Genomic DNA, 57,671 nt, shown 5'->3' with positions numbered 1-57,671 from the left:
AACCGACCGGCGGCAACTTCTTCGCGCAGATCCACATTCGTCGCGGCGACGAGCCGGACGTCCACGCGCAGCGTCCGAACGCCGCCCACGCGCTCGAACTCCTGCTCCTGAATCGCGCGCAAAAGCTTGACCTGCGTTTCGAGGGGAATGGAACCGATCTCGTCCAAAAATAACGTCCCTTTGTCGGCCAATTCGAAACGCCCCGGCTTTCCAGCAACCGCGCCGGTGAACGCGCCTTTTTCGTGGCCGAACAGTTCGCTTTCCACGAGCGACGCGGGGATCGCGGCGCAATTCACGCGGATGTAGGGTGCGGCGGCGCGGTCGCTGCGCTCCACCAACCGTCGCGCGATCACTTCCTTGCCGGTGCCGGATTCGCCGGTGATGAGCACCGTGGTCGGGCTTTTCGCGACGCGGTCGACGAGCGCGAAAAGGGCTTTCATCTGCGGGTTTCTGGACGGCGAATCGCCGCCGTCCACGACCAGTTCGTCGCCTGCCGTCGCGGCGGGCTCCCGGCGATCCAGATCGCGCGATCGCACGGCTTTTTGCACGATCGCGACGAGTTCCGACTTGTCGAAGGGTTTGGTGAGGTAGTCGAACGCGCCGACCTTCATCGCCTCGACCGCCGTCTGCACCGTGCCGTGCGCGGTCAACATGACGACCGGAGTGCCCGCGCGCGTCGCCGAGAGATGGCGCAGCAGTTCCATCCCGTCCATTCCCGGCATCCGAAGATCGGTCAGCACGCAGTCCGGCGATTCCTCCGCGAGCACCTCGACCGCCCGCTCGCCGCTCTCGGCTTCAAGGCAATCGAATCCCTCGCGTTCGAGATGCGCGGCGATCACCCGGCGCATGTTTTTTTCGTCATCGACGATCAGGATCAGGGGCATGAAGACTCCGTCATCGACCCGGCGCCGCGTCGGCACGGTCATCGACGACCGCGTCCGCCCGCTCGCCCGCCACCGGCAATTCGATGGTGAAAACGTTCCCGCCGCCATCGCGCTCCCGCACGACGATTCGGCCGCCGTGAGCCTGTACGATTCGCTGGCTGATGGGAAGTCCCAATCCGGAACCCGTTTCCTTCGTCGTGAAAAACGGCGTGAACATCTGAGCGCGCACGGACGGGCCGATCGTCGGCGCGCGGTCCGCGATCTCGATGTTCAGAAACGATCCGACCCGTCGCGTCGCGATCAGGACTTCGCCTCCGGGCGGCTGCGCCTCCCACGCGTTTTTTAGCAGATTGATCAGCACCTGCCGGATCTGCTCGCGGTCGAAATTCCCGGCCGAAGCGCCGGGGTCCGGCGACGACTCGATGCGCAATTCGCGAGGCATCTCTCCCTCGCGCAGGAACGCCACCGTCTGCCGAATCACGTCGTTGATGTTGCACGGACTCTTCTTCAACGCGAACGGACGCGCGTAGTCGAGAAACCGCGTCAGCACCCGGTTGAGGCGATCGGCCTCCGCGACGATGATCTCCACAAATTCCCGCGCGGTGGCGCTCAGGGGTTCGTCGACGAGATATTGCGCCGCGCCCTTCATCGAGCCGAGCGGGTTTCGAATCTCGTGCGCGAGAGACGCGGCGAGTTCGCCCAGGGTCGCCATGCGGTCCTGCGCACGCAGTTTCTGATAGATCCTCGCGTTGACGATACGCACCGCCGCCTGATCCGCGATCGCCTCGAGTCGGCTGCCAGACTCCGGTCCGTGTTCCGTCAACGACGACCCGGCCGTCAAGTAAGCGCCGACGAGTTCCTCGCGGTAGCGCATCGCAATCAGCCAATCCGCGGAGCAGCCTTCCATCAGTTTCAGCAGGCGCAGATACCGATCGCGCTCGGCGCCGGCGTAACTCTCCGAAACCCGCTGCGTCATCTGTGCGCGAGACTCGGCGCCCCGCAACAGAGCGAGGTCTTCCGCCAAATCGCCATCGAGCAGTTCCGGGCCGTGCAGCGCCCCCGCCCATCGCGTCAGTCCGCCGCTTTCGCGGGCGAGGTAAACCGACGCTCCGGTCAGGCCCAGCTCCGCGGGCACCCGGTGCGCGAGAAACTCGCCGATTTCATCGAGCGCGAACTTTTCGGCGAGTTCCGCGACCAGCACGTCGATCCGGCGCACCACGTCGCCGCGTCCGCGCTGAATCCACTCGCGCGCACGTCCTGCCAAGGTGAAAAACAGCGGGTCGTAGATCACCATCATCATGAACGCGACGACGAGGGTGTGAAAGACGAAGAGCACCGGCGACGGACGCACGAGATAGAAAAAGAGTCCGTACACGACCATGAGAAAAATCGTGGAGGTGACCAGCATGATCGTGCGCACGGCGAAGGTGCCAAGGCTGAACGACTGGTACCGAACCACGGACTGGAACAGGTAGTATTGATAAGACATCAGCGCGACGGGCGCGACCGGTCCCCCTCCTCCCGCCGCCTCCGCAAATGCGCAAAGACCGATCGTCGCGCCCGACGCCGCGATGAGACCTCGATAGCGCCGTCGGAGAACCGTTTCGCGCTCGCGCGAAAAACGCGCGACGAGCAGCAGGAACGCAGGTGCGCTGATCGCGAGGATGGCGAGCGCGACGCGCCCGGACCGCGCGCCCGGCGGAAACCACGAGACCAGCCGAATCGCCGTGTCGAACTGAGGAATGAACGCGGAGACGGAGAATACCGCCGCCGCTCCGAAGAGCGCGACAAGCACCGCGTCGAGCCAGCGCACCGGCGTCATGACGTAGCTGTAGATAAGATAAAGATAGCTCGGGACGACGAACGCCGCGGCACAGACCATTGCCCGCAGAAAGTTGTGGTCGCCGGTGATTTTCACGCCGACGTACGACGACGCGAACGCGACGATGACGCCATTGAAAATTGAAAACGGCAGCGTGGTGCGGCTGCGCTCTTTCCGCGTCCAAACCACGATCGCCAGCATCGCCGCGATCAGCGCGGTGAGCAGCAGGGCTTGGGTGCGGACGTTGAGGGCGCCGAGCATCAGCGGATCTGAAACGCGGCGTGACGTTCAGGTTCCGTCCGCCTGACGTCGACGCGTTCGACCCGTGCGTGCGGCGGCCCTTGGCGGCACCATTCGATGAAGCGTTCCACGTCGTCACGACCCCCTTCGGCGAAGGCTTCGACATCGCCGTTCGGCAGATTGCGTACCCAACCGGTGACACCGATTCGCATTGCCGCTTCGCGCGCGCTTGCGCGATACCAGACCCCCTGCACTCGGCCCGAGATCACCAGATGCGCGGCATCCATTTTATTCAATCCGCCTTTCGCGCTCACTCCGAACCAATTTCGCGCAAGAGCCGCTCTTCGTCCCAGATTTCGATGCCGAGTTCGCGGGCCTTGTCGAGTTTCGATCCCGCGGACTCGCCGGCGACGACCACGCTGGTCTTCCTGCTCACGCTGCCGGCGACCGTCGCGCCGAGGGCTTCGAGTCGCTGTTTGGCCTCGCCACGGTCCATGGAAGCCAGAGTCCCGGTCAGCACCATGGTCTTCCCGGCAAGCCGACCGACGGTTCGAGTCTTTTCCCACGCGGGCGCAATGCCCAGAGCGAGCAGGTCCAGGACAAGTTGTCGGTTACCGGGATCTTCAAACCATCCGCGAATCGACGCCGCGACGATCGGACCGATGTCCGGAACGAACGCCAGTTGCTCGGTCGTCGCGTCCATGACGGCGTGAATGGACCCGAATGCGTCCGCCAGCGCCTTCGCCGTCGCTTCGCCGACATGTCGGATGCCGAGCGCAAAAATGAATCGTCGCAGTGTCGTCGACTTCGTGGCCGCAATCGCCGCGAGGAGATTCTCGGCGCTTTTGTCGGCCATGCGATCCAAACCGGCCCACTGTTCGCGCGTGAGGCGATAGATGTCCGCCGGGCTTTGCACGACCCCCCTCTCCACGACTTGCCGGATCAGTTTTTCGCCAAGTCCGTCGATGTTCATCGCGTTTTTCGACGCAAAGTGGCAGAGGCTCTCGATCCGTTTCGCGGGACACGCAGATCCCACGCATCGCCATGCCACCTCGTCCGGCAGCCGTACGATCTCCGATCCGCAGACCGGACAATGATGCGAAATGGAATCGGGAATCGAGAATGGGACCGCTTCCGATGGCCGTGATTCGGTGACGACCGACACCACCTCGGGGATGACGTCTCCCGCGCGCTGGATCACCACCGTGTCGCCGACCCGCACGTCGAGCCGGTCGATCTCGTCCTGATTGTGCAGCGATGCGTTCGACACGGTCACGCCGCCGACAGCCACGGGCGTCAGTCTCGCCACCGGAGTCAGCGCCCCCGTGCGCCCCACCTGAATGTCGATCGCCTCGACGACCGTTTGGACCTGCTGCGCGGGAAACTTCGCGGCGATCGCCCATCGCGGACTGCGTGACAGGATGCCGAGCCGTTCCTGAAGATCGAGCCGGTTCACCTTGCCGACGACGCCGTCGATGTCGAACGGCAGGTCGCCGCGGATCGAGGGGATCGACTCGTAATATTCCACCGCCTCGTCGATTCCCCGGCAAAGCCGGCGCTCGGGATTGACGGGGAAACCCCACGCCGAAAGGCGGCGAAGCCAGTCCTCGTGTGAGTCGAGCCGCAGGTCACCGGTGCGACCGATCCCATATAAAAATATTGCCAACGGCCGCGACGCCGTCACGGCCGGGTCCAACTGACGCAGCGACCCGGCAGCGGCATTGCGCGGATTCGCGAAGGTCGGCTCGCCTTCCTCCTCGCGGCGGGCGTTCATCGCCGCGAAGTCGCTCTTGCGAATGTACACCTCGCCGCGCACATCGAGCAGGTCCGGCGCATCGGACGGAAGCTCGCGAGGAATCGCCGCGATTGTGAGAAGGTTTCGCGTGATGAGTTCGCCGATCGTGCCGTCGCCGCGCGTGGACCCCGCGACGAGGCGACGATTTTCGTAGGCGAGTTCCACGGCCAATCCGTCGATCTTGAGTTCGGCGACGTAGTCGATCGGCGTTTCGGAACCCCAATCCAATTGCCGCCGGACCCGGGCATCGAACTCGCGCAGCTCGCCCGCGTTCATCGCGTTGGCGAGCGAAAGCATGGGCAGCGCGTGCGTGAATTTCTCGAACTTTTCGGACGGCCTCGCGCCGACGATCTTCGTCGGCGAGTCGGGCGTGGCAATGTCCGGAAACCGCGCCTCGAGATCCGCGAGCTCTCGCATTAGCGCATCGTACTCCGCATCGCTGATTTCGGGTGCGTCCTGACGGTAATACAGGTCGTTGTGACGGGCGATCGCGTGGCGAAGTTCGGTCGCGCGCAATCGCGCTTCGTGCGTTTCCATCGGCGTCCTCGTGCCCGAAAACTAGCACGCGGTCCCGCATGTCTTCAACGCCGCGTCAGTTTCCCTACGTTCGAGGTTTGACTTTGGAACCGCGAGACTTATCTTTGTGTCAGACGGTTCGGGGCGATCCGGCCGCAAGGAGTGTTCCGTGTTCTACGATCCGACCTTCGTTCTGCTCATCCCCGCGATTCTCCTGGGCATTTGGGCTCAGTGGAGCGTCAATTCGAGTTTCAAGAAGTGGTCCAAGGTCCCGTCGGCCCGTGGCCTGACCGGCGCGCAGGCGGCGCGCATGGTGCTCGACCGCGCCGGGTTGCACGACGTGCGCATCGAGGGCATCCACGGCAAGCTCTCGGACCACTACGACCCGCGCGACCGCGTGTTGCGTTTGTCCCCCGACGTCGGCAACAGCAACTCGCTCGCGGCGGTCGGCGTGGCCGCACATGAAGCCGGACACGCCCTGCAGCACGCGCAGGGTTACGTTCCGCTGGCGATCCGCTCCCGGCTCGTGCCCGTGGCGAGTCTCGGCAGCACGCTGCTGTGGCCGCTCGTCATCGGCGGGTTCCTTTTCCAGATTCCGATCCTGCTCAAGATCGGCATCGTCCTCTACGCGTTCGCCGTGCTCTTCCATCTCGTGACCCTGCCCGTGGAATTCAACGCCAGCGCTCGTGCGATCCGCGTGCTGTCGGACACCGGCATTCTCGTGGAGAGCGAAATCGGCGGCGCGAAGAAGGTGCTCTCGGCGGCGGCCATGACCTACGTCGCGGCCACGCTGGTGGCGATCATCGAACTGGTGCGGCTCGTACTGCTCTCGGGGATGGGTCGCGACGACTAAAGCCTGCGACTCACCACTCGTCCGAATCGACGGGTCGCGGACGGGAGACTGCCAGGCACGTCGGTTCCGGTCGCACGAGCGAGAGTTCCTCGTACAACGCCGACCACTCGCCGACGAGATCGCCGAGCGCCGCCACTGCCGACGACATTTCCCTCGCGATGGGCAGCGATCCGAACGACATCCAAGGCTCACGAACGTAGTGGACGTGCTCGACCAGCGCGAGGGGACCGGCTTTCGCGCGAAGGATCGCCTCGTTGATGGCCTCGTTCAGCCCGCCGATCCGATCCGCGAGGTGTCGCTCGACGGCCGCCGCTCCGCTCCAGACTCTCCCCTGCGCGCGTTCCTCGACCTCTTCGACCGACATCTGCCGCGACGACGCGACGCGCGACTTGAACAAATCGTAGAATTCGCGATTGAGCGCCTTCATCCGTTTTCGCTCGCCGTCCGAAAACGTCCCGTAATCCGACATGATCGCTGCGTTCTCGCCCCCGCGATACACGGTCTTTTTCACGCCGATACGGTCGTACAGTCCGCGCAGCGAGACCTTTCCGGAGATGACGCCGATCGAACCCGTGAGCGAGGCCGATTCGGTGAAAACGACATCTCCCGCCATGGCGAGGTAGTACCCGCCCGACGCGGCCACGTCGCCCATCGATACGACGAGCGGCTTCTTCTTTTTCAGCCGCATCAGCTCGCGATGAATGAGATCGCTCGCCGAACCCGAACCGCCGGGAGACGCCACGCGAAGAACCACCGCCTTGACGTCGTCGTCCCGTCGCAGCGCGCGCAGCACGCGACCGAGCGCCTTCGGTGTGATCTGCGCTCCGCTTTGCCGGCCGGACCGATCCACGATCGGACCCGCCGCCGTCACGACCGCAACGACCGGCGCGGACTTCGCCAGCGCCTCGTGACGTTCCACGGCGGCGTGGATTCGATGATGACGATGAGAGGCGATGAACCGCCTCTTGCCGTTGTCGAAGCCAAGCCCCGAACGCACTTCGTCCCAGTAAGCGACGTCGTCGACGAGTCCGCCGGACTTCGCGTCGGAGGATCCGTACGGACCGCCGTCGAGCCATTCGCACACGCGGGCAGCGTCCACGCCGCGCCCCGCGGCGATCAGGTCGATCAACTCGCGATGAACGTCGGCAAGCAGCTCCTTCATCATGCGGTCGGCATCGCGCGAGGGGCCGGAACGCATGAGCGTTTCCGCCGCGCTTTTGTAGCGACCCTCATGGAGGAGATCCGGCTCGACGTCGAGATGATCGAGAAGATCCTTGACGAAGAGCGATTCGAACGCGAGTCCCGTGACGAAGAGCAATGCCCCGGGCACGATGACCACGCGTTCGCACTGCGCGGCGATCGCGTAGTCCGGCGTATGGCCGGACTCGATCACGGCGATGGTCTTTTTTCCCGCCGCGCGCGCGGCCCGCACGAGTCGCGCCGTCTCCTGCGTCCGCGCGAGACCCATGCGACCGTGCGAGACGACGATCACCAGGGTCTCGATCTTCGGATCGGCCGCGACGAGGCGAAGGCTTTCGACCAGTCGCGCGAAATCGCGCCGATCGCGCCGGAAATATCGCCAAACCGAGAAGGGCACGACCTCGGGGTAAGCGCCTTCGATTCGAATGACCACGCTGTTGTGATGCGCTCGCCGCTCGACGACTCGATAGCACGCGGCCCAGAACCCATGCCAGACGACTCGCCACAACTTTTGGATTCTCTCGCGAACCATTCCTTGTCCTGAACGAAAGGGGATTTTGAGCGTAGTGGGAATCCCCATGGCGCGCAACGACTCGGCGAATGCATCTGTCGGGATATGCCGGAAACTTGGTGCGGTCCTTTACAGGCCTCGCACCGGTTGCTATTCAGAAGCTCTTAACCGCCCGCACGACGAGTTTGGCGTGATTCGCGACTGGGACAGCGTTCCGACTCTCAATACCGACGTCGACTTCGCCGACCTGAGCGTCATGCTGTCGACGACGCAGACCGCCATCCTTGCGCGCGTCAACGGCCTCGCGTCTCTGGGGATCATCCGAGAATCGCTGCACGTTTCGATCGGCGACATGGAGGACGCGGTCGAGCATCTCATCGCGCTCGACCTGATCCGACTCCCTTCATACGCGCCCCGCGCCGAGGAATCTCGAAGAAAGAAACGGGCCGAGCCCGTCCGCGCCGTGCGCGAACCTTCGCGGCGCGAGGAACTCGCGGAGCAATTGATCGGCAAACCCTGGACGCCCGACGACGCTGCCAGGATCATCGGCGAAACGCACCACGAACGACGCAGCGGGGTCCTGCGTTTCGTGACGACGGGTGGTCGGTGCAAGAGCCTCTACTTCGAGCACGGAGACCTGCTTCAGGTGACGTCCCGCCCCTTCAATCCCGGCGAATGCCTGGGCCGCATTCTTCAGCGTGTCGGGCGCATCCAGGAAGACGAGGTCCTTCGCTCGCTGGAATTGCGCAAGGCAAAGGGAATTCTGCAGGGCGACGCGTTGATCGAAATCGGCGTGCTCGGGCCGCAGGAAGTCAAGAAGTACCTGAAAATCCAGGTTGAGCTGAAACTCGGCGAACTGCTGGCGTGGACCGGCGGCGTCTGGACTTTTACCGACGTGGAGAACCTCCGCGAGCACTTCCGGCCGTCTGATGTCCGTCTGCCGCGGCTCTTGTTCAACGTGTACTGGAAGAACTACGACTACCTGCCCGCGGAAGAGCGCCGCGAGGATGTGGAGCGGAGGTATGTCGGGCTGCCCGACATTCCATTCTTTCCGGTCCACGAACTGCGCATCGCTCCACACGTGGATCGCATCTGGAACAGCATTCGCGTCGCCGACGTCGAATACCGCAACATCGCGATCACCATGCGCATTTCGACGCAGCAGCTCTATCGCATCATCTGGACGCTCTACGTCTGCGGATTCGTCGATTTCTTCGCGTCGCCCAGGCTTCGCGATTCCGGCGGCGTGATCCGCACCGCTTGATCCGATCCATCAAGCCGTGATACCAGACGCGGCTTTTCGACACTTCCTGAATTGGAGATTCGACGATGTCGAAACCCAAGAGCTATCGGTTCAGCACGACGTGCGTGCACACCGGCGCGAAGAAGGACCCCGCTTGGGGTTCGGTCGCCACGCCGATCTACCCCACGTCCACCTTCGCCTTCGTCGAGCCGGGCAAGACGACCGGGTATGACTACACCCGTTCGGGCAACCCCACACGCACCGCGCTCGAGGAAAATCTCGCCGCCATCGAGGGCGGTGCGCTCGCTCGCGCGACGTGCACCGGCATGTCGGCGATCACGACGGTGCTGTTCATGTTCCGCGCCGGCGACCATCTCATCGCCGGTCACGACATCTACGGCGGAACGTTTCGTCTACTCTCGTCGGTTGCGAATCGGCACGGCATCGACGTCAGCTTCGTCGACATGCGTGATCCGAAAAACGTCCGTGACGCGATTCGGCCCTCCACCCGCGGCATCTGGATCGAGTCGCCGAGCAATCCTCTGCTCAACATCGTCGATATCGCGGCGGTGGTGGAAATCGCGCGGAAGAAGAAGCTCGTCACCATCGCCGACAACACGTTCTGCACGCCGGTGCTCCAGCGCCCGCTCGACCTGGGCGTGGACGTCGTCGTGCACTCGACGACGAAGTACCTGAACGGTCACAGCGACGTCGTGGGCGGCGCAATCATCACGCGCGACGCGAAACGCGGCGAAGAGATCGCCTATCTCACCAACGCGCTCGGCACCGCGTGCTCGCCGTTCGACGCCTACCTTGTGCTGCGCGGGATCAAGACGCTGCCGCTGCGCATGGCGGCCCATCAGGAAAATGCTCAGGCCGTGGCGGATTTTCTCGCAAACCATCGCAAGGTGAAGCACGTTTACTATCCGGGGCTCGAGGATCATCCCCAATACGATCTCGGGCGACGGCAGATGGCGGGACCGGGCGGCATGATGTCGTTCGACATCGCGGGCGGCGCAAAGGCGGCCGATTCGTTCGTGCGGCGCACGAAGCTCTTCACCCTCGCCGAATCGCTCGGCGGTGTGCATTCGCTCGTCGAGATCCCCGCGACCATGAGCCACGCATCGATGACGGCGGCGGCCCGAAAAGCGGCGGGAATCACGCCCGCGAACATCCGGCTGTCCATCGGTATCGAGGCGAAAGAGGATCTCATCGCGGATCTCGACGAAGCGCTCGCCGCCATCTGACGATCAACCAGACGCGAAAAGGACGCCGGCGAACCGGCGTCCTTTTTCAATTTGATAAACGAGATTTATCGCGGAAACGCGTTCAGGCCGATCCAGCGCGCCCGCGCGCCGAGTTCCTCCTCGATCCGCAACAGCTCGTTGTACTTTTCGAGACGTTCGGAGCGCGACAGCGAGCCCGTCTTGATCTGCCCCGTGTTGCAGGCCACCGACAGCGACGCCAGAAACGTATCGCAGGTCTCGCCGGAGCGATGGGACACGACCTGCGTGTAGGAGTTCTTCGACGCGAGCCGGATGACGTCGACCGTTTCCGTCACGGTGCCGATCTGGTTGAGCTTGATGAGAATGCTGTTGCCGATCTGCTTGTCGATGCCCTCGGCGAGGCGCACCGGATTCGTCACGAACAGATCGTCGCCGACGAGTTGGATCTTCTTGCCGAGCCGGTCGGTCAGATGTTTCCAACCGGCCCAGTCGTCCTCCGAGAGTCCATCCTCGATCGAGAGGATCGGATATTTGCCGACGAGTTGCTCGTAAAACGCCACGACCTCCTCCGAAGAAACGCGGTTCATCCCCTGCGCTTCGAGGGTGTACGCGCCGTCGCGGTAGAACTCGGATGCCGCCGCGTCGAGCGCGAAATACACGTCCTCGCCCGGGCGGAACCCCGCCTTTTCGATCGCGGTCGTGATGAGTTGAAGCGGTTCCTCGTTGTTCTTGCAGTCCGGGGCGAAACCGCCCTCGTCGCCCACGCCGGTGCTGTAACCCTTCTCCACCAGTACCTTCTTGAGTGCGTGGAACACCTCGGCGCCGTAACGAAGCGCCTCCCGATAATTCGGCGCACCCGCCGGGACGATCATGAACTCCTGGATGTCCACGTTGTTTGTCGAGTGCTGCCCGCCGTTCATCACGTTCATCATCGGCACCGGCAACAGCGTCGCCTCGTCGCTGCGCGTGATCGACCGAAACAACTCGACGCCGGCCGACATGGCGTACGCGCGCGCCACGGCCATGCTGACCGAAAGAATCGCATTCGCGCCGAGCGATCCCTTGTTGGGCGTTCCGTCGAGTTCGATCATCGCGCGATCGATCTCCTCCTGAGCCGACGCGTCCATTCCGCGCAGGCGCGGCGCGATCCGGTCGTTGACGTTCGCCGCCGCCTTCAGCACGCCCTTGCCCAAATAGCGCGACTTGTCGCCGTCACGCAGTTCCACCGCCTCGTGGCTGCCGGTGCTCGCACCCGACGGCACCATCGCCTCCGCGCGCGAGCCGTCGCTGAGCACGACGCACGCCGCCACCGTGGGATTGCCGCGGGAATCGAGAATCTCCCGCGCCCTGATCGTCTCTATCGTCGCCATGTTTTTGCCCTTTATCGATTCGCGATGGCCGCCTGCGCCGCCGCCAGACGCGCGATCGGCAGTCTCGACGGCGAGCAGGACACGTAATCGAGCCCGGTTTTGTGGAAGAAGTGCACGCTCAGCGGGTCGCCGCCGTGCTCACCGCAAACGCCGACCTTGAGTTTGGCGTTGACGGAACGACCTTTTTCGACCCCCATCGCCACGAGCGCGCCGACGCCGTCGACATCGATCGAGACGAAGGGATCCTCGGGCAGGATGTCGTTTTCGACGTAGAACGGCAGGAACTTGCCCGCGTCGTCTCGCGAGAGACCGAAGGTCGTCTGCGTCAGATCATTCGTTCCGAAGCTGAAGAAGTCGGCCACCGTCGCGATGCGGTCGGCCGTGACCGCCGCGCGCGGCAGTTCGATCATGGTGCCGATAGGAATGTCAATCTTCGCGTTGGCCTTCTTCAGGATGTCACGCGCCAGCGCCTCCGTGCGTTCTCGCAGGATCGCCAGTTCCTTGTACGTTCCGACGAGCGGAATCATGATCTCGGGCACGCACGCCACGCGATACCTCTTACGCACCGCGATGGCGGCCTCGACGATTGCGCGCACCTGCATCAGGTAGATCTCAGGATAGGTGATGCCGAGGCGGCAACCCCGGTGGCCGAGCATCGGGTTCGCCTCGTGCAGCGCCTGCACCTTGTTCGCGACGAGCTTTGCCGGCAGGCCGACAACGCGCGCGAGCTCTTCGACTTCTTTCTTCGTGTGGGGCAGGAACTCGTGCAGGGGCGGATCAAGCAGCCGGACCGTGACCGGACGCGCGCCCATCGCGCGGAAGATGCCCACGAAATCCTTGCGCTGATACGGGAGAAGCTTTGCGAGCGCCTTCTCGCGACCTCGCAAATCGTCGGCGATGATCATCTCGCGAACGGCGATGATTCGGTCGCCGCCGAAGAACATGTGCTCGGTACGGCACAGACCGATGCCCTCCGCTCCGTAGACGACCGCTTCGGCCGCTTGATCCGGCTGGTCGGCGTTGGTGCGGATGCGCAGGCGACGATGCCGATCGGCCCATTTCATGAGCTGGTCGTAGGCCTGGAAGGTGATGGACTTGCGCGCCTTGGCGGCGGCCTGGCCCTTGCCGAAGAGCGCCTGCTTCACCTCCGACGGCATGACCATGACCTTGCCGACCATCACCTCGCCGGTGAATCCGTCGATGCTGATGAAGTCGCCCGCGCGAAGCGACTTGCCTTTCACGTTCATCTTGCCCGTCGCGTAATTGATGACGAGTTCCGAACACCCGGCGACGCACACCTTTCCCATCTGCCGCGCGACGAGCGCCGCGTGCGAGGTCTGCCCGCCGCGCGCCGTGAGGATGCCCAGCGCCGCGTTCATGCCGCGGATGTCCTCGGGACTGGTTTCCATGCGCACGAGCACGACCGGCTCGCCCTTCGCCGCCAGCGCCACCGCGTCCTCGGCGTGGAACGCGATGCGTCCGCAGGCCGCTCCGGGCCCGGCCGCAAGTCCCTTGGCCACAAGGCGCCCTTCGTTCTTCGCGCGGTTCTTGTCCTTGGGATCGAAGACCGGTTTGAGCAACTGGTCGAGGGCGTTGGCGTCGGGCACGAGACGCACCAGCGCCTCTTCGGGCGTCGCGAGACGCTCCTTGACCAGATCGACGGCGATCCGGCACGCGGCGAAGCCCGTGCGCTTGCCGACGCGGCATTGAAGCATCCACAGGCGCCCGGCTTCGATGGTGAACTCGATGTCCTGAATGTCGCGGTAATGCCGTTCGAGCTTGGAAACGATCGCGTCGAGTTCCTTGTAGGCGGCCGGCATTTCCTTTTTCAACTGCTCGATCGGTTTGGGCGTCCGCGTGCCCGCGACGACATCCTCGCCCTGCGCGTTCGTCAGGTATTCGCCATAGAGCAATTTGGCGCCGCTGGCGGGATCGCGCGAGAACCCAACACCGGTGGCGCAGTCGTCGCCCATGTTTCCGTACACCATGGCCTGCACATTGACCGCCGTGCCCCAGTCCTCGGGTATGCGATTGAGTCGGCGATAGACCTTCGCCCGGTCGTTCATCCACGACCCGAAGACCGCGCCGATGGCGCCCCAGAGCTGCGCGCGAGGTTCCTCGGGAAAATCGCGACCCGTGCGCTTCTTGATCTCGATCTTGAACAGCCGCACGAGTTCCTGAAGATCCCCGACGGTCATGTCGAGATCCAGCGTGATCCGGCGTTTGTGCTTGACGTGCTCGATGATCGCCTCGAAGGGATCGATCTCGGTCTTCTCCACCGGGCGCAGGCCGAGCACCACGTCGCCGTACATCTGCACGAAACGCCGATAGCAGTCCCACGCGGTTCTTTCGTTCCGCTTCGAGAGCCCCTTCACGATCGCGTCGTTGATACCGAGGTTGAGGACGGTGTCCATCATGCCGGGCATCGACGCGCGCGCGCCGGAGCGCACTGAAACGAGCAGAGCGTTGTCCGGATCGCCGAACGTGCGGCCCATGATCTTCTCGACCGCGGCCAGCGCGGTGTTGACCTGTGCCTCGAGTTCGGCCGGGTACGAGTTCCTGTTGCGATAGTAGTAAGTGCAGACCTCGGTCGTGATCGTGAATCCGGCGGGAACCGGAATGCCGAGATTGCTCATCTCTGCGAGGTTGGCGCCTTTGCCGCCCAGGAGGTTTTTCATCTCGGCCTTGCCGTCGGCCCGACCGCCTCCGAACTGGTAAACGTATTTCGCCATGTGCTCACCCCCTGCGGATAAACCGCTTCAACTCAGGTCACATCAAAGCCGCCCAGGAACCGTCCCCACCCAAGCCCAAGCCCAAGCATTTTCAACGGGATTTCGCCGGGGTCAAATCCCGACGTCGAACGATTCGGAAAAATTTCGGATGTATCTCGCCGCATCCACCGTGACCTTGAACATCGCGGTGGTGATTTCGGCCGCGAACGACGCCATATCGGGGTTCTTTTCCAAATACCGCCCACGGAGCCGGTCGCGTTCGGGTCCCACCTTCAGCTCCCACGCCACGCCGTTGATGCGCAACGCCTCCACGTTCCACACGTCGTCCGCCCCGATCCGGGAATCGATCATCAGCGATACTCGGCCGTCGGCCTTGAGATTACGATAGGTCTGGTGTTCGCGATCGACGAAAAACACGAGCGTGCGCAGATCCTCGCCCGAGGCGAAGACGATCAGCGTCGTGTGCGGATGTCCCAGATCGCTCGTGGAAAGAACAGCGATCCGCTGCCGGTCCAGAAGCCTTGCCGACGCTTCGAGCGCCTGGGATTCGTCGATTTCCAAGGGAGCCTCGGCCAGGAAGGGGCGCATGGAGCGGACGCTGGAAAATTCCCCGAATTCCTTGATTTTTCTTAAGGATTTCCGGGTTTGCTGTCAATCCCGCGCGACGGCGGACAGCCCCTCCAAAGTCGATTTTCACCGATTTCCCACTTGGTCGCCATGCCCCTGTTTCCCGAGGTGGCGCCGATCAGTTCACGATATGCCCTTCGCCGACCTCCGGCGGTGGCGTCGGCGTCGGCATGGTCCGCAACATCTCGATGAACACGTCCACCAATCGCGGGTCGAACTGCCGTCCGGAGCAGCGGCGCAGCTCGTCGAGCGCCTCGTCGTGTGTCCGACCGGCGCTGTACGGCCTCGTCTGCGTCATCGCATCGTAAGCGTCCACGATGGCGAGGATCCGACATTCGAGGGGAATCTCCTCGCCGCGAAGCCGGTTCGGGTATCCGTTGCCGTCCCAAAACTCATGGTGATGCAGCACGAGATTCGCGATATGCGCGAGTTCCCGCGAACGGCTGGCGATCTTGTGACCGATCTGAACGTGCATCTTGATCTTCGCGTACTCCTCGGGCGTCAGGACCGACGGTTTGAAGAGAATTTCGTCGGGAATCCCGACCTTGCCCAGATCGTGGACCCGCGCGAACAGGATCAGATCCCGCCGTCGGTGATCCGGAAGACCCACCAACTCCGCCATGCGCCCCACCATGTGCACCATCCGCTCGACATGCCCCTGGAGGACGAAGTCGCGTTCGGCGAGCGCCATGAGCAGGATGTCGATGACGCGGCTCTTCGGGCTCTCGATCTGGGTGAGCTTGTATTGATACATGTTGTCGTCGGCGCGCTGGTAGATCTCGAAGACGCTCTCGTGCGCGCCGTGCGACGTCGAGTGACCGATCGAGATGCTGATCGGGATGCGCGGCGACCGCGAGTTGAAGCGCTTGACGCGTTCCAGCACCTCCGTCACGCGAAGACTGACGAGGTCGACCGGCGTGTCCGGCATGACGACGCAGAACTCGTCGCCGCCGACCCGGCACACCTCGTTCGTCCCGTTGAAGGTATCGGCGAGCATGCGCGCGACGGTGGCGATGTGTTCGTCCCCGGCGCGGTGACCGAAGGTGTCATTCACCACCTTGAGCCCGTCGATGTCGGCGACGACGATGGAGACCGGTCCCGGCATCCGCTCGCCATTGGAGTAGCGCTCCATCAATTCCTCGAAGAAGGTGCGGTTCCGCAGGCCGGTTTGCGGATCGTGATATGACAGAAAACGCAGCCGTTCGTCGTCGCGTTTACGTTCGGTCACATCCACGACGTGGCCGATCGTGGTGGAGAGTCCGTCGTGGAAAATCTGGGACACGAGCATGGCGACCCAGACCGATTTCCCGTCGGCTCCGAGCATGCGGCACTCGTACTCGCGAGGTGGATTTCCGCCCCGCGCGCGCTCTTCGAGATTTTCGCGAACCTGGTCGCGATCGCCCGGATGCACAAAATCCAGAACTTGTGTGCCGAGCTTGACCGGGATGTCCTCGGGCCGATATCCGAGCATCTGGGCGAGCCGGCGCTTGGACTAGGTCAACCGACCCTCATTCTGCAGGAACACGCCGGTGAGCGACTCCTCGGTAAGCATGCGGAATCGCTCTTCGCTCTCCCGCAGGGCGCGCTCGGCATTTTTTCTCTGAGAGATGTCACGGGCGATCGACATGACCATCGATCGACCGGCGAGCTCGAATACGCGGGAACTGATCTCGACCGGAATACGTCGCCCGTCCCGGGTGACGTGAACCTGCTCGAAAGTGAGGAACCGCCCCGCGCGCAACTGCTGGCCGATCGGGGTGAGTTCGTTCCCTTCGGGCGGCGGCGCATCGATCTCGCGCGGACCCATCCGCAGCAACTCCTCCCGCGAATATCCCAACCGACGGCACGCCTGATCGTTGACCTCGACGAACCGCCCCGGCGATCCGTCGGAGCGGATTTCGTGTACGAAGAGCGCGTCGGTGACGCCCTCGAAGAGCTGGCGAAAACGTTCTTCGCTGTCGCGCAGCGCGGTGTCCGCGACCTTGCGTTCCGTGACATCACGGTGAATCGAGCGGTATCCCCGCAAGAGCCGACCCTCATCGAAAAACGGCTCGGCATTCGTTTCGAAGACGACGTTGCGCCCCTCGCGCGAGATCGCCGTCCACTCGAAACCTTTCATCCGCCCGCCGATGCTCGCCACGGAGTCGAAGTGACGACGAAACCGCGCGGCTTCGTCCGGCGATAGGATGAGATCGAACGGCTTGCCGATCAGTTCCTCGGGCTCGTAACCCAGCAGGCGTTCCACTTGCGGGCTATTGTAGGTGAATTCGGCCGAAACGGTGATTTCGCAGATCCAGTCGTTATTCGTTTCCACGAGCGAACGGAAGCGCTCTTCACTTCGCCTCAGTGCAATCTCGATCCGGCGGCGCTCCGCGACCTCCGCCTCGAGCTGTTCATTCGCCTTGCGCAGCTTCTCCGTTCGCTCGGCGACCATTTGTTCCAGTCGGTCCAGCGTTGTGCGCAGCGCTTCTTCCGCCATTTTTCTCGCCGTGATGTCGCGCGCCGACGTCATGACATGCGTGACCGCTCCCGATGCGTCGAACTCCGGAACGAGAAGCCAATCGATGGCCGCGCCGTCGGGAAGATCGAACTCGATGCGTTCAATACCTCCCTGCTCGAACGTGCGCCGAATCGTCTGCTCCCACAGAGTGCAAAGATCCTCGGGGAAGCCCATTTCCCGGTGCGTCTTTCCGACAAAGTCCGCCGGCGCAAATCCGGCGAATCGCCTGACGGCCGGATTGACGTAGAGATGCCGGCCTTCGCGGTCGAAACGCATGATGACGTCCGGCGAGTTCTCGGCGAGCGCCCGGAAACGTTCCTCGCTGTCACGTAGGGCTTGCTCGGCGAATTTTCGCGCGGTGATGTCCTTGTCCACGCCGCGATAACCGAGCAATACGCCGTCTGCCGACACGATCGGAACGCCGTTCGTAACGACGACGACCGCGCTGCCGTCGCGATGTCGGCATCGGTTCTCGAGATCGACGATCGGTGCGCGCCGGTCGGCGATATCCTGAAAAATGGGGATAATCCGTTTCGACTCACTTGCATCCATGAACTCGAACGGTGATTTGCCGATCACCTCGTCCGGTCGATACCCGAGCACATCCTCGACACGTCCGGATGCGAAGGTGTATTTGCCGGATGCGTCGACCTCCCACATCCAGTCCGCGCTCGAAAGCGCCATGTCGCGAAAGCGCTCCTCACCCGCGCGCAGCGCCTCTTCGATCCGCAGCCGTTCGGTCAGGTCGATTCCGAGAATGGCCAGACGACTCACGCGCGCGGCCTCGTCGATGACGGGCTGCACGCGGTAGTCGATCTCTCGATCTTCCTCATGAACGAGAAATCTTCCGGGAGTGCCGGATTTGAGTCCGCTCCACTGTTCCCCGGTCCAGAAATCCCGAAAAGCTGGAACGAGGCGAGGGAGATTTACATCGGAGTGGTCGGCGACGTCCTTCAGTTCCCGTCGCCGCATCTCGGAGTTGCACGCCAGCACCTGGCCGCGAATGTCCACGAGACATGCGGTTTCCGGGATATTGTCGAGCAGGGCCGTCATAGACTCCTCGGCCTGTGCAAGAAGCCACTGCGCCCGGGCATCGTGCTGCTTTGCCATCAAGAACGTGACGACGAGTCCGGCGAAGAGCAGCGTGACGACCAGCGGCAGAAGTCGAGCCTCACGAGCCATTTGGTCGAGTCGTTCGGCTTCGATGTCGATTCCCACGACCGCGACCACGGCGCCGGTTTGCCGATCGACGAGCGAGACGAACGCCGAGTCGAATCGTCCCCATCGGTCTTCATACCGGAGCGAAAGACGCCCCGCGGTCTCGAACAGCGGGAATATTGCCTTCGGGGCTTCGGCATACACTTGACCGGGCGGTGAGAAGTCGGGCGATTCGGCGGGTTCAGAGTCGGCAAGGAGGACGATTTGGTCGCCGGTACGCCGCATGAGATACACGAATCGACACTGTTTGACGGCGCTTCGAAGCGACGTGAGCCGCTGCTTGATCCGGCCGTAGACCGGCCCGCCAAGATCGGCCTCGGACGCGTTGAGCTCGGAGACGTTCGTCCATTCCGATTCTTCCGCAATGATGTTCGCGGCTTCCTGAAGTTGTTCCATCTCGCGGGCTACGATCGATTTTTCGGCGTACGTTGTCGCGATCCAGCCGAAGACAAGAATCAGCGGAACCGACCAGACGAGGGCGTTTTCGTATGGCAGAATTTTTCGAACGCGAACGTCCGAAAAATAAGAGAACCGCAAAAATTTCCACATGGCCGCCGCGACGACCACCGCCGCTCCGGTCGAAGCGTAACGAAGGAGGATCGAAACGGGATCGGGCTGCACTCGAAGTGCGTGAATGCCCTCGTCGAAGGGCGAAAGTGGAATCTCGATGACGGCCAGCAGGATGTAGATCGCGAACGCGACGATCGCGACGCAGAGCGCCGTCCGGCCCGCGGCCTCGCGGTTTGCGATGCGCCGAAACGTCCAGACCGTCCAGATTCCCGCGGGGATGCCCAGGGCGAAGTGAAACGTCAGGTCCAGAGCCGAAGGCCCGAATGCGTAGCCCGAAAAAGCGGGAATCGCGAACACCGCGTAGATCCAGATGGGGACCGGCCGGTCGCCCGTGGTGACGCGGGCACGCCGGTTGAACTCGATCAAAGAAAACCACGCGATCGACGACAAAACCACGCGGACGACGTTGTACATCCGCCCGTCGCCGATGCTCCAACTGATGAGATCCTGCCACTGGCAAAGTCCCCAGAAAAACGACGTCAGCCCGAACCAGTCCCATGGGTGTCGGGCGCTCTCCCGACCGGCCAGCACCCAGTTGCCGGAGGCCAGGACGACGAAAGCCAGCCCTTGCACGCCGAACAGAAAGTCGAGCTGTTGCGTCAGCAGGTTCATGTGATTCGACGAAACGGTGTTTGAGTCCCGGTGACCCGACCCCGTGGCCTCGGGATGCCCCACGACCGCGCTTCGCGTCGAATTCCGACGCGGGAGCGAACAACGCGATATGCAAAGGAGAATACGACATTTTTCGGGAAAGGACTAGAAATTTTTCTATGGCCGGAAAGGTCTCGAAACTTCTCCTCCGCTTCGTCCCCGATCCGGGCGAATCGGTCTTGCCCTGTGCCGCCGGTTCGGACAAACTGGCGACCTCTTTGGACGACGTCGCATCATTCCGGTTTTGAAGGGGAAGATCGCCATGAAAATCGAGTCGGTTCTCGTCATCGGCGCGGGCATCATGGGCCACGGCATCGCGCAGGTGCTGGCTCAGGCCGGGCACGCGGTTCACCTGCACGACATCTCTGAAGACCTGATCCGAAAGGGACTCAAGGGGATCGACAGCGGTCTCGAACGTCTCGTCAAGAAAGAGAAAATGACCGCGGAACAGAAGGCTGCGGTCATGGGCCGAATTCACGCCGCGCCGTCGATCGAAGAGGCGGCGAAAGGTTGCAATCTCGTGATCGAGGCCGCGACCGAGAATCTCGCCATCAAGAAACAGATCTTTCAGAGGCTCGATGCCTCCTTTGCGCCCGACGCCATTCTGGCGACCAACACGTCGAGCCTGTCCGTCACCGAGATCGCCGCGGTGACAAAACGCCCGCACAAGGTCATCGGCATGCACTTTTTCAATCCCGTGCCGGTGATGCGCCTCGTCGAGATCGTGCGCGGTCTGGCCACCGACGACGAGACGCATTCGGCGATCTTCGAGATGTCGCAAGCGGTCGGCAAGGACCCCGTGACCGTGCAGGACTACCCGGGATTCGTGTCGAATCGCGTTCTGATGATCATGATCAACGAGGCGATCTTCTGCCTGTACGAGGGTGTCGCGACCGCCACAGACATCGACACCGTCATGAAGCTGGGCATGGCGCACCCGATGGGGCCGCTCGCCCTCGCCGACCTGATCGGCCTCGATACGTGCCTTTCGATCATGAACCGGCTCTTCACCGGCTTCGCCGATCCCAAGTTCCGCCCCTGCCCGCTGCTCGTGAACATGGTGGCGGCCGGCAAGCTCGGCCGGAAGACAGGCGAAGGTTTCTTCAAGTACGAAGGCTGAGCAACACGCCGAGCGCGAACCCAACGCAACAGGCCGGAGAGTCGTCGTGGGGATCAAGGACTTCGTCATCGACAAGATTCTCGGGCGTTTTCATCTGACGCAGGCCAAGACGCTCCTGGAACATGTCGCCAAGCTCGGGCAACCGTCCGAGCACGCGATCCCCGCCGATCTCGTCGGCATGCTGGCTCGCGAGGCAGCGCGCGGCGTGATGAACACGCAGTTTTTCCAGTCCAACCGCGACTGGATCTTTCCCTATTGGGCCGAACGCCAATACGACCCGACCGACCGCGCTTTCGTCCCGCGCATCATGGCCGTTGGCCTGAATTGCACGCACCGCAATTGGGTGGGCATCGGCACCACCGACGGCAAGATCGAGCCCGTGGTCGATCCTCGCGGGCTCGTGACACCATGGCTGGACGGCTGGTCGCTCGACACCTGGGTCGAAGGACCGCGCGAGACGATCTATCCGTCCCGCGCGAACACCGTTCGCCAATCGACGATCGACGCCGCGCCGATGATCCGTACACTGATTTCGGGCGACTCGCTGCTGCTCGAACTCGAAACATTCGCCACACGACTGCGCGGCATCGACGAAGTCGTGCTCCACCGCGCTCGCGTTCAAAATCTCTCCGACACGCCGCAGGACGTGCGTTTGCGCTTCGCCGTGCGTCCGTACAATCCCGAGGGTGTGGCGCTCGTCCACGCCATTCGGTATCTGCCCGAAGGCTACCTCATTGTGAACGACCGCATCGCCGTGGTGACGACGACCGAGCCCGATCGCATCGTCTGCTCCGATCTGCGCATCGGCGATTGCGCGCAACTCGCCGACAAGCCCGACGCGCGGACCGAGGTGCGTTGCGACAGCGGCCTCGCGTCGGCGTTTCTCGAGTACGCACTTTCGATACCTCCGGGTTCCGTGGCGCATCGAAATGTCGTCATGCCGGTCGACGGCGCGCCTCGGTCCATGCGCGTCGTCAGCGAGGTGCGGCGGTTCGACTATCGCGATCAACGCACCCGCGCCAAAAGCCGGTGGCATGAAATCGCCGATGAGGGCATGAACGTCGAGTTGCCCGACGAACGCGTCGCGCAATCGTTCGTGCTGAACAAATCGTACCTGCGCCTTCTGGACGACGGCGAGACGATCAATCCCGGTCCGTTGACCTATCACCACTTCTGGTTTCGCGATTCAGCGTTTCTCGTCGCGGCGCTCGACAAGATGGGCTACACGGCCAGCGCGCGACGCAAGCTGATCGACTATCCCTCGAAACAGAAGAGCGACGGGTTTTATCTGTCTCAGGAAGGCGAGTGGGACTCGAACGGCCAGGCAATCTGGACACTGGTCGAGCACGCACGAATGACCGGCGATCATGATTTTCTGCGCGCGATGTTCGATTCGATTCGTCAGGCCGCCTACTGGATCGAAAACAAGCGCCAGACGACGAAATCCGACACGCCGCACTCGTCGCTCCTACCGCCGGGTCCGTCGGCGGAGCATCTGGGTCCCAACGATTACTTCTATTGGGACGACTGGTGGGGACTCGCCGGCCTGCGCGACGCAACTTGGGCGGCGGAGCTGCTGGGCGAGCGCACGCCGTGGCTGGACTTCGAAAAGTACGAGCAGTCCTTCCGCGAGGACATCATGAAGTCCCTTCGCCATGTCGAGACGCGGCTCGGCCGGCCGATCCTGACCGCGAGTCCTTATCGCCGTTTCGATTCCGGCGCCATCGGCTCGATCGCGTGCGTGTATCCGCTGCGTTTGATGGATCCGCGCTCGGCGATCGTCGAAAACACGCTCACGGAGCTTCGCGAAAAGTGCTTCGTCAACGGCGGGTTTTTTCAGGACATGGTGCACGCCGGCGTGAACGTCTACCTGACGTTGCACGTGGCGCAGATGCACCTGTCCCGGCGCGAGGCGGCTGCGTGGACGCTCGCCCAAAATCTCCTCGATCGCGCGACGCAGGTGGGCACCTGGCCGGAGGCGATTCATCCCCAAACCGGCGGCGGGTGCATGGGAGACGGGCATCACGGTTGGGCGGTCGCCGACTGGCTACTCTTCGTGCGTAACGCGCTTCTTGTCGAGGAAGGCGACGTTCTGGCGATCACGCCCGTCGTGCCGTCCGAATGGCTCTCATGGGGAAAACGCATCGGCGTGACAAACGCGCCCACACACTTCGGCACAGTTTCGTATGAGATCGAGGGGATGCGCGGCGAGATCGTTCTGACGATGAAACCGAGCTACCGGACCGCGCCACGTCTGTTGACGTGGACGCTCCCCTTCGACATCCGCGAAGCCCTCGTGGACGACCGTGCGATGACGATCAACGGCCGCGTCGTCGCGGTACCGGCGGGAACGACCCGCATCCGCGTTCCGCGTCCCTGATTTCGAGCAAACCCAGTTTTTTTGAGTCGCACCAAAGAGCAACGGACCGGTTTCCCGGTCCGTTCGTTCCGCCCCTCCCCAAGGGCTTTGCGTTGCTGGTTTTTCCCTTTTCCGGCCACGCAAATGAAGTCTAGCAAACCGGCCTCGACCGGTCAAGCCGCGGCGCACCGAAATCCCTAATTATATCAATGACTTAGGCGAAACTACCGGTAGTGGCGGACGGAGGAATTCCCTACCAGATATGGACGAAACCGGACTCAGTCGCCCGAGAGGACGCGAAACTGCGTGGTGACGACCGCGCTGGTGTCGTTGCAGACGTCCGTGCCGTAGATGTCGAGCGAATGCCAGCCCTCACCGAGGGTCTCGACCGGCAGTTCGAACCCGATCGTGTCGCCTTCCTCGACCGTGGAGCAGCCGTCGAGATTGCGTAGCGCGCTCGCGCTCTCCTGCCACGAGACTTCGTCAATCGAGAAATACAGAATTCCGTCCTCGAGGTTGCACTCCTCGTCGGAATACTCGAGTTGCACGATCGCCCGCTCGCCCTGTTTGATCGACGGCGGCGACGCGATGGGAACTTCGTTGCCCGGTTCGCCGAGCAGGAAGAACACGTTTCCGAGTCGCGGGTTGGAGTTCTGATAGCAAACGTCTTCGACCACGTCGCGCACCTGCGAGCTGCTGTCGCAAGCGCCGAGGACCGCCGACGAAGTCGCGCCGAGGGCGATCCAGACGAGATAAACTGTAATGACGTGAAACCGTGTGTTCATCGGGATTTTCGCCAATTCACGAGGGCGAATCCGATCTTAGTGGCCGACCGCCCGATGTCAAGAACGGCGCCGGTCGCGACCGCCGCCGATTCCGAGCCGCCGCGAACCCGGCGGGTCGCTTTTTCATCTCCGCAATCCGGGCATTGGGCGGTCAGTACCGCGACCCAACCGTCTCCTGTGGCAAACGGCTTCGAATATCAGCCAGTTCGTCCGGAGTGAATTGAACGTTCAGCGCGCCGAGGTTTTCCCGCAGGCGTTCGATTCGACGCGTGCCGGGGATCGTAAAGATGTCGTCTCCCTGCGTCATCACCCAGGCCAGCGCCACCTGCGCCGGGGTCGCGCTTTTTTGCGCCGCGAGGTCCTGAATCAAATCCATGAAACACGCGTTCGCCGCGAGCGCCTCGTCGCTGAATCGCGGATTCTGGCGTCGCCAGTCGTCGGGGGCAAGTGACTCCCGGTTGGGAATCGCGCCCGTGAGAAAACCGCGGCCGAGCGGAGAATAGGCCACGAAGGCGATGCCCAGGTCGCGGCAGGTGTCCAGAACGCCGTCCTCTTCCACGGTGCGCGTCCAGAGCGAGTATTCGGTCTGCAAGGCGGTGAGGGGATGGACGACGTGCGCCGCACGGATCTGTTCGGGGGAGAATTCACTCACGCCGATGAAGCGCACTTTCCCCTCCTCCACAAGCCCCTTCATCGCGCCGACGCTTTCCTCCACCGGAACGCTCGGGTCCGGACGGTGTTGATAATAGAGGTCGATGGCCTCGACGCCGAGACGCTTCAGGCTTTTTTCGCAGGCTTCCTTCACGTACTCGGGGCGCCCGCTGATTCCCAGCCATTCCCCGTTCGGTCCCCGCCGAACACCGAACTTCGTCGCGACGATCACCTTGTCCCAACGGTCCGAGAAGGCTTTGGAGATCAGTTCCTCATTGCGTCCGACGCCGTACATGTCGGCGGTGTCGAAAAAGTTGATCCCCAGGTCGACGGCGGCGTGCAGGGTTCGGATGTGCCCCGTCTCGTCCAGCGCCCCGCTGTAGAAATCCGACATCCCCATGCAACCCAACCCGACCCGGCCAACGCGAAGCGTGCTGTTCCCGAGTGTGCTCATCACATTGTTCATGGAATGATCTCCTTCGCCGAGGGGCGATTCCCTGTCGTGTTCGGTTTCCATAAGTCCAAACCATCGGGCGTTCAAGAGGAGCCGCCCGTCGCCACGACTCCGTCTTCCATCATGTCCCGAATTTCGCCTTCGGAAAAACCGGCGGATTCGAGGGCCGACACCGTGAAATCTCCGAGAGTCGGAGCCCATGCGGCACCGGCTCCGCTTCGATTCAACAACGGCGAATCCACGAATCTCTTCCCGTTCCGGGGATCGGTCGAGATCACGCCGCGCGACGTAAACACCGGGTCGTCGCCCATCTCGTCGAAATCGAGGACGGGCTCGACGCATGCGTTGGCGCGGGCGAAGCGTTCCGTCCACTCCGCACGCGTCCGCGACGCGAAGCGGCTCACCACGGTCCCGTAATGGGGATTCTCCGCCGTCGCCGCCGAAAACGCCTCGTCCAGCAGTTCCGGCGTCTCCAGCACCTCGCAGACCTGCCGCCAGAACTCGGGTTCAATCGCCCCGACGGACATATGCCGGTCGTCGGCGGTCCGATAGTAGTTGTAGCAGAGCACCGACCCGGCCAGGAAAGGCTCACGATACCCGGGGGCGCGGCCGCGCGCTGAGGCTTCCGTCAAGTTCGACGCCGCCATGGCGAGCGTGCAATCGGCCATCGAAAGGTCGACGTACGAACCCTCGCCGGTCGTCGCCCGGCGATAGAGCGCCGCCACGACGGCGCACGCGAGGAACACACCCGACGACATGTCGGCAAGCTGAATGCCGGGGACAATCGGCCCCTGACCCGGCACGCCGACGAGCGAAGCAACGCCCGACCGTGCCAGCAGATTGATGTCGTGCGCGGCGCGCGAGGCCATCGGTCCGGTCGCCCCGTACCCCGAGAGCGCGACGAAAATGAGATCGGGCCGGACCTTGACCAAGTCTCCAAACCCGATACCGAGACGATCCATCACCCCCGCGCGGAAGCTCTCGACCACCACGCCGTATTCGCCCAGCAGTCGTTCGATCACGGACCTTGCGCGCGGGTGCTTGAGATCGATCGCGAGACTCCGCTTTCCGCGGTTGATCGCCGCGAACATGTAGCCGATTCCGTCGATCGTCGGCGGCACGTGACGGGTGTAGTCGCCGCCGTGAATCGCTTCGATCTTCAGAATATCCGCACCCCAGTCGGCGAGAAGCTGCGTTCCGTAAGGTCCGGGAAGCAGCCGCGAAAAATCGAGGATCTTCACACCGTCGAGAAACGACATTCCACACTCCGATCCGATCGTTGCCGCGCCGCCGGGCTTGCCGCGCGTCGTCAAATTGCGCAAATAGTCCCATGTCGAAAACAAAACCGTTCGGCGTCTTCTTCTTCGCGGCGGGGGCGCTGGTCCTCCACCTCGCCTTCGCCGTCGGCATCGGCGCACTTTTCGCCCAGTGGCACGGACGCCAAATTAGTCGCGGAGTCGCCTTGCCACAAGCGCCGCGATACGTATTGCCCGCTGGTTGGAACGATCCCGGGAAACGCGGCCAAATCGCATCACTGTGCGCAGCGGGCGGCCATGTCTTCGCCGCCGGCCCGGGGCTCGGCGTCTATCGTAGCGTCGACGGGCACTCGTGGTTTCCGTTCAACGCGGGACTTTCGGAGTCTCTCGAGACAACGCACTTGTCGTCCGGTCCCGCCGGCCTATTCGTCATCGACGACGATCTTCAGGCGTATCGCTGGGATTCGACGGCTTGGTCCGCCATCGGCGTCGTTCCCGAGTCCTCGCGCGTCGTTCGCGTCGGGCACCGGGGTGGATCCCTCGCGGTGGCCACCGATTTCGGCGTCCACTTCTGGACTGAACGCGACGGATGGACGACCCCGGAGGACCCCGGTAGAGCCGCGACGTTCGCCGTCAAACCGCGCCGCGTTTTGCCAGCAACGCCCACCCTGGGCATTGGAATCGAGTCGAACGAGCGCGGAGCATGGTTCGTGCGTCTCTCCGGCGGTTCCGGCGTTGCAGCGCCGCCGGTCGATCCCCCCGTCGATCCCTCGAAGGTGGTATGGCTGCGTGACGTGGACGGTTCTTCGACGATTGTGGACGGCGATTGGAGATCGACGATCACGGATGTCGAGTTCCGACCGTCGCCGACGTCCACGATCATCGTCGCCGCCGGTGACGCCCGCGTTTATGCCATTGACGTCGTGGATGGCGGCTTCGCCACGCCTCGCGGGGAATCGGCCGGCTTACCGCCCGCGGCATGCACGTCGCTGACCGTCAATGGGGAGGACCTCTTCGTGGGCACTTCGGGATTCGGCGTGTATCGGTTCGACGCGCAACACGACCGATTCGAGCCTGCGAATCTTGGTCTGCTTCACACTCCGTAATCGGTTTGACACGCCGTCACGCGGTGCGATGGAACCCCAGCACCGCATCGATCACTCGATCCTGCTCGTCGTCGCGCAAACCGTGGTAGATCGGCAGACGCACGAGCTGGTCGGACACGCGAACGGAGACCGGGCACGAGGTTCCGGGTTTCGCGTATCGCGCGCCCATCTCCGAGCGGTGCAGCGGTTGATAGTGGAACACGGCGTGGATGCCGAGGCCGCGCAGATGCGAGATCAACCGGTCGCGCTCATCGCCATCCGCGCACAGCAAGAAGAAGATGTGCCCGTTGTGCGCATCGGCGAGTTCAGCGGGGATTTGTGGACGACGTACGCGCCCATCGTGCTCCAGCGATTCGAACGCCGCCATGTACCGGTCGAAAAGCCGCCGCCGCGCCGCCGTGACCCGTTCCACGTGTTCGAGCTGCGCGAGCAGAAACGCGGCCAGAAGATCCGACGGTAGAAAACTCGAGCCGAAATCGCACCAGGTGTACTTATCCACCTCGCCTCGCAGGAAGCGGTTTCGGTTGGTGCCCTTTTGCCAGAGTACTTCGGCGCGGGGCGCGAGCGTCGGGTCATTGACCGCCAGTGCGCCGCCCTCGCCGCAGTGCAGGTTTTTCGTCTCGTGAAAACTGAACGCGCCGAGATCCCCGATCGCACCGAGCGGCCGACCGCGATACGTCGCGCCCAGAGACTGCGCCGCGTCTTCAACGACGCGGACCCCTGCCTCGCGCGCGACGCGCCCAATTTCATCCATTTCGCACGCGACGCCCGCGTAGTGGACGGGGACGATCGCCTTCGTGCGCGGCGAGATGGCCGCGGAAAGCAGGCGCTCGTCCAGATTCAGCGTGTCTTCGCGTACGTCGACAAAGACCGGCGTCGCGCCGCGCGAGGCGAATGCGTTCGCCGTGGAGACGAACGTGAAATCGGGGATGATGACCTCATCGCCCGGGCCGACGTCGCACAACATCGCGGCCATTTCCAGCGAGTCCGTGCACGAGGTGGTGAGCAGCACCTTCTCGCACGCGAGCATCACCGCGAGCCGCTTGTGGCACTCCTTTGTGTAATGACCGTCGCCGGAGATCCACCCGCGCTCGACCGCGTCGCGCATGTGACCGAGTTCGTCGCCGAGCAGCGACGGGCGGTTGAAGGGGATGAAATCGTCGGGACTAGACATCGCTGGCGCGCTCCACGAACTCGTCTTCGCCGATGGGCGAAAATTTCACGAGCGGAACCGTCGCTTTCAAAAAGGCCACTTCCGCCTCGTCGTAACGCTTGTTGTAGGTGCGTGTCGAAACATCGAAACAGCATGCGCGGTCGTCCACCTCCGACGGGGAGGTCACGACTCGGAATCGTCCGTCGAACTCCGGACGCTGTCGAACGAACTCCTCGATCTTCGCACGCATTCGCCGCGCCTTCTCCTCGACGTCGAGAGTTTCAAACTGAGGTCCCATACGCTCGGTCACGTCCTTTGCAGGAACTCCCGCATAGACGTGATTTGCTTCCATGTCCTTCACGATCACCGATCCCACCATCGCCATGGCGCGCTCGCCCACGCGGACCGGCGAGACGATGCAGTGCCCGACGAACCATGCGTCCTTGCCCACGTGCATGGGTTTGCGCGAGAAGAACCGACAACCTTCCACCACATCGCCGAACTGGATGTGCGTCCATAGCTGACTGTGCGCGCCGATGCCGACGTTGTCGTCGATCGTGAGGCCGCCCATGGAATCGAGCACCACGTTGCCGCCCACCCAGCAGTTGCGCCCAATCTGCAATGCGCCTTCACCGTGACCGAATCCGTTGGCGTTCCACTTGGAGTAATCGCCGATGCGAAAGCGCGGAGCGAGAATTCGCGTCCCCCTGCCGACGAAGCAGAAGTCGCCGAGGATCACTTCATCCGCGGGACCGCCCTTCCCCGTAATGACGACATCCTCTTCGACCACCACGCCGCGACCGACCTTCAGGCTCTTCGCGTCGATGACGCCGCGAATCGACGGTTCAAAAAGATCCGCACCCACGCACGCACTCCCCGCCGGCGCCTACCGGCCTTGATCGAATCCGATTCGCTCCCGTTCAACGCTCTGTGGCCTTCCCAGCATGCGAAAGTGCATGCGGGCCAGAAATTCGCCGATGATGCCCAGCGCGAAAAGCTGCGCTCCCGAGAAAATCGCGATGATCGACGCGAGAAACGGGAAGCCCGGCACGCTGTGACCGGTTACGAGAAAACGCCCGATGACGAATAGTAAAATGAGAATTCCGAACGCGGTGAAGAAGAACCCGATGAAACTGGCGAGTTGAAGCGGCAAATTGCTGTAACCCGTGATCATGTTGATCGCGTGCGTGAAGAGCTTGGCAAAGTTGTAGTTGGATCGCCCGTAACGGCGCGGCTCGTGCCGAAGCGGCAGCGCGGCGAACCGGGTCGTTCCCCACGAGAGCAACACGTCGATCGAAACGAAGGAACTGCGGTAGTCCCCCCACGCGTCGCGCAGCCGCGTGCGAAAGATCCGCCACGCGCTCGCGTCGCTCGCCGTCTTCGCCCCCATCGCGCGTGCCAGCGTCCATTTGGTCACGACCGACGTGAAATCGCGCCACGCGCCGTGCGCCTCGACGATCGGCGGCGCGTACACCACGTCGTGCCCCTCGTTCAGCTTCGCGATGAGCTTGGGAATTTCTTCGGGCGGGTGCTGGAGATCGTCGTCGATCGTGACGATCGCCTCGCCGCGCGCCGCGCGGATCCCCGCGAGCAGCGCGTTGTGCTGACCGAAGTTGCGGTTGTGCCGGATGCCGCGGACGCGTGGATCGGACGTCGCGATTTCGCGGATGATGTCCCACGAATCATCAGGGCCCCCGTCCTCGACGAAGACGATCTCGTACTCGCGCAGATCGGCCTGCGCGGATAGCACCTTCGTCAGTCGTTCGTGGAGTTCGAGAAGGCTGTCGCGGGAGTTGTACACCGGAATCACCACCGACAACGTGGAAATCGGCTCGGTCATGTTTCCGACTCCTCCGCCGGTTTACCGCGCATCCGCGACCAGGCAGCCCAAGCGCACCACGCGAGCGCCGTGAGGAGCGACCACGCCCCCGCCGCGCCGTATCGCGGTTCGTAGTTTAGCGGCATGACGCTGCCGACGGCATACAGAAACGGCGTTTGCAGCGTGATGATCGCCCACCAGTCTTCGCGACGCAGCAACAGCCACGCGAGCGCCGCCGCCATACCCGCCCAGCCGAGCCACGGCGCGGTGCGGCTGCACACCGCGTAAAAGAACCCCACCGGATCGCGCAACGCGGTGTGGATCGGCGACGCCGCCGCATCGCCCGGGCGAGGATACGACCGAGGCGGCGTGAAATCGAGCGGACGCTCGGCGAAGGAGACGAGCCGCAATCCCAACGCCCGAACAAACAGCATGGGCTCCTTGCGCAACACCTCGCCGACGTATTCGCCGAGCAGGCGATTCATCTCCACCGACGCATATTCCACGCGATGCCCGCGGGATTCGAGCCACGGGGTCAGCGCCTGATCGTCGAGTCGCAAACCGTAGGGGTTGTCCTGCACGATCCCCAAACCTTCCCAAAGCGAGCGGCCGAGAAAATGCGTGTTCGTCGTGCCGTAGTATTTCGCATTGAAGCGCTTTTGCGGCAAGCCGAAGACGAGCAGAGGGATCGCGACGAAGAGCGCGGCACACGCCAGCCGCTCGCGCCACGCGCGCCCGGGGGCGAGCAACACGAGCGGTGAAACGAAAAAGAACATGAAATACGCGCTCGGGCGCACCCAGAGAAGAATCGCGGCGACGAGAAGCGCGCCGGGGATCCAGATCCGCTCCCTCGGAAGCCTGGATCGAAATACCGCAAGCGCCAGCAACACGAGCGCCATGATCGGCACGGCAAAGATGTCGCGCATGGGTTGGCTCGCCTGCGCCCAGATCACCGGGAACGTCAGGCTGTAGAGCAGCCCCGCCCACATCCCGATGCCGGTCCCGACGAGCAGCATCACGGCCGCGGAGAACGCCACGACGCCCGCGGCTTCGGCCAGCACCTGCACGATCATCGCGTATTTGGACGTCAGGTTGTCGCCGAACAACCGGCTCGTCCACGCGATGAGGTAGCCGTAACCCGGCAAATCGACGGCCGGAAAGGTCTTGTATTCGCCCGATCTTGGAAGCGTCTCCCATTCTTCGAGTGGAATGAATCGACCTTCGGAATCGGCGATGCGGCAGGCTGCGGCGGAGAGCGTGCGATCCTCGGAAAATTCGTGTCCGTGCCGCCACGCGTCCGCAATGGCGAACTGGCCGGAAACCTGCCCGTAGTAGTAGAGGGTGGCGTTTTTTCCGTACGCCCAGACCGTCGCCGCGCGGACCGCGAGGAAAACCAACAGCACCATCAGCAGTCGTCCGCGCACGCGTCCGCTCCACACCCGCGGGGAATGGACTTCCCGGCGACCAGACACTATCGTGGAAAATCCGAAACCGGCAAGACCGCATGATCGATTTGTCCGCCATCGCATCCCGTCTCGAACAGCGCCCCGACGGCATCTGGGTCTCGAAGAACCGCTCCGACGTCGATTATCCGTCGTTCGGCAGCGACGTGTGTTTCGAGATCGAGGACACCTCTTTCTGGTTCGCGCACCGCAACGCGTGCGTCGCGGCGATGTGCCGGCGGCATTTGCGCGAGCGCGTCGTTTTCGACATCGGCGGCGGAAATGGGTTCGTCAGCCTCGGATTGCAGCGCGAGGGATTTGAGACGGTGCTGGTCGAGCCCAGCCCTTCCGCCATGCACCACGCGGCAACACGCGACATCGCCCACCGTGTGTGCTCCACGTTCGATGACGCGGGATTCGTCGACGGCGCCGCGCCGAATGTCGGGCTATTCGATGTGCTCGAGCACATCGCCGAGCCTGTGCCGTTTCTTCGCGGCATTCGCCGGATTCTTCACCCGGGCGGCCGCCTTGTCCTCACCGTTCCCGCTTACAACTCGCTCTGGTCATACGAGGACGAGATCGCGCGGCATCATCGGCGCTACACCCGAGCTTCCCTGCGTGCCCAGCTCGAATCGGCGGGATTCGCCGTCGCGGACTCCACGTACTTCTTCAGCTTCCTGCCGGTTCCGATCCTGCTGGCGCGCGCGCTGCCGTGGCGGCTTGGGTTGCTCAAAGACGAGGCCGTCACACGAACCTCCGCTCAGCACCGACCGCCGGGCGGCCTCGTGAAACGGATACTGGACGCCTTGCGCGGATTCGAACTTCGGCGAATCGAGCGCGCATCATCCCTGCCTTTCGGCGGCAGCATTCTCGCCGTCGCGCGTTAGACAGCGATGGGTGACGTAGAAACTCCGCGCCATCTCTGTGCGAGTGCGTCCGCCCCGCGTGCAAACGCCGCAAGCACGCACCATGCGGCGGCGGCCATATAGCGCGGCTCGTGGTTGAGCGGAAAGAACGCGCAGAACGTGTAGATCAGCGGAACGTTGAGGACGAGAATCTCCCACCAGCGAGAGCGTTCGCGCAGCAGCCAGAAGACTGTCGCCGGCGCGCCGATCCACAGAAACGCGAACGCATAAATGCTCAGCAGATTGTAGAAGTAGCCAACGGGATCGGCCCATGCGTAGGCGAACACCGAGATCGCCTGCTTATCGCGCATCGGAACGGGGCGCGGCGGGACGAAATCGAGCGGCGTCTTCGCAAAGACGACCGCGCGCGCGGCCAGCGTTTTCAAATAGTACGCGGGGTCCTTTCGGAGCACTTCGAAGACGTACTCCGAAAGCACCCTGTTCATCTCGACGCTGCCGTAAGGCGCATCGACACCCCTCGAACGCACCCACTCGACAAGCACGCGGTCGTCGAGGGCGAAACCGTAAGGATTGTCCGGGATGATCCCCATGCCCTCCCAGAGCCCGCGCCCGAGAAAGTGAAGGTCGCTCGTGCCATAGTGGCGCTCGTTGAATGCGCGCACGGGAATCGTGTAGAGCGCGATCGGAACCCCCACGAGGCACGCGGCAAGAACCGCCCGTGCGCGGAGAGAACGACCGGGGGTCAGCACGGCGAGCGGGACGACGAAGAAAAAGACGAAGTACGCGCTGGGTCGCACCCAGAGGAGAAGTGACGCGATGGCGATCGCAACGGGGACGAAAATCTTTTCGTGCCGCGATGCCGACTTGAATATCGTCAGGGCGAAAACGACGAGGGCGAGGATCGGGATGAAGAATACGTCGCGCATGGGCTGGCTCGCCTGCGGCCAGATCATGGGATACGCGAGCCCGTATCCGAGCCCGGCCAAGAGGCCGACGCGCGGCGAAATCAGGCGCGCCAGCGACCAGACGAACAGCAGCACGCCCGCGCACTCTGCCAGCAGTTGCGCTGCGAAGGCCCACCGCGACGTCAATTCGCCGCCGAGAAGCCGGCTCGTCCAGGCGATGAGATAGCCGTATCCGGGCAAGTCGACGGCGGGAAACGTTTCGTACTCGCCCTTCGGAAGTGTTCCCCATTCCGACACAGGAACGAAGCGCCGTTCGCGGGCTGCGAGGTCCTCGGCCGCGCGTTCACGCGTTCGGTCGAACGAGAAATCTCGATCGTCCCACTTCGCCTCGGCGATGGCGAACTGCCCCGCCACTTGGCCGTAGTAGTAGTAGGTTCGATGGTGCGAATAGAGCGCGATCGTCCCCGCACGCACGAGGAGAAACAGCAGCGCCAGCAACGCGAGTTTTTTCGCCAAGACTTGTCCCGGAATGCAGAAAGTCGGCGCATCATCCGCGCGGCGTCCCTCCCGGTCAAGGCGATTCACGGCGTTTCGGCTTGACACCGCCGTGCGTGCCGCCTATTCCTGTCGCGGTTTTTTCGTGCTCCCGGGGTCCACCGTGGGAAAAGCCGTCGTCATCGCGATTCATCCCGAACACCCGCAGCCGCGGTTGATCGCCCAGGTGGTGGAGTGCCTTCGCGCGGACGGACTGATCGTGCATCCGACGGACACGACCTACGCGATCGGCACGCGCATGAGCAACAAACGCTGCGTCGAGCTGATGTACCAACTCAAAAAGAAATCGCTCAAACGACCGCTGTCGTTCCTGTGCCGGGACCTGTCCAACATCGCCGAATACGCCAAGGTCGGCGACGATGCCTATCGCACGATGAAGCGCCTGCTACCCGGGCCATTCACGATGATCCTCGAAGCGAAGAAAAACGCGCCACGCATCACGCAGACCCCGCGCAAGGAGATCGGCATCCGCGTCCCCGATGACGCGATCTGCCGCGCCGTCATCGAAGCGCTCGGGGAACCGCTCCTCTCCACGAGCGCATACGTGCACGCCGGCGAACTCCTCGCGGACCCCGAAGAGATCCTTCACGCGCTTGGGGGCTACGTCGACATCATCATCGACGCCGGCTACATCCACCCCGAGCCGTCCACCATCGTCAGCTTCGTCAACGACCGGACCACGCTCGTGCGACAGGGCAAGGGCGTTTTCGAGGTCTGACCGAACGGCTCAATCGGTTACGACCCCTCTTTCGATTCCGCCCGAAATCCGTTATTGCGTTCGGCAGTACCAAATGGAGCGCGACATGGCGACCGAGCAGACCGAGGCCGGGGCGACGGATCCGATCATCGTTCGCGCCCACGACGACTTCCGCTGGGAATCGGTTCCGGTGCTGGCCTACAAGGAAACCGGCAATCACTTCCGGAATATCACCCGGCAGATCCTGTATCCCGGCGATCCGGCGCTGCCGGTGCAATGGCGCTATTTCGAGATCGCCGACGGCGGGCATTCGACGCTGGAACGACATGAGCACCTGCATGTCGTCATGATGATCCGCGGCGTCGGACAGGCGCTCGCCGGCGACCGCGTACTCGACGTCGGGCTGCACGACGTGGTGCGCATTCCCGCCATGACCTGGCATCAGTTCCGCGCCACGGCGGGGGCGCCGCTGGGATTCCTTTGTGTGGTCCACATTGATCGCGACCGCCCGCTTCTGCCCGATGAGGCGTCGCTCGCCGAACTGCGCGCGAACCCCCGCGTCGCGGAATTCATCCGCCTTTGATCGCGGTGAACCCATGACGGAGGAAAAGGGACGCGCATTCGGCTTCGAGACGCGCATGGTGCACGCCGGGCACATCCCCGACGCCGTGGTCGGCGCGCGCGCAACGCCGATCTACCAGACCACTTCGTACGTCTTCGACAGCACGCAGCATGCCGCGCAGCTTTTCGAGCTGAAGCAGTACGGCAACATCTACACGCGCATCAGCAATCCCACCACCGCCGTTTTCGAAGAACGGATGGCGTCGCTCGAAAATGCGACCGGTGCGGTGGCGGTGGCCAGCGGCATGGCCGCGCAGTTCGCGACCTTCATGACGCTGCTGTCGCCGGGCGACGAGGTCGTCGCCTCGGCGCATCTCTACGGCGGAACGGTCACGCAGTTCGCGCACACCTTCAAGAAGCTTTCGGTGACGGTTCACTTCGTCGATCCCACCGAAGTCGAGAACTGGGAACGCGCCATCACGCCGCGCACGCGGGCGCTCTTCGGCGAGACGATCGGCAACCCGCGCGGCAGCATCCTCGACATCGAAGCGCTCGCGGCCTTGGCGGCATCCCACGGCATCCCGCTCATCGTGGACAACACCTTCGCCACGCCGTGGCTGTGCCGTCCCATGGATTTCGGCGCGGCGATCGTCGTGCACTCGGCGACCAAGTTCATCGGCGGCCACGGCAGCAGCATCGGCGGCGTGGTGCTCGATTCCGGTCGGTTCGATTACGGTCCGTTCGAGACGCTGACCGAGCCGTCGCCCTCGTATCACGGACTGCGTTTCTGGGACACGTTCGGCCATTACGCGTTTCTGATGAAGGTCCGCGCCGAAACCGTGCGCGACACCGGCGCGTGCATCTCGCCGATGAATTCGTTTCTGCTACTGCAGGGACTCGAAACGCTTTCGGTGCGCATGGAGCGGCATGTGGCGAGCGCCCTCGCCGTCGCGCGGTTTCTTGTCGATCACCCGTCGGTCGAGCGCGTGCATTACGCGGGACTGCCGGATCATCCCGATCACGCCCTCGCGCAAAAATATCTGCCGCGCGGTCCAGGCGCGGTCTTCACCTTCGACCTGAAGGGACCCGAGAGCGATGCGCGGGAGACCGGGCGCAAGTTCATCGAGTCGCTGAATCTCTTTTCCCACCTCGCAAACGTCGGCGACGCACGAAGCCTGGTCATTCATCCCGCGTCCACCACGCACCAGCAGCTTTCGGACGACGAGCTGCGCGCATGCGGCGTCGGCGCGAAGACGGTGCGGCTGTCCGTCGGCCTCGAAACCGTGGAGGACCTGATATGGGATCTGGATCAGGCGTTGTCGGCCACTTCGAGCTGAACACGTCCCTCGATGAAGCGCAGCGGGCTCGGTATCAGGATCCCAACGTCATCCGCAATCTCATCGAGCGGTCTCGAACGATCGCCGTTGTCGGACTTTCGGCCGATCGCCAGAAGGCCAGCTTTTTCGTCGCGTCGTATCTCCGGTCCGAGGGATATCGGATCATCCCCGTCAATCCGCGCGGCGGCGAGATTCTCGGCGAAACCGTCTATCCGGACCTTCGCGCGGTGCCGGCGAAGATCGACATCGTGGATATCTTCCGTCCCACGGTGGAAGTGGCCGGCATCGTCGATCAGGCGATCGCGGTGGGCGCGCGTGCCGTGTGGATGCAGCTTCGCATCATCGACTTCGCGGCCGCCGATCGCGCCCTCGCGGCAGGTCTCGCCGTCGTGATCGACAAGTGTGTGAAGATGGAACACGGTCGATTCGGCGGCAGTTTGCATTGGGCGGGAATGAATACCGAGATTGTCAGCGCCCGAAAAGCCCGGCGATAGACCTTCAGTTTTCCGGCGGACTCATGAACCTGGGCGCCCCGTTCGTGATCTCCAGATACCGACGCAACCCGTCCAGCATTTCCTCATCCCACGTGAATTCCAACGTGCACACGCGCCCGGCGACGCTCCCGCTCATCGCGATCGCGGCGAGATCCGCCGTCGGGACCTCGAACGCGAAGCTCTCCTCGAAGAGCATCGCGACCCCATAGCCGAGCAGACGCACGCCGCCCTCGTCGCCGCCGCTTCTCGATGTCGCGAGTTTTCCCGTGCGGCTGTGAAACGCCTTCCACGGGCCGAACCGCGCCGATTCGGTCGCGATTTGTCCCTTCAGGCAGTCGCCGTCGTCGGCAACGATGAAGGTGTTTCCGCGGCCGAGGCTTTCGTCCGATCCGATGATCACGGTATGCACTGCCGGGGCGGCAGCGCCCTTCCCTTCTCGCCGCGAAAGAAACAGCGTCCGCAGGCCGTAATTGTCCATCTGCGTGGCGTAACCGGTGATCGTGGCGTCCGAGATGATGTCGTATCGGGTGAAGATCCGAAACCCGTCGATCGGAAAATCGAATCCCTCGCTTTCGAGGTTGTGACGAAAATACTGACCCGCGCACGCGGTGAGCGCGAACGCACACGAAAGACTCGCGAGCGTGAGAAGCACGATTTGAATTTGTCGGTGCGTGCCCGCCATGCGTCTCACCGAATTGCGAACGTGACGAAGCATACGAACGCTCTCCCGCGCCCGCAAGCGCCGCGAAACGGTCAGTACGGGAGAATTTTTTCGATGAATTCGCCCAGGATCACGTACGTCGGGCCGGAGAAACCGCCCTCGGCCACCGCCATGATTCCGAAAAACATGAGGGCCGCGATCACGCACACGTTGGGCACAAGCTTCAGGAGATTCCAGTTCTTCATGGACGCGTTCAAATCCGTCCGGTTCAGGATGAGGAAGTACGCGTATGCGAACGGCAGGAACGCGCAGAACCAAGCGACGTAGTTGACGAATGGCACCGATAAGAACCAGGGCGGCAGGTGCTCGTTCCACCGCCAGAAGACGCCCGAGAGACTGGCGAGCGGGTCGAGCTGGAGGTCGAGTGAAATGGCGAGTGTCGTTATGAGAAGCGCGCTGCCGATGACGCTCCCCTTCAGCGCCGGAAAGCGCTCGCGCCAGAACTCCGCAATCCAGATGCACGCGTAGAACGCGAGACACCAACCCATCATCGTGGCAAAGGGCGCGGGGAGGCGACCGAGGTAGAATCGATACCCCGGCTCGAAGAAGTACCCCATAACGATGCCGCCGTTCTCAAGGATCGTTCCGTACACCCAGCAAACGACGAAAAACGTGACGAGACCGGCGGCGCGTTTTTTCACGCCGACATGAACGATGAACGCGCCGATCCAGAACAGTTGCATCAGCTCGAAGAATCGAACCAGCGAACTCATCCGCAGTTCAAACCGGAAAAACGGCAGCGCCGCATACCAGGCGTAGACGACGACGGGGATCGTCGCAATGACGGCAGGTACGACATATTTACTCGGTCCGAAGGGCGCGAGACGCTTCGAGTTCCGGACGCGTTCGATGTAATACGCGACGACCCAGAAGAGCGGAAAGACGGTCGTCAGCGCGAACGAGCAGACAGGAATGCCGATTCGGTCGAACTCGGCCCGCGGAACGTTGGCGACGAGGAAATGCAGCAGCCCAATGGCTTCGAGGTAAAAGAACCAGATCGGCAGATTGTCCCAGATTTCAATGAAGACCGAACGCTTGGTCATCAGCGAACGCCAACAGGTTTTTGTCGATTCGTTCGCCGTCGCCGCCAACTCTCCATCCACCGCCGGATTCATCACATCGGACATCCTCATCCCCCACACGCCGAGATCGCGCGGCGTCCGGATCATGAAATCGCGGCATTCTTCCCGCGCCGGTCGCGACCTGTCAACGCCAACGACGCACGGCGACACGGGTTTCCGCCCGAACCCGACGACCTTTTCCCCGCGTTGGCGCGGACGGGCGCAATCGGTAGAATGAAGCCGATTCGACCAACTCGGGGGAACCGTGGCGAAAACCGCGCTGGCGCGTTTTACCGACGATCGTCGCGCCGAACTCGCGGGTTCGTTTGCGCGTCTGTTCGCCGACGCCTTCCCCGATGAAATCGAGGACGAGCGCAACCGCACGGCGCGGCTCCGCAAGATCGCGGCGTGGGCGATCGGGTTGTTTCAACTGCTCGCGGAAAACCTGAACAACCCGAACGACACCCGCGTCTTCGAGTATCAGAAGACGCTGATCCACTCCGGCGACCTGGCGTCGTTCGGAGTTCCCGATCTGGTCAAGTCGTGCCTTCTCATCAACCGGACTTTTCAGATCGTCTGGCAGGATGTTCCCGGCCCGCGACCGGCCTCGGACGATACCGAGCGAATCCGCCAGGCCGTCGAGGAACTCGTCCTTTCCGCGGCCGGGTTCTTCGACGAGAAGCTGCGTCAGAACGATCGGTTCGTCGATGGACTTTTTGAAGGCGCGGACCTGATCTTCATGATGCTCGACACGGGCGGACGCATCGCGCGCGTCAACGATCTGGTCGCCACGCTGTTCGGCAAACCGCGCGAGGAGTTGATCAGCCGCGGGCTGGCGGGCTTCGTTCACGAAGACGATCTACCCCTCGTCACGAGGTCGGTCGGCCTGGTTCTGGCCGGCACGCCGCGAATTTTCGAAATGCGCGTTCGCGGCGCCGGGGAACAGACGAGAATTCTGCACGTCTTTCTGACGCCGCTTACCGAGACGGGCCAGATCGTCGGCATGCGTCTCGTTGCGCAGGACGTCACAAAGCAGAAGACCCTTCAGGATGCCCTTCGACGCAGCGAGGAGAAGTTCCACGCGCTGCTCGAGCACTCGCCCAGCCCCATCCTGATCGTTCGAACGGAGGACGGTTCGCTGATCGAGATCAATCGGCGCGGCGCGGAGGTGGTCGGCATCGACGAGGGCCAAGTGCGCGCCGCGTCCCTGCTGGACGTTTTTCAGAAGGATTCCGGCCGCGCGGCGATCGAACTGCTGCAGGCCGCCATCCATTACGGTACGGCGGAGGCGTCGGGGCTCGGGCTCCGAACCGGCCAACAGTCATGGACGCGGGTCAACGTCTCCGCTTCGGCCATCGAGTACGGGGCGGACCGCGTCGTGCAACTCGTTCTTTCCGAATCGCCGCCCGACGTCGAGTCGGTCCCTCATCACGACCCGGAAGAAGCGGAGCGCGAAGTCCGCCGTCTTCGCGACGACGCGGTTCGCGCGGCGCTCGATTTGGCGCTGGCGCGGCTGGAACGCGATGCGCGCCACTGGATGCACGCGCAATTTCGGGCAGACTCCGAAGCGAATGCGGAGCCCCGGGCGTCCCGCGTCGGCCAGGTGCTTGATCTTCTCGAACGCCTCGAATTTCGGCGGACGAATCGCGACGGGCTCGTCGATCTCGCCGGAGGACTCGAGGATCTCGTCGCGCTTCTGCGGGAGATTTACGGTCGGCGCATCGTTTTTCACCTCCGGCAATCGGAATTGTTTCGCGTGGCCGACAACTACGATCGTGTGCTGCCGGCGGTCTCCGCCGTCATCCTCGCGGCGGTCGAGGCGACACGATCAGGCGACATCTATGTTCGTGGCGAGATGAACGGCGGTCTGAACATTATCCAGGTCATGGACACGGGCGAGCAGATCCCGCATGAGGGTGTCGAAATCGGTCGCGTCGCGGGCAATCCCGCGATCGGCGGGCGTCGCCACTGGGACTTGTACCGCGATGCCCTTTGTGCGATGGAAAATGCCGGCGGGGGCCTGCAGATCCGCCCCGATCGGCTCGGAGGCGCCCGCGTGACGTTGACCATTCCCGGCGCGCGTTGGGACGAAGTGAGCGAACCCGCTCCTCACACGCTGATGGTGCTGCCGGATATGGAGCTTCCGGCGGTCGCCACAGACGATTCTCGGGATTCATGACCGCACGAAAGCCCAGAGCGCTCGTCGCGATGAGCGGCGGCGTCGATTCTTCCGTTGCCGTGGCCCTTCTGCTTCGGCGCGGCTACGAGGTCGTCGGCGCGACCATGCGCGTGTACGACTACTCGGGCGTTTCGCGCTGCGGAACCTGCTGCGCGCCCGACGATATTCACGACGCCAAGCGCGTGGCGGACAAACTGGGGATCGCCCACTACACGCTGAACTATGAGGATCGCTTCGCGGATTCGGTCATTCGGCCCTTCGTGGACGAGTACCTTCGCGGACGCACGCCGATCCCGTGCATCGCGTGCAACGATCGAATGAAGTTTCGCGCGATGCTGGCCCGCGCGTCGGAGCTGGACTGCGAGATCCTTGCGACCGGCCATTACGCCCGCGTTCACCGAGACGGTTCGCGCGTTCGTCTGCTGCGCGGACGCGACGCGTCGAAGGATCAGACCTACTTCCTGTTCAATCTCGACGAGGAGCAGCTCGGGCATATCGAATTTCCCGTCGGCGAACTGGACAAGGCCGAAGTGCGCGCCCTCGCCGAGGAACTCGATCTGCCGGTATCGCACAAACCCGACAGCCAGGAGATCTGCTTCGTGCCCGGGGGGGATTACGCGGCCGTCGTGGAGAAAGCCGTGGGCGACAGCGTCAATCTGACGGGCGAACTCGTCGATCGGTCGGGACGCGTCGTCGGCCAGCACGACGGGTATCATCGTTTCACGGTAGGCCAGCGCAAGGGACTCGGCGCGCTCGGCCCCGACCCTCACTACGTGCTGAAGATCGAGGCGACAACCGCCCGCGTGACCGTAGGAACCGCCGACGAGGTCTACTTCAGTGCGCTTCGATGCGACCGCTTTCACTGGATCGGCGAAACGCCCTCGTCGCCCATCGGCGCAACCGTGAGGATTCGGCACCAGCACGCCGGAGCGGCGGCGACAATCCATCCGACTTCGGGTGGCGTACGCGTAGAGTTCGAACGACCCGTGCGCGCGGTTTCACCCGGCCAAGCCGCCGTGGCATACAACGGCGACGTCGTGCTTGGGGGCGGTTACATCGACGAGGGATTCCTCGCGGAGCGGGCATGAGCGAGCAGCGCGTCTATCGGGTGACGACGCACACCCTCGGCTGCAAGGTCAACCAGGTGGACACCTCGGCAATCGTCCGCGACTTCGCGGAGTACGGATTCGTGCCGACCGACGAGAATGCCGACGCCGACGTGATCGTCGTCAACTCGTGCACCGTCACCGCGGGCGCGGATCGCGACGCGCGAAAACTCATCGCGCGGGCACGCGAGGAGAACGCCGGGGCGTTGCTCGTGCTGACGGGCTGCCTGTCTCCGGGCAAGACGTCCGGCCAGGATCGCGCGGATATCGTGCTCGGCAACGATGGAAAAGGTCGTTTGGTGGAAGATGTGCTCACGCGCCTGAATCTGCGTGACGAATTGACGCGCAAGACCGGGCACGACGGGTTCTTCGGCGGCGGCGTGGTTGATACATCGTCGCGCGCGCGGGCGTTCGTGAAGGTGCAGGACGGCTGCAACCGAAACTGTGCGTATTGCGTGATCCCGTCGGTGCGCGGGCGAAGCCGAAGCCGGGCGATTCGGGAGATCGTCGAAGATGCGAAGGTGGTCGCTGCGCGCGGCTACCACGAACTCGTCCTCACGGGCGTGCACTTGGGCAGCTTCGGCGCCGACTTTTCGCCGCGCGCACGGCTAACGGATCTTCTCACGGCCCTGCTCAACGGGACGAACATCCCGCGCATTCGAATTTCTTCCATCGAACCGATGGAAATCCGCGATGATTTGATCGACCTGATGGCGTCGAATCCGCGGATCTGCCCGCACCTGCACGTACCATTACAGTCGGGCGACGACGACGTGCTTCGCCTCATGCGCCGCCCGTACTCCCGCGACCACTACCGCGCGAAGATCGAGGCGATCGTCGCGTCGGTCCCGGACGTCCTGATCGGTTCCGACGTGATCGTCGGTTTTCCGGGCGAGGACGAATCGGCGTTCGAAAATTCGATGGATCTCGTCGAACGGACCCCCCTCCACCACCTGCATGTGTTCCCCTATTCCGAGCGGCCGGGGACGCACGCCGCGACACTGACCGAAAAAAGTCAAACCGCGCGGATTCGGGCGCGCTCCGAGCGACTGCGTGCGTTGGGGCGAGACAAGTGGCGGCGGTTTCTGGGGAGGCATATCGGCAGGACGCTGCCCGTTCTGGCTATTAAACCCGTCGGGGAGAACACCTTCGAGGGCCTGACGGCGAACTATCTGCCTGTCCTCGTGTCCGGCCCATGCGTGTCCGGGCGGGAATGCCTCGCGCATGTTCGGGCCGTCGAGGACACGTCGAAAGGCGGACGCCTGATCGCCGATCGCGAAGTCGATCCAACTATTTGGAATGACGGAGATATTTCACCGTACATACCTTTTGGTATCCTTCGGGCTTGACCTCGACGCGTTCGGTGTTACATTGGATCCGCCGCACGACGGATCGCCCTGACGAACCCCGAAGGCGAACCCCGCGGACCGTGACAAGCGCCGGCGACGGTGGTAGATTTAAGACGCTGAACTCACGTTCCCCTTTCGAGGAGTTTCCCGCATGGCCGATTTGATTCACTTTACGGACTCCAACTTCGACACCGAAGTTCTTCAGTCCGATGTTCCCGTTCTCGTCGATTTTTGGGCGCCGTGGTGCGGGCCCTGTCAGATGGTCGGCCCGATCGTCGAGGAACTGGCCACGCAATTCGCCGGTCAGATGAAGGTCGGCAAGCTGAACGTCGACGAGAACCAGCGCGTCGCCATGGAATACAAAGTTCGCGGCATTCCGACGATCATCCTGTTCAAGAACGGCAAGCCGGCCGATCAGGTTGTGGGCGCGCGTCCCAAGGCCCAACTCGAGCAGTTCGTCCAGGCCCACCTCTAGGCCGATGGACTTTCGAGGGCGCCGCCTCGACGCGGCGCCCTCGTCCATTTCGCGCGGGAGACCGGTTGAAACGCACGTTTATCAAGGTTTTCGCGTGTTTGCTGTGCGTTTTGGCGGCTTCGGTCGCGTTGGCTCAGAGTGAATCCCAACCCGAAAGCGTCCGGGATTTCCACGTCGCGATGGGCGTCGCCAGTTTCGAGACCGGCGATTTCGAGACGGCTTATGCCCACCTCGAACGGGCTCGTCAGGTCGCCGCTCGCGATCCCGTCGTCCTGCTGCTCCACGCCCAGTCGGCGATCGAACTGGGTCGATACGAGCGCGCGCTGGACTCCCTGACGACCATCCTCGCCGATGCGCCGACCGACCCGGATGCGCTGTTTTACGTCGGCTACACGCACTACCGTCGCGGTCAGTACCGCGAGGCCGCGGTGGCTTTCGGCTCGGCTCAAAGCGCCGGCTGCCGGTTCGAAACTCTGCCCTATTATCAGGGCGCCAGCCTTTACCGACTCGGCGATTTCGAGCGCGCGCGCTTCTTTCTCGATGTCGCCGTCGAATCCTCGCCGCGGAGCGCTCCATCCAGCCTCTTTTACCTGGGCGCCGTCGAATACGAACTCGGTCGATATGACGACGCGGCGGATCATCTGGAGGCCGTCGCCAAGTCCACGCCGAACACGCCGCTCGGCCGGGCGGCTACGGATCTGGCTCGGGAGGCGCGTCGCCGCGCGCGAAACGAGAAGTGGTACGACGCACGGGTTTCGGCGGGCGGCGCGTACGACACGAATGTGATCTACGAGTCGGATGTCGACGTCTCGCCGAATCGGGAAGGCGCGTTCGTTTTCGGCGACCTCGGCGCGACGGTGTATCCTTATCGCTCGCCCGCCGGACATGTCGGGTTTGGCGGCGAGTACTACCAGAGCGTTCATGCGAACCGCGACGACGCGCGTCTGCGGGAGTTCGATCTGACGCGACTCGCGGCGAGGGCCGACCTGATGTCGCGGCTTCTTTCCGGATCGCCGGCGCTCTACGGAAATCTGACGTACACGTTTTCAAACGCCACGCTCGGCGGCGAGACGTTTCAGAACACGCACGAAGCCGACGTCGGAGCGACGCTAGCCGAGACCCCGGCGACCGCGACGCGCGTACGTGTGACGACGCAATGGAAAGCGTTTCCCGACTTCACGGGGCGCGACGCGACCTGGCTTTCGCCCGCGGTCGCTCAACTCGTGTACTTCGCCGAAAATCGCGGTCGCGCGAGTGTCGAAGCCGCGTACGAACACAACGAGGCGGACAGCGATTCGTACGACTATCGCGGCGGCGGCGGCGCCGTGGCGTTGGTCACGCCGATATTTGCCAAACTGGAGGGGCTCGCAGACGCCCAGGTCCGGTATCTCACATACGTCTTCCATCCGGACGAACGAATCGATCGTCGCTTCACCGCCGACGTTGGACTGCGTTGGTGGCTGGGTGATGTGTTTTCGGTGACGGCCGGCTACCGCCACGCGCGCAACGTCTCGTCCCGGGATTATTCCTGGGAAAAGAACGTCACCAGCCTTTTCGTTTCGGCCACCTTCTGATGAACGCTTTCATCCGGCAACCCGACTTGGCGATTCGAACCATGACGGTTCTGATTCTCCTCGCAATCCAACCATTCGGCGCCTCGGCTCAGGCCGGGGAACCGGATTTCGACTCGATTCAGACCGAGCATTTTCGGTTCGAGTTCACGGACGCCGACCGCAAGATGGCCGAATATCTGGCGGCACACGCGGAGCAGATTCGAAAAGACGTGACGTTTTTCATCGGACACGATTTCAAGGCGATCACGCGCGTCGTCATCGCGCCGGACACCGAGTCCTACGCCACGTCGCAACCGAGAACACGCATCCCGGAATGGTCGGTCGGCGTGGCGTTCGCGCGCGAGAACCTGATCGTGCTGCTATCCCCCCGCGCCGCGCTACGCGAGGACCGCAACATCGAACCCCTTTCCACGTTTCGACACGAGGTGTCGCACATCGTGCTCGGCAAGGCGCTTGGCGAAGATCGCGCCCCGGTGTGGCTCGACGAGGGCATCGCCGAATTCCAGAGCGATCCGTGGACGACCGCCAAGACGTGGACGATGACCGTGGCGACGATTTCGGGGCGCACCATCCCGCTGCACCGTCTGATGTCATCCTGGCCGCGTGGGGAGGAGCGGGCGAAACTCGCCTACCTGCAAAGCCATGCGTTTGTCGATTACCTGTATCGGCGCGGATCGGTCTCGCTCATCGTCGACCGCCTCGCCGAAGGCGCTCCGGCCGCCGCGGCGATCGAGGACGCGACGGGTATCCGGTTCGAGGATCTGGATCAGGAGTTCCAGGACTTTCTGGAGCGCAACTATACCTGGGTGCATCTCCTCGCGAGCACCGATCTCGCGTGGGGTCTCGCGACGGTCATCTTCGTGGTCGTGGCCATCGTCGCGTACTTCAGGTCGCGCAGGAAATTGCGCCGGATGGAGTTGGAAGACGAACTCGATGACCTGCGCGACGGACGGCGGGGCGCCCAGCGCGCAAAACGCCGACGGACGAAGTACGATCCCGACGCCCTGGATGATTACCTCGATCGCGATTATTGGCACTAGGCGGGGTTGCCCCGGATTACGAAAGATCAGGCCGACGGTCGGCTTTGAACGCGGTTCCCGCCGTGATATGCTTCGCGCGTTCATCGACGGGGCGAAACATGAAGACACCCTCCCAATGGCTTTTCGTCGCTTTATGTCTGGTTCTCGCCTCGTGCCTGGCCGCATGCGGTTGCGGGGACGATGACGACGATGACGACAGCGCCGCTCCCGACGACGATGACGACACCGCGGACGACGATGCGACGGACGACGACACCGACGACGATGCCGATGACGACACGCAACCCGACGACGACACCGGCGATGACGACACGATCGATCCCAGCGTTCAGGAATTACTCGATTCGGGTCGGGACTGGCTGAAGATCGGTGAGGGCGACAAGGCGCGCGTGGACTTCGGCGCGGCACTCGACATCGACCCCGACGTGGTCGAAGCCCAGTACGGCATGGTGCTCGGCAACCTACTGCGTCATTTCGACATCGTGTCGATCCTGTACGACTACATCGACTCTCTTGGGTACGGCGGCCCGGTCGGCAAGGCGGACGGCCCCGACAACTGGCTCGACAACATCCTGAACGATCTGCTCACCGGACTGCTTTACGATCGCTCCGACGAGCTGGTGACCTACGCGGAGATGGCGCAGCAGGATGACGACCCCACCTACATGATCGACGCGATGCCCGTGATCTTGCATTTCGAGCGCGTAGCGGACCTGCGGACCGAGTTCGACCGCGCGGAACTAAACGGCGCGTCGGGTTTCGCGCGGGTCTTTTCCGGGCTCTTCCGGCACCTGACGGCGGTGTCGCTCGACGTCGACATCTCCTACGCATTCGTCATCATGGACGTGGTCGATCGCCCGTGGCCGCAGGAAGACATTCTCGGCGCGATCGTCAACGTGCTGCTCGATATGGTGAACGACCCGAACTACCCCAATTTCCTCACGATGCCGCCGGAGAATGTGGACGAGCTTCGCATGGCGGGAATGTCCGTCGGCGACGGCTGCGACGATTTTCTGTCGGCGTGGGCCGCGATCGAGGCCGAATCCGACGACCAGAGCGACGATGTGATCGCGTTCAACGACTGGAGCGGCGACGGCATGTGGAATTTCGGCGAGCCGCTGATCGTGCCCGGCGTCGGCGAACTGACCGCCGAACAGATGGAACTGGCATACGGCATTCGGACGATGATCGAGGACCTGCGAAATTCCTTTTGGGATTACACCATCAAGGACGTCGATCCGACGGAGCCGAATCCGTTTCCGCTCGCGGACCTGAACCCGATTCTTCGGGCCCTCGGCATTCCGCCGCTCATCCCCGATCTGGGCATCACGCGCGTCGATTTCGGAAAGACCTACGTCGATCCGGGATACGATGAATTCAAGCAGACCCTGATCGCGATTCTGGAGATCGCCGACTCGTTCCTGCCCGACCCGCCGCTGTGAGTCAGCGGGCGCCGCGGCCCGAAATCACCGCGGGAATGGTCTTGCCGAGGATCACGAAGTCGAGCTTGAGCGACCAGTTGTCGATGTATAACAGGTCCATCTCCATCCACTCGGCGAAATTCACCTCGTTGCGCCCCGAGATCTGCCAGTAGCAGGTCAGTCCGGGCCGCATCGAGAGCCGTCGGCGCTGCCACCGCTCGTAGCGCTCGACCTCCTCGGGTATCGGCGGGCGCGGACCTACGAGGCTCATGTCGCCCATCAGCACATTCACGAGCTGAGGCAATTCGTCCATGCTCGTGCGACGCAGCCAACGCCCAACCCGTGTGACGCGCGGATCGCGGGCCATTTTGAAAACGGGACCCGACATTTCGTTGAAGCGGCGCAGTTCCTCCTGCAACTGTTCGGCGTTCTCCACCATCGTCCGGAATTTGTACATCGTGAATCGCCGGCCGTTCAGACCCGAGCGCACCTGACGAAACAACACGGGTCCCGGGCTGTCGATCTTGATGGCGATGGCGATCGCGGCGAAGACCGGTGCGAGGACAATGATCCCGATCGCCGTGAGCAAACGGTCCAGAACGGCCTTGATGACGAGCTGGCCGACCTGCGAGGGGGTGGTCGAAAAGGTCAAGAGGGGTACGTCGAGAAAGTACCGGACTCCGGCCTTGGCGATCGAGGTTTGCAGGAAGTCGGCCATGAGCGAGAAGCGGATGCCGATCTCCTCGCACGCCCAGATGATGCGCGGCAGGTTGCCGATCAGGTGGGCGGGCATCGCGAAGAACACCTCGTCCACCTGCTCGCGCAGCAGGATGTTCTCCAGGTCGCCCGCGAGGCCGATCACGCGAATCCCTTCGACGTCCGTTCCCACGAGCGCCGGATCGACGTCCACGCATCCAATGAGGCGGTATCCGAGTTCCGGGCGGGAGGAAATGCTGGCGATCATCCGTCTTGCGAGTGGTCCCGTCCCGATGATGAGCGCGTTGACGGTGTTGAAGCCCTGGCTCTGCATGCGCCCCGTGACGTTTTTCATCCCCAATTTGGCGAGCATCGCGAGCAGGAAATGCACGACTCCGAACATGACGACGAACAGACGAGAAATCGACTGGATCTTGAACGCGAAGAGCACGACCATGATGCACAGCATCACGATGGTCGTAGATCTCGCCGTGAGCGTCAGGATCTCGCCATTCGTCAGTGTGCGCCCGAACGTGTAGAAGCCATGCAGGTAATTCGAGGCGAGCAGCGCGACAAGATAGATGAGCAGTAGCCAGCCGTACTCGGAAATCCGGCCGAGACTCGCCAGATCGCCGGGCAGCCGGATCTTGACGTGGTAGGCGACAAAAAACGCGGCGCCGGCCAGCAGCACGTCCAGTACGATCGAGACCACGGTCAACGTGGAGGTCCGCTCGCGATACAAGTCTCGTCTCCGACCGCTCCGTGCGATCGTGCAATTCTAGGATCAAGCTGTTCGATAGGCAACGAATGTCGCGTCCTTCCCGGGTTTCTTGCCTGTCGAATCGCCCTTCCCTATAGTGGCCGCACTCAAACGAGGGTCGAATGTTTCGCTGGATTTTCGCCGCGTTCGCACTGCTCGTCGCCGTCCCGAACGCCTTTGCACAGTCCCCGCTTTTTGACGACGCCACCCTTGGCGATTTCGGCGCAGCGCGCCTCCTGGATCCCCTCGGCGACGTGACCGCCGATCGGGGCGCGAGCGTCACGGAGTACGGCCCGGACGATCTGGAAGCGCTCGGAGCGCGGGATGTCGCCGAGGCGCTGGACTTGCTGGTCGGCGGGTTCGTCAACGTCGGCGACACGCGCGACGGACGACTTGAGCGCGAGATCCGATTGCGTGGCCGCGATCCCCGCGCGCTTCGCGTCTTCGTGGACGGCGTCCCCATCGACCACGCCCGGTTCGGGACAACCGATCTCGCGAGGGTTCCCCTCGCCCACATCGCGCTGATTCGCGTGAGCATGGGTCCCGTCTCCGCGCGCTACGGTGCGTCAGCCGACGCGGGTGTCGTCGAAATTCTGACGAGGCAGGTGCGTGACCGGTTCTCCACGCGGTTCGAAACCGCGGGCGGGACGGGCCGCGCGATGCTGTACTCGTTGTGGCTCGGCGACACGGCGGGGGCGTTCAACTATTACGGGGCGGCCTCGCACGACGAGGCCGGGAGTTTTCTTCTCCCGGCGAGTTTCGACGAAATTCCCGACGAAGACGGCGGCGAACGCGAAAACTCCGACTTTCGCCGCGACAACTTTTACGGACGCGCGGGCGCCATCGTGACGGACGTATTCTCGATCTTCGCCGGCGGTTCTTATGAACAGGACGAAGCCGGAATCCCGATCGACCTGACGCGCGCGACGAACGAAACCGATCGGATCGGCCACCGCCGCCGCGTGACGGGGCGCATGCACATCCTCACGAAGCCCGCCCGCGTCTTCGAACTGCGCGGACTTGCCTACGTCAGCGAGGACGCCGAGCGACTGGACCGTTTCGCGGACCGCGACGCGCAAACGGAATTCCGCGAGTTTCACGACCGCGACCTTCGTTTCGGTGTGCGGCTCGCGCCGACGCTCGACTTCGGGCCGTGGTCGCGGGTGCGCTTGAGCGGCGAGTGGCGCACAGATGACGCCGAACAGTGGCGTCAGGGGTTCGATCGCGACGAATTCGGACGCGAGCAACTGATGGCCGCGATCGAAGACGATGTTCGGCCACACGAAAAAGTGGCGATCAGCGCGGGGGTGGCGTACGAGTCCGCGCGTGCGGACTTCGAGGCGTCGGACGAATCGCCCGACACCCTCTCGCTCGTCGGTCCGCGCGGTTCCATTGTCGTCGGACCGTTTGCGGGCGTGGACATTTACGCAAGCGGGGCGCTCAAGGGGCGATTCCCGACGCTGGTCGAGCAGTTCGACGAGGTGAACGGCAACCTCGAACTCGAACCGGAACAAACGACGCAGGTCGAAATCGGCTCCCGTTACGGCGGATCGACGAAGGTTGGCGGCTCGCTGGCGATCTTCGGAAGCGAAACGACCGAGGTCGTTCGCGCGTCGTACGACGATCTCGCGTTCGAGTTCGGTGCGCTCGAAAACGGCGGAACGATCACGACGGGCGGGGCGACCGCCGCAATTTTTGCGAGGCCCATCGAGCGCCTGTACGCCCGGGCGGCCTACACGTTCGCAGCGTCGAAATACGAACCGGATCTTCCCGGCCTCGAAGATTCGGTCGATCCGCTGTTTTCTCCCACGAGCGACGCCGATCTGCTCGTCTCATATCGGCTCGAGATGGGACTCGGAGCGGCGATCGGGTGGAGCTACGTGTCGGACCGGGCGGACAGCGTGCTGGGCGACGTCGACCCCCTTCCCTTCTATTCTCTGTTGCACGCGCGGATCTCGTACAACTACCGTGACAACCTTGAACTTTGGATCGCCGGTCAGAACGCCACGGACGTTTATTATGAGTTGGAACGACATCAGCCCATGGCCGGCCGGTTCGTCCACGGCGGAATCCGGCTGATGTACTGAGCCGCGAGTTGGCGGTTCCTGCGACGGATTTTCGCGTTGACTTTCCCCGGGCCATTTCCTAGCTTACGCGCGATTTTCCCCGTGTGATCGCGTGATGCACATGGCGTTGAGGCCGCAGTTGCCGGATATGCGAACCGTCGTCGAAATCACACCCGCGAACCGTCAGGCGCAAGCCGACCCGTTCACGCTGGCCGAGCACTACGAGGTCGGCAGCCGCGGATTCGGTGTCGTGTCGCTCGTCGTTTGGGGGCTCGTCCTGGTCGGCGGATTCTTTTTCGTCAATCGCTTCGCCGGCGATTTTGCGAACATGCGCGAATACGGCCCCGACGAAAATGGCGTGAACGCGGTCTTTTCGCTGTCGCAAAACGAGCAGCTTTTCATGGCGACGACGCTGCTCATGTGCCCCGCGGCCGTGTTCCTGACGCTGGGACTCGCCGGCACGCTCGGTGCGCGCCTTTTGAGGCGACTGCGGACGTGGTCGCGCGACGAATCCGCCGTTCGGCGGGTGCTGATCGGGCTCGTCGCTTTCGCTGGGGTTTCGATCACGCTGATCGGCGCGTTCGTCCTCGGCAATACGCCCATCACCGATGACGAAAATGTCTACGAGTTTCAGGCGCGCATTTTTGCCGGCGGACGACTCGCTCTGCCGTCCCTACCCGGCGACGACCGGATGTTCGACGACAATATTTTTCTCGTGAACAACGGGCGCATCTACGGACAGTACCCCTTCGGTCACAGTTTCTTCCTGCTGCCGGGGACGCTGGTCGGATATTCACGCATCATGACGCTGATCGCCGCGCTGTTCACGCTGCTCGGTGTTTTCAAACTGGGCCGCGAGCTCTACGACCTGCGTACGGCCCTGCTCGCCGTCTTCATGACCGTCGTCTCGCCGATGTTCCTGACGATGTCGGCGACGATTCTGTCGCACCCTTCCACGCTGCTTTTTCTGACGTGGTTCGCGTACTTCACGGTGCGTGCGATCCGCGCCCAGCGCACACGCGACGCGGTGCTGGCCGCTCTATTCTTCGGTCTCGCATTCCACGTGCGCAGCGCGACGGTGCTGGTGCTCGCGTTACCGACCGCGCTGGTGCTGGCGGGGTCGCACGTCGTGCGGATTCGCCGAAAGGACCAAGCCGGTGGCGAAGTTCGGGGTCGCGTGGAATGGGTGATCGCCAAAACGTGGAAGCGGGTCGCCGTGGTCGGCGCGGTCATGGGCGTGGTGCTGGGGTCCTACCTGCTCCTCAACTGGCTCGCGAACGGATCGCCGTTTTTGACGAACTACCACGCGGTCTGGCTGGGCAAGCTGCCGTACGACTCGCCGTTCGGATTCGACAAGGGTGCGTGGAACATCGTTCACACACCCACGTTGGGGTTCGAAAATCTCCTCAACAACTTCCTGCGTCTCAACATCTGGCTGCTCGGCTGGCCGATCGGATTCCTGCCCGTCATCGCCCTGTTCGCCTCGCGCCGCTTCCGGTGGATCGACCTGTGGCTCGCGGGCCCGATCGTCCTCAACTTCGCGGTATTCTTTTTCTATTTCTGGCCCGGCGTTTCCGACACGGGTCCCGTCCTGTATTACGAACTGCTCCTGCCGCTTTCTCTTCTCGGTGCGCGAGGCGTCCTTGCGGCGTCCGACTGGCTCGCCGAGCGTTACGGCAACGATGAAGGCCGTTCGTATGCGACGGCGTTCGTCGCGGTCTGCACATTGCTCGCGCTCCTCTCCACCACGCAGACTTTCCTGCGCGCGCTGATGCGTGTGTCCGAGCGCGTGAACGAACCCTATGAATTGCTCGCGGACCGCGGCATCGACGAGGGCGTCGTCTTCACCGACTACTACCTCAAGGGCGACTTTCAGGACTCCTGGGTGGCCGGTCGGAAAGACACGCACCCTTTGCTCGGCGATCGGCTGCACTTCGTCATCAACTACGGCCCCGAGCGCAACCGGGAGTTCCTCGCTCGAAACTTCCCGGGGCAAACAGGCCATGTCCTGTGGTGGACGCCCGAAGGCGACCCGCGCATCGTGGCGCTCGACGACTACGCGGAAACCTACGTGGTGCGGAACTACCCGGATTCGCGATGATCAAGCGCGTCGTCGTATTTCTGAAGGCGATTCGCGCGCTCGAATCGACGCTGATGGTCGGGTTTCCGCTCATCGGCACGTTCTTCGCCCTGACCCGGGTGACGTGCGTCGAATTTGTGGACATCCTGAAATTCCTGCCGTCCACGTACGGCCTCGTCATCTACGTTTACGCACTCAACTCCTGGGGTGGGATCGAGACGGATCGCGCCAACGTCCGTCTTGGTCATCACCCGGTCCTCACCGGCGACATCACCGCGACGCAGCTTCTCGTCGTCGCCTTCGTCGGCCTCGCGGTGTCGTTTTTCCTGTATCTGACCTGGCTGCCGAAGTGCTTCCCCATCGCGCTGTCGATTTTCGCGGTTTGGACGCTCTATTCGCACCCGGACGTCTTGGCCAAAGGCCGGCCGGTCTGGGGCAGCGTCATTCATTTCACCGGCGGTATCTTGCAGTTTCTACTCGGCTGGGTTGTGGTTCGCGACATCGACGCGCCGGCCGTGGCCCTCGCGCTGTTCTTTGCGGGCGTGTTCGCCGCCGGGCATCTGAATCACGAGGTCAAGGATCACGACGCGGACAAATCCATCGGTCTTCGCACGAATGCGGTCGTCTTCGGGCCGCGCCGCATGCTGAATGTCGCCTTGGCGGTATTTGGCGTCTTTGCGATTTATCTCGTCGTCGTGTCTTCGCGCGGCCTGATCGACTGGTCGCTTTCCTGGCCCTTTGTCGCCATCTTCCCACTCCACGTGGTCGCCCACGTTTCCCTGCGCCCGCGTTCCGGCGAGGTCTATCGCCGCTCCTATCAGGTCGTCTATCGCGCATTGTATGTCGCGGCCGGAATCGTCACACTGACGACACAATTGCTCTCGATTCGCATCGGATAGCCCCGATCCCCGTCGGGTGCTTGAGTCGCGGGCGGTTTCGTCCGAATAATCGAGTTGAGGATGGGTTTCAGATCGCTCAGTCGTGAACGTGTGGGTGCGGTCCATCGACCGCCGATTAACAAAGCCCTGTCCGAGCACGCGCTGCGCGTCAAACCGCGCCGGTTTCATTGCCCGGTCAGCGGCGAACGCGACCTCATGGGCTTCTCGCACGAGGAACGGCCCACGGTCTTTGTGTTCGACCGTTTTTTCTTCACCTGGGTCGAACATCCGTTTTATTTTCAGCACAACGAAAAACGGGTGGAGCACGGATACGGCGGATTTTTCGAGATCTACCTCGGCACGACGTCCGCGCTCTGCGTGGAGTCCATCGAATTTTTCAACCAGGGCAAGGTGCATTTGCCCACGAACGTCATGGAATTTTACAAGGCTCGCGGCGGCGCGGGTCCCGTCATATCGCCGACGCTCAAGGACCTGTTTTATCAGGCCATCTCCGGTCGCGTGTCGACATTCGCCCTCGAGGATTGGCTTCACGAACTGCGTTACGACGATATCCTCACGCTCACGGGCTGGACGAAGTTCGGCAATCGACCGGAGCTTTTTCCGCGCCTGATCGCCGTGCACGTGAAGACCTACGAAATGGGGATGGATCACCGCCACTTCATCCAGACCGAAAAGGAGCTGCTCGACGCGGTTCCCGGCGGGCTGGTCGGCATGCTCGCCGCTCTGAGTTGCCGCGTTCCCGCCGCGCTCGAACTCATTCTCGCGGCGAAGATCTATGAACTCATGCACCGTCTGTGCGCGTTGGCGTCGATCGACACCCCGGCTTGGCGGCCCGGTCGCGACCCGCTCCGCACGGCGTACGCATTTTTGCGCGAACAACAAACGAAGGGCAGTGAAATCGGCGAACTCGACCGTCTCACGCTCGCCGAATTGATGTTCGAAGGTTTACGGCTCGGATCCGTCTCGGAATCGAACGTGACCAACCTGCTCGCATGGGGAATCGCGTTTACGGCATCCGAACTGCTTGTCGAAACCACGCACCCCGATCCCGCGAAATCGGCGCAGGCGGCAAATTCCGTTCACTCGAACATCGAGATCCCGCTTTATATCAACCTGTTGCTGCGCGACATGATGCAGCTCGGCGAAGCGCGTTGCCGGAAAATCCGCGAGGTCGTTCGGCAGCAGCTTCAGGACGCCCTGCGTTCGATGCCCGTTTACGTCGCGGCGGAACCGGTGAGTCGGCGCGGCCACACGCAGTTGATCCCGGCCGTGTTGCTGCAAAACGCGCGGAACTACCTCGACCTGCCCGTCTGACCCGCGTTTTCGCGCGCCGCGAGGATCTTGTCGCGCAGTTCCCGAACCGCCGTGCGGATATCCGTCGCCGCCGTGACCGCCGTAACGACCGAAACGATCCGGGCGCCGGCAATCAGCACCTCGTCCACGTTGTCCAGCTTGATACCGCCCATGCAGGTGACGGGAATCGACACGCCGGCCACGACGTCGGCCACCGCGCGCGGACCGAGCGCGACCTTCGAGGACTTCGTCTTCGTCGGAAAAATCGGGCCGATGTTCACGTACGACGCACCCATGCGCTCGGCCTCAACGGCCTGGTCGACGTGGTGACTGCTCGCGCCCAGAATGAAATCGGGCGCAATGCGCCGGGCGGCCTCCACCGGCAAATCCGAGTGGCCCAGGTGGACACCATCCGCATCGATGGCCAGCGCGACATCGAGGTGATCGTTGACGATCAGCAGGCAGCCCGCCGCCGCGGTCTTTGCGCGACACATCTCGCCGAGCTTCGTCAGTTCGCGTTTGGTCATGCGCTTTTCGCGAAGCTGGATCATCCGGACGCCCGCCTCGAGGGCGGCGTCGACCACGGCCGGCGTGGACCGGCCGGCGGAAAACTCCTCTCCGGTCACGAGATAGAGGTCGACCTCGCGCAGAAGCGCTTCGCGGCCGGCACGTTTGGGGGAATCGTGTGTCATGGATTGTGTTGGAGAAAGGCGGAGTCGAAATCTTTCCAGACCGGTTCGAAACCACGCGCGATGATGGCCTCGGCAACCTCGCCGGGTGAGCGCTCGTCGCTCACCTCGAACTGGCGGCCCGACGCGTCATTCGTCACGTAACCTCCGGGATTGGTGCGGCTGCCGGCACTCATGCGCGTGATGCCGAGACCCACGAGATGGTCACGCAGCCGGGCACTTTCCCGCGTGGAAAGCACGAGTTCGGCGTCGGGAAGCAGCAACCTCATCGCGAAGACCATCTGCACGAGGTCGGCGTCGCTCACCGGATGCTCCGGAGAAAACCCGTTTTTCGCGGGGTTCACGCGCGGAAAACTCACGGCGACGCGCGAGCGCCAATAACGTTTGGTCAAATGCCGCGCGTGCCATGCGAGCAGTACCGCCTCGGCGCGCCAATCGGCGAGTCCGAGCAGCGCGCCGACGCCCAGTGAGCGAAATCCCGCTTCGCCGCCGCGCTCGATCGCGTGCAGTCGTTCGTCGTAGCGGCTCTTCGGGCCCTTCGGATGCAGCCGCGCGTACACGCCGGGGTGATAGGTCTCCTGATAGAGCGTCAGCCCGTCGACGCCCGCGCGTTCCAGCGAGCGATAACGGCCCTGCGACATGGGAAAGACCTCGACGGAGATCGAGGCGAATCGCCCCTTCAGCGCGGCGACGACGCGCTCGATATCGTCGGCGCTGTATCGTCCCTTGTACTCCCCCGTCACG

45 protein-coding genes (1 of these 45 running past the window's edge) are annotated in these 57,671 nt (G+C 63.2%); 22 read left to right on the top strand and 23 right to left on the bottom strand.

What is annotated here, in order from left to right; genetic code table 11:
* The 4 genes in view from IT350_14040 to ligA are tightly spaced (at most 23 nt apart) and all read right to left on the bottom strand, a layout consistent with a single transcriptional unit that may run on beyond the window.
* A protein-coding gene (locus tag IT350_14040) for a sigma-54-dependent Fis family transcriptional regulator (GenBank protein ID MCC6159165.1) crosses the window boundary here: on the bottom strand, positions 1–884 show its 5' portion. It extends 508 nt beyond the left edge of the window; only the first 884 of its 1,392 coding nucleotides appear in the window; its start codon is at positions 882–884; its stop codon lies off the left edge, out of view.
* A 10-nt stretch (positions 885–894) separates the two neighbouring features.
* Positions 895–2,967, bottom strand: coding sequence for a hypothetical protein (locus IT350_14035; GenBank protein MCC6159164.1), 2,073 nt, complete (start codon positions 2,965–2,967; stop codon positions 895–897).
* Positions 2,967–3,233 carry an acylphosphatase gene (locus IT350_14030; protein ID MCC6159163.1) on the bottom strand — a complete coding sequence of 89 codons (267 nt, stop codon included), beginning with the start codon at positions 3,231–3,233 and terminating at the stop codon, positions 2,967–2,969. The genes IT350_14035 and IT350_14030 overlap by 1 nt, the downstream gene beginning before the upstream one ends.
* Positions 3,234–3,256: 23 nt before the next feature.
* Positions 3,257–5,278: an NAD-dependent DNA ligase LigA gene (gene ligA, locus IT350_14025; protein ID MCC6159162.1), complete on the bottom strand. Its 2,022-nt coding sequence runs from the start codon at positions 5,276–5,278 to the stop codon at positions 3,257–3,259.
* 148 nt (positions 5,279–5,426) lie between these two features.
* On the opposite strand from ligA, the gene IT350_14020 reads away from it, so the two are divergent.
* A complete protein-coding gene (locus tag IT350_14020; protein MCC6159161.1) occupies positions 5,427–6,110 on the top strand; it encodes a zinc metallopeptidase in 684 nt (227 codons plus the stop codon).
* A gap of 10 nt (positions 6,111–6,120) precedes the next feature.
* On the opposite strand, the gene sppA is transcribed toward IT350_14020, so the two are convergent.
* Positions 6,121–7,842: a signal peptide peptidase SppA gene (gene sppA / locus IT350_14015; protein MCC6159160.1), complete on the bottom strand. Its 1,722-nt coding sequence runs from the start codon at positions 7,840–7,842 to the stop codon at positions 6,121–6,123.
* A gap of 169 nt (positions 7,843–8,011) precedes the next feature.
* Between sppA and IT350_14010 the strand changes: the two genes are divergently transcribed.
* Complete coding sequence (locus tag IT350_14010) at positions 8,012–9,085, top strand: hypothetical protein (protein MCC6159159.1); 1,074 nt, start codon at positions 8,012–8,014, stop codon at positions 9,083–9,085.
* A 65-nt stretch (positions 9,086–9,150) separates the two neighbouring features.
* Positions 9,151–10,311: a PLP-dependent transferase gene (locus IT350_14005; GenBank protein ID MCC6159158.1), complete on the top strand. Its 1,161-nt coding sequence runs from the start codon at positions 9,151–9,153 to the stop codon at positions 10,309–10,311.
* Between the two features lie 65 nt (positions 10,312–10,376).
* Here IT350_14005 and eno read toward each other — a convergent pair whose 3' ends face one another.
* The 5 genes from eno to IT350_13980 form a co-directional block, all read right to left on the bottom strand.
* Positions 10,377–11,660, bottom strand: coding sequence for a phosphopyruvate hydratase (gene eno, locus IT350_14000; GenBank protein MCC6159157.1), 1,284 nt, complete (start codon positions 11,658–11,660; stop codon positions 10,377–10,379).
* Between the two features lie 11 nt (positions 11,661–11,671).
* Positions 11,672–14,392, bottom strand: a complete 2,721-nt coding sequence (locus tag IT350_13995) for a pyruvate, phosphate dikinase (GenBank protein MCC6159156.1) — start codon at positions 14,390–14,392, stop codon at positions 11,672–11,674.
* 111 nt (positions 14,393–14,503) lie between these two features.
* A complete protein-coding gene (locus tag IT350_13990; protein ID MCC6159155.1) occupies positions 14,504–14,953 on the bottom strand; it encodes a pyridoxamine 5'-phosphate oxidase family protein in 450 nt (149 codons plus the stop codon).
* Positions 14,954–15,137: 184 nt separating this feature from the next.
* Positions 15,138–16,490 (bottom strand): diguanylate cyclase, encoded by a 1,353-nt coding sequence (locus IT350_13985; protein MCC6159154.1) that lies wholly within the window; start codon positions 16,488–16,490, stop codon positions 15,138–15,140.
* 21 nt (positions 16,491–16,511) lie between these two features.
* Positions 16,512–19,919 carry a PAS domain S-box protein gene (locus tag IT350_13980; GenBank protein MCC6159153.1) on the bottom strand — a complete coding sequence of 1,136 codons (3,408 nt, stop codon included), beginning with the start codon at positions 19,917–19,919 and terminating at the stop codon, positions 16,512–16,514.
* 301 nt (positions 19,920–20,220) lie between these two features.
* On the opposite strand from IT350_13980, the gene IT350_13975 reads away from it, so the two are divergent.
* Positions 20,221–21,078 carry a 3-hydroxybutyryl-CoA dehydrogenase gene (locus IT350_13975; GenBank protein MCC6159152.1) on the top strand — a complete coding sequence of 286 codons (858 nt, stop codon included), beginning with the start codon at positions 20,221–20,223 and terminating at the stop codon, positions 21,076–21,078.
* A 46-nt stretch (positions 21,079–21,124) separates the two neighbouring features.
* A complete protein-coding gene (locus IT350_13970; GenBank protein ID MCC6159151.1) occupies positions 21,125–23,458 on the top strand; it encodes a hypothetical protein in 2,334 nt (777 codons plus the stop codon).
* 257 nt (positions 23,459–23,715) lie between these two features.
* On the opposite strand, the gene IT350_13965 is transcribed toward IT350_13970, so the two are convergent.
* The 3 genes from IT350_13965 to IT350_13955 form a co-directional block, all read right to left on the bottom strand.
* Entirely contained in the window at positions 23,716–24,222 is a 507-nt protein-coding gene (locus IT350_13965; GenBank protein MCC6159150.1) for a hypothetical protein, read from the bottom strand.
* Positions 24,223–24,373: 151 nt separating this feature from the next.
* Positions 24,374–25,339, bottom strand: coding sequence for an aldo/keto reductase (locus tag IT350_13960; GenBank protein ID MCC6159149.1), 966 nt, complete (start codon positions 25,337–25,339; stop codon positions 24,374–24,376).
* Positions 25,340–25,410: 71 nt separating this feature from the next.
* The gene (locus IT350_13955) at positions 25,411–26,586 is read right to left on the bottom strand and encodes a CoA transferase (protein ID MCC6159148.1); all 1,176 of its coding nucleotides are present in this window, start codon (positions 26,584–26,586) and stop codon (positions 25,411–25,413) included.
* Between the two features lie 71 nt (positions 26,587–26,657).
* Here IT350_13955 and IT350_13950 point away from each other — a divergent pair, with 71 nt between their 5' ends.
* Entirely contained in the window at positions 26,658–27,689 is a 1,032-nt protein-coding gene (locus IT350_13950; GenBank protein ID MCC6159147.1) for a hypothetical protein, read from the top strand.
* A 16-nt stretch (positions 27,690–27,705) separates the two neighbouring features.
* Here the strand turns inward: IT350_13950 and rffA are convergent, their stop codons facing one another.
* From rffA to IT350_13930, 4 genes are read right to left on the bottom strand one after another with little or no spacing between them, the layout of a single operon-like run.
* On the bottom strand, positions 27,706–28,863 hold the full coding sequence (gene rffA, locus IT350_13945) for a dTDP-4-amino-4,6-dideoxygalactose transaminase (GenBank protein ID MCC6159146.1): 1,158 nt from the start codon (positions 28,861–28,863) through the stop codon (positions 27,706–27,708).
* Entirely contained in the window at positions 28,856–29,707 is an 852-nt protein-coding gene (locus IT350_13940) for an acyltransferase (GenBank protein ID MCC6159145.1), read from the bottom strand. Before IT350_13940 ends, rffA begins: the two co-directional genes overlap by 8 nt.
* Positions 29,708–29,728: 21 nt before the next feature.
* The gene (locus IT350_13935) at positions 29,729–30,682 is read right to left on the bottom strand and encodes a glycosyltransferase family 2 protein (GenBank protein MCC6159144.1); all 954 of its coding nucleotides are present in this window, start codon (positions 30,680–30,682) and stop codon (positions 29,729–29,731) included.
* A complete protein-coding gene (locus IT350_13930; protein MCC6159143.1) occupies positions 30,679–32,085 on the bottom strand; it encodes a hypothetical protein in 1,407 nt (468 codons plus the stop codon). Before IT350_13930 ends, IT350_13935 begins: the two co-directional genes overlap by 4 nt.
* Positions 32,086–32,165: 80 nt before the next feature.
* Here IT350_13930 and IT350_13925 point away from each other — a divergent pair, with 80 nt between their 5' ends.
* Complete coding sequence (locus IT350_13925) at positions 32,166–32,990, top strand: class I SAM-dependent methyltransferase (protein MCC6159142.1); 825 nt, start codon at positions 32,166–32,168, stop codon at positions 32,988–32,990.
* Here IT350_13925 and IT350_13920 read toward each other — a convergent pair.
* A complete protein-coding gene (locus tag IT350_13920; protein ID MCC6159141.1) occupies positions 32,987–34,390 on the bottom strand; it encodes a hypothetical protein in 1,404 nt (467 codons plus the stop codon). The two genes, IT350_13925 and IT350_13920, sit on opposite strands and share 4 nt — an antisense overlap.
* 142 nt (positions 34,391–34,532) lie before the next feature.
* Here IT350_13920 and IT350_13915 point away from each other — a divergent pair, with 142 nt between their 5' ends.
* The 4 genes from IT350_13915 to IT350_13900 all read left to right on the top strand — a co-directional run bounded on the left by IT350_13915 (position 34,533) and on the right by IT350_13900 (position 37,518).
* Complete coding sequence (locus IT350_13915) at positions 34,533–35,147, top strand: threonylcarbamoyl-AMP synthase (GenBank protein ID MCC6159140.1); 615 nt, start codon at positions 34,533–34,535, stop codon at positions 35,145–35,147.
* An 85-nt stretch (positions 35,148–35,232) separates the two neighbouring features.
* The gene (locus tag IT350_13910) at positions 35,233–35,709 is read left to right on the top strand and encodes a cupin domain-containing protein (protein MCC6159139.1); all 477 of its coding nucleotides are present in this window, start codon (positions 35,233–35,235) and stop codon (positions 35,707–35,709) included.
* Between the two features lie 13 nt (positions 35,710–35,722).
* Positions 35,723–37,024, top strand: a complete 1,302-nt coding sequence (locus IT350_13905; GenBank protein MCC6159138.1) for an O-acetylhomoserine aminocarboxypropyltransferase/cysteine synthase — start codon at positions 35,723–35,725, stop codon at positions 37,022–37,024.
* Positions 36,985–37,518: a CoA-binding protein gene (locus IT350_13900; protein MCC6159137.1), complete on the top strand. Its 534-nt coding sequence runs from the start codon at positions 36,985–36,987 to the stop codon at positions 37,516–37,518. Before IT350_13905 ends, IT350_13900 begins: the two co-directional genes overlap by 40 nt.
* Before the next feature lie 4 nt (positions 37,519–37,522).
* Here the strand turns inward: IT350_13900 and IT350_13895 are convergent, their stop codons facing one another.
* A complete protein-coding gene (locus IT350_13895) occupies positions 37,523–38,233 on the bottom strand; it encodes a hypothetical protein (GenBank protein MCC6159136.1) in 711 nt (236 codons plus the stop codon).
* Positions 38,234–38,271: 38 nt separating this feature from the next.
* Positions 38,272–39,366 (bottom strand): FAD-binding oxidoreductase, encoded by a 1,095-nt coding sequence (locus IT350_13890; protein ID MCC6159135.1) that lies wholly within the window; start codon positions 39,364–39,366, stop codon positions 38,272–38,274.
* Between the two features lie 199 nt (positions 39,367–39,565).
* On the opposite strand from IT350_13890, the gene IT350_13885 reads away from it, so the two are divergent.
* From IT350_13885 to IT350_13855, 7 genes are all read left to right on the top strand, one after another.
* Entirely contained in the window at positions 39,566–41,479 is a 1,914-nt protein-coding gene (locus IT350_13885) for a PAS domain S-box protein (GenBank protein MCC6159134.1), read from the top strand.
* Positions 41,480–41,508: 29 nt separating this feature from the next.
* A complete protein-coding gene (gene mnmA / locus IT350_13880) occupies positions 41,509–42,567 on the top strand; it encodes a tRNA 2-thiouridine(34) synthase MnmA (protein MCC6159133.1) in 1,059 nt (352 codons plus the stop codon).
* Positions 42,564–43,934 (top strand): tRNA (N(6)-L-threonylcarbamoyladenosine(37)-C(2))-methylthiotransferase MtaB, encoded by a 1,371-nt coding sequence (mtaB, locus tag IT350_13875; protein MCC6159132.1) that lies wholly within the window; start codon positions 42,564–42,566, stop codon positions 43,932–43,934. Before mnmA ends, mtaB begins: the two co-directional genes overlap by 4 nt.
* Before the next feature lie 151 nt (positions 43,935–44,085).
* Positions 44,086–44,409 carry a thioredoxin gene (gene trxA, locus IT350_13870; GenBank protein ID MCC6159131.1) on the top strand — a complete coding sequence of 108 codons (324 nt, stop codon included), beginning with the start codon at positions 44,086–44,088 and terminating at the stop codon, positions 44,407–44,409.
* Positions 44,410–44,474: 65 nt separating this feature from the next.
* Entirely contained in the window at positions 44,475–45,983 is a 1,509-nt protein-coding gene (locus IT350_13865; protein MCC6159130.1) for a tetratricopeptide repeat protein, read from the top strand.
* Between the two features lie 41 nt (positions 45,984–46,024).
* Positions 46,025–47,023 carry a hypothetical protein gene (locus tag IT350_13860; GenBank protein ID MCC6159129.1) on the top strand — a complete coding sequence of 333 codons (999 nt, stop codon included), beginning with the start codon at positions 46,025–46,027 and terminating at the stop codon, positions 47,021–47,023.
* Between the two features lie 98 nt (positions 47,024–47,121).
* On the top strand, positions 47,122–48,465 hold the full coding sequence (locus tag IT350_13855; protein MCC6159128.1) for a hypothetical protein: 1,344 nt from the start codon (positions 47,122–47,124) through the stop codon (positions 48,463–48,465).
* Position 48,466: 1 nt separating this feature from the next.
* Here IT350_13855 and IT350_13850 read toward each other — a convergent pair whose 3' ends face one another.
* The gene (locus IT350_13850) at positions 48,467–49,882 is read right to left on the bottom strand and encodes a sugar transferase (GenBank protein MCC6159127.1); all 1,416 of its coding nucleotides are present in this window, start codon (positions 49,880–49,882) and stop codon (positions 48,467–48,469) included.
* Positions 49,883–50,022: 140 nt separating this feature from the next.
* Between IT350_13850 and IT350_13845 the strand changes: the two genes are divergently transcribed.
* The 4 genes from IT350_13845 (at position 50,023) to IT350_13830 (ending at position 56,259) form a co-directional block, all read left to right on the top strand.
* Positions 50,023–51,987 (top strand): TonB-dependent receptor, encoded by a 1,965-nt coding sequence (locus tag IT350_13845; GenBank protein MCC6159126.1) that lies wholly within the window; start codon positions 50,023–50,025, stop codon positions 51,985–51,987.
* A gap of 118 nt (positions 51,988–52,105) precedes the next feature.
* A complete protein-coding gene (locus tag IT350_13840) occupies positions 52,106–54,067 on the top strand; it encodes a glycosyltransferase family 39 protein (protein MCC6159125.1) in 1,962 nt (653 codons plus the stop codon).
* Positions 54,064–54,945, top strand: a complete 882-nt coding sequence (locus IT350_13835; protein ID MCC6159124.1) for a UbiA prenyltransferase family protein — start codon at positions 54,064–54,066, stop codon at positions 54,943–54,945. Before IT350_13840 ends, IT350_13835 begins: the two co-directional genes overlap by 4 nt.
* 60 nt (positions 54,946–55,005) lie before the next feature.
* Positions 55,006–56,259 (top strand): hypothetical protein, encoded by a 1,254-nt coding sequence (locus IT350_13830; protein ID MCC6159123.1) that lies wholly within the window; start codon positions 55,006–55,008, stop codon positions 56,257–56,259.
* Here the strand turns inward: IT350_13830 and thiE are convergent.
* Positions 56,238–56,930: a thiamine phosphate synthase gene (thiE, locus tag IT350_13825; GenBank protein MCC6159122.1), complete on the bottom strand. Its 693-nt coding sequence runs from the start codon at positions 56,928–56,930 to the stop codon at positions 56,238–56,240. The two genes, IT350_13830 and thiE, sit on opposite strands and share 22 nt — an antisense overlap.
* Positions 56,927–57,671: 2-iminoacetate synthase ThiH (locus tag IT350_13820; protein ID MCC6159121.1), on the bottom strand; the 745-nt coding region annotated here is incomplete at its 5' end. The genes thiE and IT350_13820, both read right to left, overlap by 4 nt.

Source organism: Deltaproteobacteria bacterium, assembly GCA_020845895.1.
Classification (GTDB): Bacteria; Lernaellota; Lernaellaia; order JACKCT01; family JACKCT01; genus JADLEX01.
Note: the sequence above shows the minus strand (reverse complement) of the source record. Positions and strands in the feature narration are given on the sequence as shown.

Bases quoted from the DNA above. Each gene is read 5' to 3' on its own strand.
- IT350_13890 (MCC6159135.1), bottom strand. From the start codon at position 39,366: ATGTCCGATGTGATGAATCCGGCGGTGGATGGAGAGTTGGCGGCGACG.
- mtaB (MCC6159132.1), top strand. From the start codon at position 42,564: ATGAGCGAGCAGCGCGTCTATCGGGTGACGACGCACACCCTCGGCTGC.
- IT350_13950 (MCC6159147.1), top strand. From the start codon at position 26,658: ATGTCGAAAACAAAACCGTTCGGCGTCTTCTTCTTCGCGGCGGGGGCG.
- IT350_14035 (MCC6159164.1), bottom strand. From the start codon at position 2,967: ATGCTCGGCGCCCTCAACGTCCGCACCCAAGCCCTGCTGCTCACCGCG.
- trxA (MCC6159131.1), top strand. From the start codon at position 44,086: ATGGCCGATTTGATTCACTTTACGGACTCCAACTTCGACACCGAAGTT.
- IT350_14005 (MCC6159158.1), top strand. From the start codon at position 9,151: ATGTCGAAACCCAAGAGCTATCGGTTCAGCACGACGTGCGTGCACACC.
- IT350_13975 (MCC6159152.1), top strand. From the start codon at position 20,221: ATGAAAATCGAGTCGGTTCTCGTCATCGGCGCGGGCATCATGGGCCAC.
- mnmA (MCC6159133.1), top strand. From the start codon at position 41,509: ATGAGCGGCGGCGTCGATTCTTCCGTTGCCGTGGCCCTTCTGCTTCGG.
- IT350_13980 (MCC6159153.1), bottom strand. From the start codon at position 19,919: ATGAACCTGCTGACGCAACAGCTCGACTTTCTGTTCGGCGTGCAAGGG.
- IT350_13935 (MCC6159144.1), bottom strand. From the start codon at position 30,682: ATGACCGAGCCGATTTCCACGTTGTCGGTGGTGATTCCGGTGTACAAC.
- IT350_13860 (MCC6159129.1), top strand. From the start codon at position 46,025: ATGACGGTTCTGATTCTCCTCGCAATCCAACCATTCGGCGCCTCGGCT.
- IT350_13845 (MCC6159126.1), top strand. From the start codon at position 50,023: ATGTTTCGCTGGATTTTCGCCGCGTTCGCACTGCTCGTCGCCGTCCCG.
- IT350_13830 (MCC6159123.1), top strand. From the start codon at position 55,006: ATGGGTTTCAGATCGCTCAGTCGTGAACGTGTGGGTGCGGTCCATCGA.
- IT350_13995 (MCC6159156.1), bottom strand. From the start codon at position 14,392: ATGGCGAAATACGTTTACCAGTTCGGAGGCGGTCGGGCCGACGGCAAG.
- IT350_13835 (MCC6159124.1), top strand. From the start codon at position 54,064: ATGATCAAGCGCGTCGTCGTATTTCTGAAGGCGATTCGCGCGCTCGAA.
- IT350_13910 (MCC6159139.1), top strand. From the start codon at position 35,233: ATGGCGACCGAGCAGACCGAGGCCGGGGCGACGGATCCGATCATCGTT.
- ligA (MCC6159162.1), bottom strand. From the start codon at position 5,278: ATGGAAACGCACGAAGCGCGATTGCGCGCGACCGAACTTCGCCACGCG.
- sppA (MCC6159160.1), bottom strand. From the start codon at position 7,842: ATGGTTCGCGAGAGAATCCAAAAGTTGTGGCGAGTCGTCTGGCATGGG.
- rffA (MCC6159146.1), bottom strand. From the start codon at position 28,863: ATGTCTAGTCCCGACGATTTCATCCCCTTCAACCGCCCGTCGCTGCTC.
- IT350_13955 (MCC6159148.1), bottom strand. From the start codon at position 26,586: ATGTCGTTTCTCGACGGTGTGAAGATCCTCGATTTTTCGCGGCTGCTT.
- eno (MCC6159157.1), bottom strand. From the start codon at position 11,660: ATGGCGACGATAGAGACGATCAGGGCGCGGGAGATTCTCGATTCCCGC.
- IT350_13965 (MCC6159150.1), bottom strand. From the start codon at position 24,222: ATGAACACACGGTTTCACGTCATTACAGTTTATCTCGTCTGGATCGCC.
- IT350_14030 (MCC6159163.1), bottom strand. From the start codon at position 3,233: ATGGATGCCGCGCATCTGGTGATCTCGGGCCGAGTGCAGGGGGTCTGG.
- IT350_13895 (MCC6159136.1), bottom strand. From the start codon at position 38,233: ATGCTTCGTCACGTTCGCAATTCGGTGAGACGCATGGCGGGCACGCAC.
- IT350_13855 (MCC6159128.1), top strand. From the start codon at position 47,122: ATGAAGACACCCTCCCAATGGCTTTTCGTCGCTTTATGTCTGGTTCTC.
- IT350_13985 (MCC6159154.1), bottom strand. From the start codon at position 16,490: ATGCTCGGATATCGGCCCGAGGACATCCCGGTCAAGCTCGGCACACAA.
- IT350_13925 (MCC6159142.1), top strand. From the start codon at position 32,166: ATGATCGATTTGTCCGCCATCGCATCCCGTCTCGAACAGCGCCCCGAC.
- IT350_13905 (MCC6159138.1), top strand. From the start codon at position 35,723: ATGACGGAGGAAAAGGGACGCGCATTCGGCTTCGAGACGCGCATGGTG.
- thiE (MCC6159122.1), bottom strand. From the start codon at position 56,930: ATGACACACGATTCCCCCAAACGTGCCGGCCGCGAAGCGCTTCTGCGC.
- IT350_13960 (MCC6159149.1), bottom strand. From the start codon at position 25,339: ATGAACAATGTGATGAGCACACTCGGGAACAGCACGCTTCGCGTTGGC.
- IT350_13900 (MCC6159137.1), top strand. From the start codon at position 36,985: ATGGGATCTGGATCAGGCGTTGTCGGCCACTTCGAGCTGAACACGTCC.